This is a genomic window from Nocardia sp. NPDC051052 (assembly GCF_044456045.1).
Taxonomy (GTDB): Bacteria; Actinomycetota; Actinomycetes; order Mycobacteriales; family Mycobacteriaceae; genus Nocardia.
Genome location: NZ_JBITFL010000014.1, coordinates 1 through 57,671, shown reverse-complemented (window position 1 = coordinate 57,671; position 57,671 = coordinate 1). Strand labels below are relative to the sequence as shown.

Sequence of the window (57,671 nt, the reverse complement as noted above, 5' to 3'; positions counted from 1 at the left end):
CGGGCGAGGGTTCCGTACGACTGGATTCGGTGGATCAGCGACACGCTAAGCGCTCCTCCTCGTGCTGTCGGGTCTACGCCTGGAGTGCCGCCTCGGCGGGCTCGCGCTGCGGCAGGTCGATCCGTGCGGCGATCTCCTGCTCGAACGAGTCCGCCCAGGATTCCAAGCGGTCGACATTGCGTCGCATGTCGCGGAAGGTCTGCGCGGCGGTCTTGTCGGTGAGCAGATCCAAGTGCAGCTGCGCGCAGATCGGCACCTTGCTGTACTCGACGAACAGATACTTGTCCGGCTGCGGCGCCTGCGCCGCGAAGGCACGCAGGTTCGCCTGCATCCGCGACTGGATGCCGAAGAACCTCGACGCGATGGGATGGAACTCGGCGGCCGCGTCCGGGCTGGTGAGCAAGCCGCGGAACAGCATCTGCGACGGCAGCGCCCAGTAGAACGAGGTATCCCACATGACCTTGGTGAACATCGCCGGAGCGTGCCCGAATATCTGGTAGTTGTCGTGGTACATCTGCAGGTAGTTCGGCCACAGGTCCTCGAGCAGCAGCCGGTTGTAGGACTGCGCGACGTCCTCGGTAAGCCTGCCCTTGCGATCGAGTTCGATCATCCGCGTCGTCATGGTGTTCGTGTACGCGATGTAGTCCGAACCCGGGCTGTAGAAGGCGTCGAGGAAGACCGCCGCCTCGCCGACGCACGCCCACCGATTGTGCGAAAAGGCTTGGGTGGACCCGTAGCTCGCGTTGCGCAGCGCCAAGAAGTCGAGCAGTTCGGCGTTCTCGGTGAACTTCGCCAGCGTCGGCTCGTACTCCGCGATCCACTGCCGCGCTTTGGTTTCCGTCGAGTATGTCTTGAACGGATGGATGCGCTCGTCGGTCACGATGCCGATGCTCGTGTTCCCGGACGACAGCGGGATCATCCACACCCAGTACCCGGTACCCATCAGGTGATTGGTCGAAAACCACCGGCGCTCTTGGGTCTTCGGCATCCAGGTCGGGCTGGTCGGCGCGGCCATCTGCTCCACGTCGTACTCGCCCTTGAGGCGCCACCAGGCCGCGTTGATCTTGTGCGGGCTGGGGGTGCCGAGGCCGAGCTTGCGCTGGATCAGCTTGCCACGGCCCGAGGCGTCGGCAACGAAACGCGTTCGGACACTGCGCTCGCCGACGCCGGCGATCTCGTAGGTGACCACATGATCGTCATCACCCTCGGCCAGGTCGATATCGATGACCTTGGCCTGCTCGATCAGGTCGATGCCGAGATCCTTGGCGCCGTGGCGCAGATCGCGCTCGAAGATGCCGCGGTCGATCTGGTACGACGGCACGCGGGCGAACCGGCGCGCACCGATCTCGGGCCGCGCCTCGAACGGGCCGTGCTGATCGCCGAAGAAGAGGCGCAGCCCGAGCTTGTGCAGGTGCTGCTTGTTGAAATATCCGGTGAGGCCGAGCTGTTCGGTGAAGTAGTGCGCGCCGCCTTCGACCGTCGCCTCCCCCACCTTGTAGGCGCCGTCCGGGATATCGCCGCCGGTCCGCTCCAGCACCAGCACCGTGAGGTCCGGCATGCTCCGCTTGAGCTGCCGCGACAGGGTCAGCCCCGCCAGGCCGCCGCCGCAGACCACCACGTCGTATCGTTCGATCGGTTTCATCATTTTTCTCCGTTCGAGCTACCGCTCAGTGCCCATCCATCAGGCTGGTGAAGCTGGGGAATTGATCTTCGGCGGACAGCTCGTCGGCGATTGTCCGCATCACCTGTGCACTCGGGTTCTGGATGAACAGGTGGCCACCGGGAACGGTGGTGAGCTCGAACCGGCCGCTGGTGAGCTTCTCCCAGCCCTGCAGCTGGTCGACCTCGAACAGCGGGTCCTCGGCGCCGCGCAGCACCGTGATCGGCGCCCGCAAGACGACACCGTGTTCGAATCGGTAGTCGCCCAACATCTTCAGGTCCGCGCGCACCGCGGGCATCATCGGCTTGACGGAGGCCTCGTCCTCGACCGGGATCGTGAGCAGATCGTTGTCCCGCAGGACTTCGAGCACCCGGCTATCCGATTCGAGGTCCATGTCGAACCCGTCGCGAATGTGCTTCAGGTTGCGCACATAGCTCTCGACCAGCGCGGGTGAGGGCCAGCCGCCGATGATCAGCTTGAGCGGAATTTCCGCGTAGTTCTGCTCGAGGTACTTGGTGAGCTCGTAGGCGAGCAGGCTGCCCATGCTGTGCCCGTAGATCGCGAAGGTCCGGTCCAGGTGCGGCAGCATCGCATCCGCCAGTTCCGCGATGAACTCCGGCATGACGTCGATCGGCACCTCGTTGACGCGGTCCTCCCGGCCCGGGTACTGGATGCCCACCACCTCGACCGTGTCCGGCAGATAGTTCGGCCACGGCGTGAAGACCGACGCGCCGCCACCGACGAAGGGCATCGCGAACACGCGCAACGACGCGGTGCTCGACCGGCCCTTCACGGTATGGATCCAGCGTTGCGGGCCTGCGTTTTCCGCCGCGGCGGGCAGCACACCGTTCGCCTCGCCGAAGACCTGGGCGAGCACCTCGGTGGCGAGTTCGACCAGCGTCGGCCCGCGCATCAGACCCATGGTCGGGAAGTCGATGTCGAGATGCTTGGCCAGCGAGTTACGGATCTGACCGGCCATCAGCGAGTCCATGCCGAGATCGGTCAGCGCGACGTCGTGCGCCAGCCGGTCGATCGGCATGTCGAAGATCCGCGAGATCTGCTGCGACAGTGCCTCGACCAGCCGCGGCTGCCGCAAACCCTCGTCGAGATCGAGGAGTTCGGCACGCAGCCCCTCGGTGCCGCCGGTGCTGGCGGAACCGACGCTGTCGGCCAAGGCCAAATGGGCAAGCCGTGGCGAACTGCGTATGATCGGCATGACCTGGTTCATCTTCGCCCAGTTGACACCGAAAACGCTGGTGCTGGCGACACCCTGGGCCAGGCATCGGCCGATGAAGTCGAGTGCGTGGTCGGGCGAGATCGGCGTCCACCCCAGTCGAGCAAGGGTGTCCAGCTTGTTGCGTGCCACGAAGCCGACTTCGGCCATGGCACCCCAGTTGATGGTCAGCGCGGGCAGCCCGAGCTCGTGCCGATGCGTGGCGAGGGCCTCCAGGAACCCGTTGGCCGCAGCGTAATTGGCCTGACCCGGGGTGCCGACGTTCCAGCTCATCGAGGAGAACATGACGAACGCGTCGAGCTCGAGGTCCCGCGTGTGGTTGTGCAGGTGCCAGGCCCCGTCGACCTTGGGCCGCACGGTGCGCAGGAACTGTTCCTCGGTCATGCCCGCCAGCGGGCCATCGGTCAAAACCATTGCGGCGTGGTAGATCCCACGCAGCGGCGGCAGCGTCGCGATGCGTTCCAGCAGGCCGACGACCTCGGACTCGATGGATACGTCGGCCCGTTCGAGCACCACGTCGACGCCGAGGGTCCGCATCGCCTCGATGGGCTCCTCGTTCTCCTCGTCGATCTGGGCCCGCCGCCCGACCAGCACTACGGTGCGGGCACCCTTCTCGACCAGCCACTCGGCGGTGCGCAGCCCGAAACCGGTGTACCCACCCGTGATCAGGTAGGTGCCGTCGGCGTCGACGGCCTCGTCACCGCTCGAGGTCGGGTGCACCAGCAGCTCGGTGTCGGGCTGGTACTCGACGACGATCTTGCCGATCTGCTTGGCGGTGACCATGTACCGGAACGCCGAGGCCACCTCGGTGGCATCGAAATCGGTGTGCGGCAACGCGGGCAGCGTGCCCGCGTCGACCGCGTCCAGGACCTTGTTCATCGACTCGCGGCACAGCGCCGGGTCTTCCTTCAGCATGCGATCGATGTCGATCGCGGAGTAGCTGAGGTTGTTGCCGAACGGCTTCAGACCCAGTTTGTAATTGTCGTAGATGTCCTTCTTGCCGATCTCGAGGAAGCGGCCACGGGGGCGAAGCAGCTCGAGGCTCTTCGGAATCGTCTCGCCCTGCAGGGAATTGAGCACGATGTCGACGCCGTCGTAGCGTGCCCTGATCTCCTGAGCGAAGTCGAGCGAACGAGAGTCGAAGACGTCGGCAATGCCCAACGAGCGCAGGTAGTCCCGCTTCTCGTCACTACCCGCGGTGGCGATCACCGTCGCACCGAACGAGTGCGCGATGTGCACCGCGGCCAGCCCGACGCCGCCGGCCGCCGCGTGCACCAGCACCCGGTCGCTCGGCCGCAGCCTGCCCACCTCCACCAGCGCGTACCACGCGGTCAGATAGGCCATCGGCAGCGTGGCCGCCTCGACATCCGACAGGTTCGACGGCGTTGCGTAGACCCGCCTGGCATCGGCGACCACCAGGTTGCCGAAGCACCCGCGGGCGAACGCGACGACCCGATCGCCGGGCGCCAGACCGTCCACGCCGGGGCCGACCTGGGTGACGGTGCCCGCGCACTCCACGCCGAGATTGCTTTCGTAGAACCCGCCGAAAGTCGCACCCTCCGAGAGCAATCCGAGCGTCAGCATGATGTCGCGGAAGTTCAGGCCGGTGGCGAGGGGCCGAATGGCGACCTCACCGCGGCCGAGCACGGGCAGCTCCTGCCGTTCGTAGCGCAGCTGCTCGACGCCCGACTCAGCGGGCACCGCCAACGCGAACGGGGTCTGCTCCGATACCCGGGCCGGGATCGCGACCGAGTCCTCGAACTCGGTGAGCGAAACATGCTCGAGCCGGTCGATGAAACGGGTGTCCGCACGGAAGGCGACCTCTTCATCCGCCGTGTCCACGTGCAGCAGCTCGTCGAACAGCTGCGTCGCGCGCTGGTCGGTGCGCGCGGCCGGGTCGAAGTCGAAGATCTTCGCCCGCAGGCTGCTGTGCTCGCTCAACAGCACCCGCAGGATGCCCCAGCTCGGAACCTGGCTCAGCGCAACGCGTTCCGCCCGATCGAGGACATGCGCCCCCGAGGTCGCGATCCACAGTCGCGGCGCCTGCGCCCAGTCCAGCTCCTCGACCGCCTGGGCCAGCGCGATCACGCTGTAGGCCCCCTCGCTCTGCACCGCGGGCAGCGCCTCGGTGCTCAGCTCGGTCCCGGCGAAATCCAGATTCCACAGATGCAACACACCGGCTACCTCGCCGACGTGCTCGCGCACCTGCTCGAGCACCCGCCGCAGATCGGCGCTGCTGGTGGCGCGCACCCGGAAGGTGCGGTCGTCCACCTGCTCGAATTCCGCGCCACGCGTGACGATTACGCCGGATGCACCGGCCTCGGCGAGCAGGCTGACGTAGCGTTCGCCGACGCCGTCGGCATCCGCGAGCACCACCCAGGGCGCGGCCTCGACGCGCGGCTGATACGGCTCGAGGTCGATGGCCTTGGTCCGCGCCAGGATCACCGAGTTGCCGGTCTCCTCCGGTGTCGCCATGTCGGAGAAGATCTGCACGCCCTCGAAGCCGACGGTGGGCAGGAATTCGCGCCAGGTCGCCTCTCGCATCAGCGGATAGTCGGGCCGCAGCTCGTGATCGCTGAACGCCCACCAGCCCTCGGTCATGCCGAAGGTCAGGTCGACCCAGTGCGGTGGCACCGTCGCCTCGACGACCAGCAGCAGCCCTTGCGAGGTGAGCAGGCGCTGCACGTTGCCGAGGGTGTGGCTCAGACTCGCGGTGGCGTGCACCACATTCGAGGCCACCACGATGTCGTAGTAGTGCGGATCGAAGCCCTGGGCCTCGATGTCGTGCTCGATGTCGAGCACTCGATAGTCGATGAAGTCGAGGTCGCTGAACCGATGACGCGCCTTGCCGAGGAACAGCTGCGTGATATCGGAGTACACGTATTCCGCGCGGTCCGGCGGTAGCTCGGACAGGACGTAGGGGGTCGTACCACCCGTGCCCGCACCGATCTCGAGCACGCGCACCGGTCGATCGGTGGGCAGCTCGCGCACGCACTCGGCGACGACCTTGCTGACGAGGCGATTGGCTTTGCCGAACGAGAACGACGGGCCGTAAAGGTCTGCGACCGACTGGAATTCGTCTTCGGGGAAGATCAGCTCGATCGGATTGACGTCATCGCGAAGCACCGCGGCCTGTTCCGTGCCGCACCGTTCCAGCACCGCGAACTCGGGGACGCATTCGTCGGGACGCCGCGCACGCAGCTCGGCGAGCGCGGCGACCGTATCGACCCGAGCGGGCACCACCAGCAGCCGCCACGCGTCACCGTTCTTTTCGGTAATCCCGTGCAGCGAAAGCAGTTCCAGCAAACGAGCGAGATACCGCAGGTGCTTGTCGGCCACCCCCATCTCGGCGGAGACCTCGTCGAGAGTGAAGTTCCGGCCCACCGTGAACTGCATGCCGAGCTCGTAGAAGGCCTCGGTCACGTACGCGATGCACAGCTCGTTCATCTCCGCCTCGGTCACCGCGTGGTATTCGCGGTTGACCGGCCAGTGCCGCAGCTCGTCGACGAGCGGTTCGACGGCCGCGTCGAGGGCGGCCACCGAGGGAAAGGTATCGGCCGGGATGCGGGTCTTGGTACGTACCGGCGACTCGTGCCAGCGGAACTCGTAGAGCCACTGCAGCAGCGCGTCGCCGTCCTCGGTGCTCTGGGTGATGGATTTGCCCTTGAAGCCCTCGAGCTCGGCCACCAGCGTGCCGTCTTCGTTGACGATCCACAGATCGCCGTAGCAGTACGCGATGTCGTCGGTGACCTGGGCGCGCCCGTAGCAGTACACCCGGCCGGTGGCCTTGGCGTAGAAGCTGAGCCGCTTGACCTCGACCGGCAGGTAGAGCGTCTTGTCTTCGTTGTTCGGGTCGTTGCCCATCGAGATGGACAGCGACTGGAAGCAGGAATCCAGCACGGCCGGATGGATCGCGTGCCTCGGCGCCTCATCCGCGAGGGCGGCCGGGGTATCGATCCGCCCGAGCGACTTGAGGTCGGCGTAGTTGAGCTTGGTGATCGCCTTGAACGTCGGGCCGAGGAGCAGGCCGTTGTTGCGCAGCTTGGCGAAGACCTTGCCCGGTTCGATCTCTTCGGGGCATTCCGCGTCGAGCTCGGCGAACGGCACCGGCAGTTCGGTGGCGGGCGCGCCGCGGCGCAGCGTGCCGACCGAATGCTGGGTCCAGTCCTTGTCGCCGTCCTGGCGGCTGTACACCGAGTAGTGCAGCGACTCGGTCAGCACCACCTGGACGACGGGCGCGGGCCGGTCGTCGAAGACGAACAGCGCGCGGCGGAACTCGACATCCTCGAGCGAGTACCGGCCTGCGCCGAACGCGCTCTCCGCGCAGCCGAGCACCATGTCCAGGTATGCCGCGCCGGGGAAGACGATTGGACCCTGCACCCGGTGGTCGTCGAGCCACGGGAAGCGCTTCGGGTCGAGCACCAGTTCCCACACATGCTTGCCCGGCTCGTCCGCGACCCGACCTTCGTCGCCGACCAGCGGATGGGCCAGCGACGGAAAACGCCGTTCGTGCGCCAACGGCGTTTCCAGCCAATAGGTTTCGCGCTGCCACGGATAGAACGGCACCTGCACGCGCTGCTCGATCCCGGCGAACAGGGCGTCCCACGACGGCTCGAACCCGGCCACGTACAGCGTGGCGAGGGAAGACAACAGGGTCTCGCGATCGCTCTGCTTACGATGCAGCGACGCGACGGCAACGCCCTCGGCGTGCCGCTGGTCGAGCAGCTCCCCGATGGCCGTCCCGTGAATCGGATGCGGGCCCAGCTCGATGAACACCAGGTGCTGATCCTCGATGAGACGATCGACGGTGGGCGCGAACTTCACCGGCTCGCGCACGTTGTGCCACCAGTACTCGGCATCCAGCCCGCCGGGCGGCACGATGTCCGCGGTGACCGTGGAGTACATCGGCACCGTCGCCGGACCCGACCTGAGGCCGGACAGCGACGAAATCAGTTCGTCCCGCAGCGGATCCATGTGGTGGCTGTGGAAGGCGACGCTGACCTGAAGCATGCGGGCGAAGATCTTTTCGGCGCTGAGCTCGCGCTCGATCTCTTCGAGGGCATCCGGATCACCGGCCAGGGCAATGGATTCCGGGCCGTTGAGTGCCGCGATGGACACCCGTCCCGCGTACCCGGCCACCCGCTGCTCGACCTCGCCGAGCGGCAGGCCGACCGCGAGCATCTTGCCCTTCCCGGAGGCCTGCTGCTGCACCCGGCTGCGGTGGAAGATCACCCGGACCGCGTCCTCGAAGGACAACGCCCCCGAAACATACGCCGCGGCAACCTCGCCGATGCTGTGCCCGACCACGGCCGCGGGCACGATGCCCCAGCTCTGCCACAGCGCCGCGAGTCCCACCTGCACCGCGAAGACCGCAGGCTGGGCGATGAAGGTTTCACCGATGCGACTGTCGGCTTCGTCGCGACCGAGCTCTTCGAGCACACTCCAGTCGGCATGCTTGGCCAGTTCGCCGTCGACGCGCTCGACGGTCTGCCGGAATACCGGGTTCCGCGCCAGCAGCTCCCGGGCCATGCCCCACCACTGCGGGCCCTGGCCGGAGAACACGAAGGCGACACTCGGTGCGGCGGCCGCCTTTACACCGTTGCGAATCGCCTCCGGCGCAGTGGCTTTCGCGACATCACGCAGCGCGTCGCGAAGTTCGTCGGTCGACGAGCACACCATGGCGAGGCGGTGGTCGTAATGCGCACGCGTCTGGGCCTGGGTGGCGGCGATGACGGGCAGGGTCGCCGTCGGCTCGTCCAGGAATTCGGCGTAGCTGCCGGCGTAGGCGTGCAGCGCGTCCTTGGTCTTCGCGCTGAGTGTGAACAGCACCGCCTCCTGCGCGGTGACCTTCTCCGGGTGCACGTTTACGTTGTCCGCGTTGGCATTTGCGTTGTCCGCGGTCAGGCCGCCGTCGGGCGGGCCTTCCAAAATCACGTGGGCATTGGACCCGCCGAACCCGAAGGAGTTGACACCCGCGAGGCGCGGACCATCACCCGGCCATGGCTGGCGGGTCTGGGCGAGCCGCAGGCCCAACTCCTCGAACGGGATTTCCTTGTTCGGTACCTCGGCGTGCAGGTTCGCCGGGATCTCACCGTTGCGCAGCACCAGGCAGGCCTTGATGACGCCGGCAATGCCCGCGGCCGACTCGAGGTGGCCGAGGTTCGACTTCACCGCGCCGACGATGCACGGCCCGTTGCCATTTCGGCCGATGCCGAGCGCCTTGCCGAGCGCGCGCGCCTCGATCGGGTCGCCGACGGCCGTTCCGGTGCCGTGCGCTTCGACGAAGCCGATGTCGGACGGCCGGACGCCGGCGTCACGGCAGGCGTCGATGATCATCTGCGCCTGCGAGTCCTCGCTCGGCACGGTCATCCCGTTGGTGTGACCGTCCTGGTTGGTCGCGCTGCCCCGGATCACCGCGTAGATGCGGTCACCATCGGCGACGGCGGCGGATAGCTTCTTGAGCACGATCGTGCCCGAGCCCTCACTGCGGATGTAGCCGTCACCGTTGTCGCTGAACGACTTCGAGCGGCCTTCCGGCGACAGGAAGGTGCCCTGGCTGAAGCCGATGGTCGCCTCGGGGATGAGCAGCGTGCTGACGCCACCGACGAGGGCCATCGACGCCTCACCGGAACGGATACTGCGACACGCGAGATGGATCGCGATCAACGAGGACGAGCAGGCGGTGTCCACGATCATGCTGGGGCCGCGTAGGTCGAGGAGGTACGAGACCCGGTTGGCCACAATGCAATTCGTGACACCGGTCATCGTGTGGCCACCGATGAGGTACCGGTTCTCCGGATTGAGCTGGATGATGCCGTAGTCGTGACCGGAGACGCCGGCGTAGACAGCGGTCTTCGTGCCTGCCAGGTCTTCCGGCACAATTCCCGCGTCCTGCAACGCTTCCCACGTCGTCTCGAGGAAGAGGCGCTGCTGCGGGTCGATCCGCGCGGCCTCGTGCGGGGTGATGCCGAAGAAGGCGGCGTCGAATGACGAGACATCGTCGAGATATCCACCCGATCGGGTGCGCAGGTGGCCGGGCCGGGCCGCGTCGCGATCGTAGAAGGCGGCGCCCGACCAACGGTCCTCCGGGACCTCACGCACGGCATCCCGCTCGTCGAGCAGGAGTTGCCAGAAATCGCCTACATCGGAAACTCGTCCCGGAAACCGGCAACCGATCCCTACGACGGCAATGCCCTCGTTGGCGGTCGACTCGGCCTCGATCGAGGAGCTGTGCACAGAATCCATCGCATTACCTTCGTTTTGTAAACACACATCTATCGACCACGCCGGACAACGTCTCAGTTGTTGCCGTCGAGCCGACCAGGATCCGTATCGACCATTCGCGCGCGGCGTGGCGATGCGCGCGGTCGCGGCATCGATCCCCTAGGCGAGGCGATATCTTGCAGGCTGTCTTTTTAAGTCGGCGGTCATGTTCCCCCCTCGAGGAACATGACTGCCGATACGAGATGATCGCCAACCGAATGACTTTCGGACGACGGCTGGGCCGAATCGAATGCCAAGCCGTTGCCGACACCGCTGTCGGCGCTCTGCGAACGGAACCTCGGCGGACGCACCGAGCCGTTCGAACGCCGAGCAGGCGATGAATCATCGGCAATGAGCAGGGTGGAGCGGTCGGCGCAGGCAGCCGTCATGTCATCGGGAGTCGTGCTGAACTTCCACATGATCGGTGCCCACCTCACGCCTAGTGCTCAGATCCGCACTCATGAAACCGAATTTAACGACCACAATCACTCATGTCAACACATCGGTGTGCATTGGTGTGCATTGACGCCTCATCGATGCGCATCCTCGAGGACGGTATCGCGCGCGTAACGAAGTTGTAAGGGCATGATCTTGCTATTGCGCCCTGCCATGACCGGACATGAGCAGTGATGCGTGTGCATGAGCAGTCAAGTGGTACGATGCATCCCATGGGCGACGAATTGGGCGCCAGCGAGACCGTGAAGCGTAATAAAGTCGAGTCGGCTGGACAGCGGTTCGGACGGCAGCTGAAGGCGTTCCGGCAGCGAAATCTTCCCGATGACCTGGTAACTCACCAGCACATCCACGACCTGGGCGGTCCTACTCGGAATGTCCAGTCCCGCATCGAAAGCGGGCAGGTCGACACGATCAGCGCCACCACCGAGGCAAAGTACAACCGGGCGCTGGAGGCCCTCGGCCTCCCGGCCGGGAGCGCGACTTCGGCGCTGTACCACGGCGGCATGCTGGTCCCGCCCGCTGACGAACGACCTACCGCGGCAGTGCTGGTGGACGACGACGATGTCGAGAGCGGCGTGAGCGCGCTGCAGAACCTGACTCGCAAACACCGATCCGTGGTGGATCTGGTGACCGAGCTCGACCGGCTCGGCATCGAGTTGAAACGGGCGCGCAGCCACACCGAGGGCTATCAGCTCATCTTCCCCAAAACGGCGATCGACCGACTACTTCAGGCGCTGCAAAATACCGCCGACCCAGGAGATCCTGGGCACGAAGCCGGTCGGGACGACACCAAGCAGACGTAGTCGGCGCAGCACCCTGCGGACTGGATATGCCTGGGACACAGCGGATCGAGACCGATCGCGCGGGCTGCCGCGCTAGCCGGCATCGAGGTTCCGCCGGGCCCGGCGCACTCCCATACCGACTGAGACACAACGGAACCCGAGGGCGCTGCCACCGCGGTGCGCGGTGCCGCGGCGCCGGATCGGTTGCGCCCACGGTGCGGGAAAGCCGCCTCCGGCAGCGCCCCGGATCGGTCGAAACCCGGTCGGCGCCGGGATGTTTCGGCGTACTACCTGCACTTGATCTTCCACCGCCCCTGGGCCACCGCCCGTTCCGGCACCGCCGTTCAGCCATATCAGACCAGGTCAACGGCACAATCAATTCCCCTTGACCGCACTATTACAAGTACGCGAAGCGCGGGTGCCAGGTAGGCTATAACCCAGCCCGGCAAGTCGATGATGGTGACTCGACGTGTGTCGACATGCCGGTCACTTGAAGACATCCGGAACAATGGAGAAGGTCGCGCTTCCCGTGAGTAACGGACGTCTTCGACGAAAACATTGCGCCGGCGGCAACGATGCCGCTGTTGTGCGCGATAACGAGGTGAAGGTCTCCAGGTGCTCGGGGGAGGAAATCGTGAACGCATCCGATCCGCATCCCGCCGTCCTCGACGCTGCAGCTGGCACCAGCGGTTATGCCGGCGAACCGGACACTATCGGCGCGGATCGCCTCACTCGGACGAGGAGGCAAGTGACATGTTGAGACTGTTCCGGCGCAAGGTTCCCGCCCTCGTGCGGCACCCGGCCCGAGGCAAGCTCTCCACGCGTGCCCGCCTGCAAGCCGTGGTCGATCGTCTCGAACTTCCCGCTGACTGGACCATCGAGGAGTTCATCGCCTCGGTGGAGCGCATGCGCGGGCGGCGGATCGTGCGATTGTTGCTACCCCCGACCGCTCCGGTCGGGCTGTGCGGACTGTGGCTGGCGTGCAAGGGCTACGACGTGATCTTCCTGCGGCAGTCCACCGACCCCGCCGTCGAACTGCACGTGGCATTGCACGAGGTCAGCCACATGCTGCTCAATCACGGGCAAGACACCTCGCTTTCGGCGGTGGAATGGTCGACACTCACCAGCGGGGTGCCGCTGAACCATGAGATCGACCTGTCCACGGTGCGTGCCGCCCGCGGTGCGTCCAGCTACGCGTCGATCGAAGAGTACGAAGCCGAACTGCTGGCGACGCTGATCGGCTTCCGCGCCAGGACGGTCGGACCGCGCCGAGACCCGATGTTGAAAGAGCTGTAGCGCGCATGTGGCCGCACGACCACCTGCCCGCCGGGGTCACGATCTCCGCGACGGTGCTCATCGTTGCCATCACGTTGATCCGGCTGGCGTTGACCCTGCACACCTCCATTTTCGGGCGGCTGATCAATACGCTGCTCGGCTTCGACGCGGCCGCCGCCTTCCTGCGGGAACCGGTCTTCGCGCGACACGTGGCCAGGGTCATCCCCGGCGGCCTGCCCACCGTGTTCGACACCTGGCACTGGCTCACCGTGACCGCATGGGCCTTCGGGCTCGGGATGGCACTGCTGCACGAAAACGGCCCGGTGCGGTACCGCATCCAGTTCCGGCTCGTGCTCGGGCTGTCGGGCGCCATCGGCCTCGCCTTCCTCACGTTGAGCGCACCGGCGCGGGCGCACGGGCTGGCGTCCATTGCCGAGTACGGCGGCTGGCGTTACGGCATCTACATCGCGTTGTATTCGGCTCTGCCCGTACTGGTTTCGGGCTATTACTACGTGTTGAAGGTCAGGGGCGCGATGTGGCGGACGACCACCCTGTGGGAGCGGATCACGGTGGCCACCCTGGTCGGTTTCGGCATCGCCAGCTCGCTGCCGGTCTGCTTGATGGCGGTCTCCGCGATCCTGGACTTCGCGGGCGCGGGCAACGCGTTCACGCGCAGCACGTACGACCTGGTGTCCAATGGCTTCGCCTCGGGTGAGCCAGGGCTGCTCATCTTCGTCGCGCTGGTCATGGTGTTCGTGCCGTCCTCGGCACAGGCAGTCGTGCAGCTGCTGCGACTGGATAGCGAATCGCGTTCCGCGCGCAGGATTTATCCGATCTGGCGGGATCTCACGGACGCCGCGCCGCAGGTGGTGTTTCAGCTGAAACGGGCGGACAGCTGGAACGTGTCACCGCAGGAGCGGCTGCACCGCAGGCGGATGGAAATCCACGATGCGGCCGAGATCGTGGCCAGATACGTGCTGCCCCTGCCCACCGCCGTCGACGAACTGATCGAGACAAGCGTCGCCGAGGACGATCAAGAACACCTGCGCATGGTCGCCGAGTTGGCCCTGGCGGCGCGACGGCTCACCGCGGGCGGTGGCGAACCGACCGGCGTACCTGCCGCCCGCGCGGCCGACCTGCCCGACGAGCAGACGCTGCTTCGGTTGTGGCAGCCCGCGAAGTCGCTGCTGCACACGGCCACGGTCACCGCCCAACGTCGAACACCCATCGGCGCACAATAATTCGCGCCGAACGGCTCGCACCGGCCGTTCGGCGCCCGCGCCGGACGGGCTGACATGGTCAGCGCACGCTGCACAAGATACGCCTGCCTACGCATAGCTCCACTGCATGAACATTTTTCTGTACGTCGGCGTTCTCCTGTGGTGTAATCGTGTCGGTTCTATCGAACGAACAGATCATTCGCTGATTATTTGCCGCTCAGTGTTCGTGATACCCGAATGGGCATCGACCGCACAGCACAACGGAGGCCGAGGATACGGCCGCGATCCGCTGAGCCAGCAGAATCCCGCACTCGGCGTCGATGCCGTTGCCGGGGTCGGCAGCACGTGCAGTAAAGGGGAACAATGGCTTCCATCGATCCGGTGAGCCCGGCGCATCCGAACGTTCTCATCGTCGGCACCGGATTGGCCGGTATCGGGATGGCGATCGAGCTGTTGGCCGCGGGTGAACGCGATTTCGTGGTTCTCGAAAAGGCCGACGGCGTCGGTGGTGTCTGGCGGGAGAACACCTATCCGGGATGCGGCTGCGACGTCATGTCGATGATGTATTCGTATTCGTTCGCGCCGAACGCCGACTGGAGCCGGCTGTACGCCGGCCAGCCTGAGATACTCGATTACATCCGGCGCGTCGTGAAGGACTACGAGCTCGAACCGTATATCCGATTCCGAGCCGAGGCGGTGTCCTACGAATTCGATGCCGCCGACGACCGCTGGGTAGTGCGCACCGCGGACGGCGACGAATACCGCCCGCGCACAGTGGTTGCCGCGCACGGCGCACTGCACAAGCCGAACATTCCCGACTTCGAGGGACTCGACAGCTACACCGGCTCGGTGTTCCACTCCGCCCAGTGGGATCACTCGGTGGACCTCACCGGCAAGCGCGTCGCGGTGATCGGCACCGGCGCGAGCGGCATGCAGCTCGCGCCCCAGATCGCCGGTACCGCAGCACATGTCGCGGTGTTCCAGCGCAACCCGCACTGGGTGCTGCCGAAAATGGATCGCCCGGTGAGCGCCACCGAGCAACGCCTGTTCAAGGCCTTCCCCCGGCTGATGAGGATCTACCGCGGCGGCTCGTTCCTGATGCACGAGGCACCGGTCTTCGGCTACTTCCACCCGCCGTTGAACTTCCTGCTCAAACGTCTCTCGCTGCACCATCTGCGCAAGCAGGTGCCCGACCCGGAATTGCGCGCGAAGCTCACCCCCACTTACACCTTCGGCTGCAAACGAATCCTGTTCTCCAGTGATTTCTATCCTGCTCTGCAGCGTCACGATGTCAGCCTGGTGACCGACGACATCGCCGAGTTCACCGAGTCCGGAATCCGCACGGCGGACGGCGCACTGCACGAAGCGGACGTGGTCATTCTCGGCACCGGCTTCGCCACCGACAACCGGTGCGCCACCGAGCACATCGTCGGCAGAGACGGACTCACCATCCAGGAGGCGTGGCGCGACGGCACCGAGGCCTACCTCGGCATGACGGTGGCGGGTTTCCCGAACTTCTTCATGATCATGGGCCCGAACTCCGGCGGCGGCGCGGTCTCGATCCTCTTCATGATCGAGGCCCAAGTCCGCTACATCGGGCAATGCCTGCGCATGATGGAGGAGCGAGGTTCGACCCGGTTCGAGGTGAACGACGGCGTGCAGCGCGAGTTCAACCGATGGGTGCAGCGCAAACTCGGCAGATCCGTCTGGGTGACCGGCGGCTGCCACAGCTGGTTCCTCGATCACACCGGCCGCAACCGCCAGTCCTGGCCGGGCACCGGCACGAGTTACTGGCGCGCGACTCGTCACCCCAAAGCGGCGGCCTTCGAGCTTTCCGGAGCGGTAAGCGTCCGGCAAACCCCGCCGACGACGAATGGTCTCGTCGCTGGCGGGTAACGACCGCATATGCTCAGATTCTTCCTAGTCGGTTTCCTCGCGGCGGCCACCGTCGCGGTCGGGGTCGCCGCGTCGCTCGGGTCGTGGGCGTGGTGGGTGCTGCTCGCCATCCTGGCGGTCCTGCTCGCGGTGGGCATCTATGACCTGGTGCAAACGCGGCATTCGGTGCTGCGGAACTATCCGCTGCTCGGGCACATGCGCTACCTGCTCGAGAGCCTGCGTCCGGAGTTGCAGCAGTACTTCATCGAACGCAACTTCGACGGGCGACCCTTCGACCGGGACATCCGCTCGATGATCTACGAGCGCGCGAAGGGCATCCACGGCGAACTCTCGTTCGGCACCGAACGCGACATCGAAGAGATCGGTTACGAATACCTGGTCCACTCCATCGCCCCGGTCCCGGAGCCCGAGGAGCCGCCGCGCGTGCTGATCGGCGGCCCGGACTGCACCAAGCCGTACTCGATGTCGCTGCTCAATGTCTCGTCGATGAGTTTCGGCGCGCTATCCGCCAATGCCCTGCGGGCGTTGAACAAGGGGGCCGCGCTCGGCGGATTCGCGCACGACACCGGCGAGGGCGGGCTGACGCCCTATCACCTCGACGGCGGCGGCGATCTGGTGTGGGAGATCGGCTCCGGCTACTTCGGCACCCGCACCGACGACGGCCACTTCGATCCCGGCAAGTTCGCCGACCAGGCCGCCCATCCACAGATCAAGGCGGTGTCGATCAAGCTCAGCCAGGGCGCGAAGCCCGGGCTCGGTGGCGTGCTGCCCGCGGCGAAGGTCAGCGCGGAGATCGCCCGCTATCGCGGGGTGCCCGCCAACGAGAAGTGCGTGAGCCCCTCGGCCCATTCCGCTTTCCACACCCCGCGTGAACTGATCCAGTTCGTCGCCCGGCTGCGGGAACTGGCCGACGGCAAGCCGGTGGGGTTCAAGCTGTGCGTCGGCTCGCGCATCGAGGTGCTGGCCATCTGCAAGGCCATGCTCGACGAGGGCAGCACGCCCGACTTCATCATCGTCGACGGCGCCGAGGGCGGAACGGCCGCTGCCCCTTTGGAATACGAGGACCACGTGGGTCTGCCGCTGACCGATGGACTGATGATCGTGCACAACGCGCTCGTCGGGACCGGGCTGCGCGAGCGGATCAAAATCGGTGCCAGCGGCAAGGTCGCCGTGGGCAATGACATCGTCAAGCGCCTCATCCAGGGCGCCGACTACACCAATTCCGCCCGCGCCATGATGATGGCGATCGGCTGCATCCAGGCGCAGCTCTGCCACACCAACGAGTGCCCGGTCGGCGTCGCGACCCAGGACCCGCGGCGGGCCCGCGCGCTGAACGTCGCCGACAAGAGCGAACGGGTGCGGCGCTATCACGAGGCGACCGTCCGCCAAGCCGCGCAGATCATGGCGTCGCTCGGCGTCTCCGATCCCGCCCAGCTCAACACCCACATGCTCCGCAAGAAGGTCTCGCCGACCGACCAGCACTCCTACGCTCATCTCTATGAATGGCTGTCTCCACACCAGTTGATCAACCAGCCTCCCGACACCTGGGCCACGGATTGGGCAGCGGCGCAACCGGACTCGTTCCAACCCGACCTCCGCCTCAGCAAAGGCTGAACCTGCCGGGGATCGTCACCGCACGCCGAGGATGCGATCGAGGGCTTGTGCGCCCGAGTCGGTGAGATCGATGGCGCGGCGGGATTCGTGCCGTCGGATCCAGCCTGCCTCGTCCATTCGCGTGAGCAGGGCCGCGCCGAGTGCGCCGCCGAGGTGGTGGCGTTGCTCGCTCCAATCGACGCAGAAGCGCAGGAGTGGGCGGCGCCGGGTGCGTAGATCGTCGAGGTCGACGCCGAGAGCGGCGAAGGTTCGGGTGGCATTCGGGCCGAGCGCGTAGGAGTGCGTGCGCAGCGGGGCCGACAGCGGATCATCTTGTGCGCGTTCGGTTCCCGTGCCGCCGTCGGTGCGGGTCAGCGCGCGGTTGTCGATCAGTGACTCGGTGACCGCGACACCGAGTCGGCCCGCGAGATGGTCGTAGCAGCTGCGGGCGCTGCGCATCGCGGCCGCGCGGGTCGACTCGCGCAGCGAGCGCACGGGCCGGTGCGGGGCGAGGGCCGCGAGGGCTTCCAGCGCCGTGGCCACCTCTGGATCGGCCAACCGGAAGTATCGGTGCCTGCCCGATCGGCGCACGCTGAGCAACCCGCCGTCGACCAGCCGGGACAGATGTTCGCTGGCGGTGGAGGCCGCCACACCGGCCTCGGCGGCCAGCACCGAGGCGGGCAACTGGCGACCATCGGCCAGGGCCAGCAGCACTCGCGCCCTGGTCGGGTCCGCGAGCAGCGCGGCGACGGCGGCGACATCGGCGAAACCGGAGGTGCTCATGACTCCAGTGTGCGACGAGCATGCTTCGGCCCGGACCGAAGGATTATCGGGCGAGACTGCGATCATGAGTCTGCGAAACCTGGACGCGCCCGACACGGCGAACGCACGCCGCGTGCTCGGGGTGATGTGCGCCGGGATGTTCCTGGTGCTGTTGGACGTCACCATCGTCAATGTCGCGCTGCCGAGCATCGGACACAGCCTGCATACCGATACCGCGATGCAGCAGTGGGTGGTGGACGGGTATGTGGTGGCGATCGCCGGTCTGCTGCTGACCGGCGGCGCGATCGGCGATCGAGTCGGTCATCGGCGGGTGCTGCTGGCCGGATTCGCGATCTTCGGCGCGGCGTCGTTGGCCTGTGCGCTGGCCCCGACCGTCGGCGTGTTGATCGGCGCGCGGATCGTGCAGGGTGTGGGCGGTGCGCTGCTGCTGCCGAGCACGATGGCGGTGATCGTCGATGTCTTCCCGGATCGCGGCGAGCAGGCCAAGGCGCTCGGTACCTGGGCCGCCATCTCTTCCGTGGCGCTACCGGCCGGGCCGCTGCTCGGTGGGCTGTTGATCGGCTGGCTCGGCTGGCGGCCGGTGTTCTGGATCAACGTGCCGCTGACCATTGCCGCGATCGTCGCGACGCTCGCGGTGGTGCCCGCACGGCCCCGAGTCCCCCGCGACGGGCGGCTGGACGTCCCTGGTCTGGTCGGCTTCGTGGCCGGACTCGGCGGATTCGTTTTCACGGTGATCTCGGCGGGCCATCACGTGGGCTGGCCGATCCTGTCCGTATCGATCGCCGTCACGATTGCCGGGCTGGCGACGGTGCTGATATCCGCGCGGCGCAGTGCGCATCCGATCCTGCCGTTGGATCTGCTCGTTCGCCGAGAGTTCCTCAGCCCCAATGTGGTCGCGCTGACGATGAACCTCGTCGTCAACGGGATGCTGTTCGTCGGGATGCTCTATCTCCAAGACGTGCGACACTATTCGCCGCTGGCCGCCGGTATCGCGGTGCTGCCGTTGGCCGTTCCGCTCATCGCACTCGCGCCGGTTTCGGGCCGGATCACCGGTCGCCGAGGACCACGCACGGCCATCGCGGCCGGTTGCCTGCTTGCCCTGGTGGGGATGCCGATGTTCACGCAACTGGGCTCGGGCCACGGAATCGCCTGGCTGCTGGCCGGATTCACCCTGCTCGGCTGTGGCGCGGGGCTGGTCACCGCCTCGTCCGTCGCCGCCGTCGTCCGCGCTACCCCGCCGGACCGATCCGGGCTGGCCACCGGCGTTTCCAACACCGCACGGCAGATCGGCACCGCGACCGGGGTCGCCCTCTTCGGTGCGATCGCCGGTTCCCCGGCGTCGGATCGTTTCGTGGACGGAATCCAGCTGCTGGCGTTGATCGCCGCCGCGCTATGGACCGGCGCGCTGGTCGTTACGCTGACCGGTGTGCGGCACCGCTGATCCCGCGGCCTCTTCCCGGGCTCGACGCCGGGTGACGAGCCAACCGAAGCCGGCCGCCAGCGGGAAGATCGCGACACCGTAAACCGCTGCGGGAATGGCCATTTCGATACTGTCCAACACACTGATGGCGATCGTGATGGCGATGACGCCGTTGTGGATGCCGACCTCCATCGAGCACGCGATCGCCTGGCGGCCCTCGACACCGAGCGCCCGGGGCACCAGATAGCCCACCGTCAAACTGATCAGGCAGAACAGGACCATCGCGAGACCGATCGCCCGGATGTTGGGCATGATGTCGGCGCGTTGGTCGACCATCGTCGCGGTGATCACCAGTGTCAGCGTGAGCGCGGAACCGATGCGCACCGGCCGATCCATCCGATCCGCGAAGGCCGACGACAACCGGCGCACCAGCATGCCGAGCGCGACCGGAATCAAGACGATCGAGAACACCTGAACCACCTTGCCGAACTGCAACCCCACCGTGGCCGCGCCGCCGGGGTCGAAGTAGTCGATGGCCAGGTTGGTGATCACCGGAACCGTGCCCACCGCGATGACCGAATTGACCGCGGTGAGTGACACATTGAGGGCGACGTCGCCGTGGAACAGATGACTGAACAGATTCGCCGCTGTCCCACCCGGCGACGCGGCGAGCAGCATCACCCCGATCGCGAGTAGCGGCGACGGATCGAACAACAGCACCAGGCCGAACGCGGCCGACGGCAGCACCACCAGCTGACACATCAGCGCGATGGCGACCGCCTTGGGGCTCTTCGCGATTCGGGTGAAGTCGGCAACGGTGAGCGACAGACCGAGCCCGAACATGATCACTACCAGAACTATCGGCAGCCCGACAGAAACCAGCGCAGAGTCCATGGCGCCCTCACCATTCGATCGAATCCATTCGATCATCGCGCCTTGCGACGACGATCGCGGAGACAATCACCGGAAACCCCCCACACGTGGGGCAAGTCAGCGGATCCCGTTCAGGTTCTGGCAGTTCCCGCACCGATGCATCTGTTGCCAGTCCGCAGAGGGTGGCGCGATCCGCACGCTAGCGTCGATCTGCGGTCAGCGAATCAGCGCGGCGGGCGCAGAAACTTCAACGCGGCCTTCATGATCGGCCCCGGCACCCGGTCGCGCATATCCAGCGCCGCCGCCGCTGCCTTGCCGCGCACCTCGGCGCCCCGGCCGAACATCTTGTTCAACGGACCGCCGGACGGCTCGAGATCGACATGCAGCGGCGGCCTGCCCTCGGCCGCGCCCAGCGCGTGCGAGATGACGATCCGCTGGATCTCACTGGTTCCTTCGAAGATGGTGTACAGCTTGGCGTCTCGATACCACTTCTCCACCGGATGGTCACTGATGTAGCCCCAGCCGCCCATCGTCTGGATCGCGCGTTCGGTGGCTTTCACCGCCACCTCGCTGGCCGCCAGCTTCGCCATCGACCCCTCACCGCGCTCGAACGGCACACCGTTGGCGGCCATCCAGGACGCCCGCCAGGTCAGCAGCCGCGCCCCGTCGATCTCCGTGGCCAGATCGGCGATCGGAAACGCGATGCCCTGATTGTCGATGATCGGCGCACCGAACGCCTCGCGATGGTTCGCGTACGAGGTCATGTATTCCATAGCGGCCCTGGCGATCCCGAGCGCCTGTGCGGCCACCATCGGCCGAGTCTGCTCGAACGTTCCCAACGTCACCGACCCCGACCGGCCACCGCTACGCACCGCCTCCCGCCGCTTGGCGAGCGTGTGCTCGAGCTTCGCCACTCCCCCGAGCAAATTTTCCGCAGGCACGCGAACACGGTCGAACTTCAACTCCGCGGTATGCGATGCGCGACAACCCATCTTGTCGAGCTTGCGCACCAACTCCAACCCCGGCGTGCCGCCCGGCACGACGAACAACGCCTGCCCGCGATGCCCCAACTCCTCATCCACCACCGCGTTCACCACGTGCACGTTCGCGATGCCGCCATTGCCGATCCACATCTTGTGACCGTCGATTATCCAGTCGTCCCCGTCCCGGACCGCCCGGGTACGCAGGTTGCGCACATCGCTGCCACCCTCGGGTTCCGAAATAGCAAGCGCCGCAAGCTTCAAGTCTCCCGGCGTGCCGAAACACTCAGGCGCCCACTGCAACATCTGCTCCGGCGTCGCGGCCTGCCCGATCGCCGACAATGCCAGCGCGGGCATCACAATCGCCAATCCGATTCCGGCACACCCCCAGAACAACTCCTCCATGAACATCGGCAACGACAACCCCGTCGGATCACCGATCAGGTCGCGATAGAACAGAGGACTATAGAACCCCCGCTCAGCGGCCTCCTCCAGCACCGGCCAGGGAAATTCCTGCGCCCGGTCGTACTGGGCCGCCACCGGCCTGATGCAGTCCTGCGCGAACCCGTGCGCCCGTTTGGCCAGGTCGTGCTGCGCTGCCGTCGGTGTCAGGTCAAAAGTCACGTCTAGGCGATACCCAGCCGCGGCCGATCGACACGGGTTCCAGCGTCGTCCGAATATCCGGCACGAAACTCCCGCTCAGGGGTACACACTGGAAGTCTGGTTCCGACGTCGGCTATCGAGGAGACCCGGATGACTCGGACAGTCCGGTGGGTGCTGGGTATCGGCGCGGTTGTCGTCGTGCTGGCAGTCGGCGTTGTCGTGCTCTTGCCTCGTAGCGACGACTCGTCGCCGCCCACCGCTACGAACACCAGCGCAGTGGACCCCCTCCAGAAACAAGTCAACGCACCCACCGGCACACCCAAGATCACCACCCGCACCCCTTTCGACGCGCAGGGCGCGCCGACCGAAGGGTGGGAGGTCGACGACAAAACCGGGTCCGGAGCGATCGATTGCTCCTACGACGAAGCCTCCCCCAGTGCGACCACCGACAACATCCTCGCCTGCTCGCCGAGCGCCGCCGCAGCTGACAGCTGCGTGGCCGTGGCGAACAAGCCTGCGGCACTGTGCTTGATCGATCCGTTCAGCACCCGCCTGACCCGATACGCCACCAGCACCGTACGCACCACTGGCGTCCGTGCTCCGCAAGCCCCCACACCGATCGGCCTCATCCTCGACGACGGCACCACATGTCGCCTCCGCAACGGCGGCTCCTGGTCGATCCAAGCGGCCAACCCCGACTACATCGGCTACTACTTCTGCCGAGGCACCGGATTCCAAGCGATCTGGGGACCACCAGACGGACCCGCCATCGCCCAACAACCCGACGGCTGGACCGTTCAATTCGGCAGCGACCGTGGGCCATTGACCAAGCATCGAGTCACCGAAGCTGTGTACGTCGCCATCCAACGCTGACAACCGCGCGAACCGTCAGCTAGGCCGAAAACTGCTGCACAGCAACGACATTGCGCTGGAAAACAATGTCGGGCGCTTCGTCGCGGATGTCGAATACTCTATGCGGGCACCCAGGAAATGAATGCCCGCACAGTCGGCAGCGCCCTCAGCTACTCGGTGAACGCCACGGCTCCGGACGGGCAGATGTCGGCCGCCTCGCGCACGGCGTCCGCGCTGGCCGCGTCCGGCTCGGCGTCGAGCACCTTGACCAGGCCGCTGTCGTCGTCCTGATCGAAGACGGCGGGTGCGGTCAACGCGCAGAGGCCGGCGCCGATGCAGACGGATCGATCGGCGGTTACTCGCATGTGGGCTCCTTTCGTGCTCGGCGCGGTCACCAGGTCACCGGGAGTTCGTTGACACCCTGAATGGTGCTGCCGGGCCGCAGTTTCAGTTGTTCCATCGGAACGGCCAGCCGCAGGTTCGGGATGCGCTCGAACAACGACCCGAGGATGATCTCGAGTTCCAGGCGGGCCAGGTTCTGGCCGAGACACTGGTGCACGCCGTAGCCGAACGCGATGTGGTGGCGGGCCGAGCGGTGCACGTCGAAGGTGTCCGGTGCGTCGAACACCGAGCCGTCGCGGTTGGCGATGGCGTTGCTGACGATCACGCCCTCGCCCGCCTTGATCACCTGTCCGTCGATCTCGATGTCGGCCTTCGCGAATCGGCCGCCGGCGATGTCGGCGATGGCGAGGTAGCGCAGCAGCTCCTCCACCGCACCCGGGATCAAGGTGGGGTCGGCGCGCAGGGCGGCGTGCTGGTCCGGATGCTGCAGCAGGGTGATCACCGACAGCGAGGTCATCGACGCCGTGGTCTCGTGGCCCGCGACGAGCAGCAGGATCGCGGTCGCCACCAGTTCCTCGCGGTCGATCTCGCCGTGTGCCAATTGATCGGCGACCAGGGCGTTCAGCAGGCCGGGGCCCGGCTCAGCCTGCGACCTGGTGATCAGTCCGTCCAGGTAGGCGGCGAGCTCATCGCGCGCGCCGATCGCGGCCTCGGCGGTCGTCGATTGCACCAGCCGCTTGCTCGCGTCCTGGAATATCTCGTGGTCCTCGTACGGCACGCCGAGCAGGCGGCAGATCACCATCGACGGTACCGGCAGCGCGAACTGGCTGACCAGGTCGGCGGGCGGACCCGCGGCGAGCATGTCGCCGATGAAGCCGTGCACGATCTGCTCGATGTCGGCGCGCATGCCCTTGACGCGCTTCAGGGTGAATTCACTGATCAGCATCCGGCGCTTGGCGCCGTGTTCCGGCGGATCGAGGCTGATGAAGGCAGGCGGGGTTTTCTGGAAGGAACGGAAGCGTGGCGAGGTGGCCGGGAAGTCGGCGTGCGTCCGGTCCGACGACAGCCGGGGGTCGGCGAGCAGGGCGCGGGCGGTCTCATGCTTGGTGACCACCCAGGCCGGGTGGCCGTCGAAGAGGGTGACCCGCCGCAGCGAGGCGCCTTCGTCTCTGAGCCGGGAGTACTGCTCGGGCAGGTGATAGGGACAGGTGCGGTCGCTCGGAAAGGTGGGAGCGTTGTCGGTACGGGGTGGCGTAACAGTGTCAGTCATCGGTTCCCCTCGAGATCGTAAGATACTCTTGGTACTCTATTTTCAGGTTAAGGTGTCTTCGCAAGTGACGCAACGTTTTTCAGGAGCCCGATTTCCAGTGAAGGTCCAGCAATCCGTCGACGCGGCGGACGAATACCGCAAAGGCACGCGGCGGCGCGGTGAGGAACTGGAGCGCGCCATCCTCTCGGCGACGCTGGAAGAACTTGCCGCCGTTGGCTATCAGGGGCTCACCATGGAGCGGGTGGCCACCCGGGCGCGCACCAGCAAGACCGTGCTCTATCGCCGCTGGGCCGGGCGCGCGGAACTGGTGATGGACGCGTGCAAGGCGGGCGGAATGTCGAATGTCGATGTCCCCGATACCGGTTCGCTGCGCACGGACGTGATCGCCCTGCTGCGCCAGATGTCCGACACGATGGACAGTCCGTTCGGCGGCATCATGCGCGGCCTGCTCGCCGAGATGACGCGCGATCCCGAACTCGGCAGACTCATCCGGGAACGGGTGCACAAGGCCGGACCGACGTCGATCCGCTCCGTGCTCGAGCGCGCCGTCGAACGTGGCGAGGTGGACCGGGCCATGGTGGACTCGCGGCGGGCCACCGTGGCCACCGATCTGTTGCGCAATCACTTCCTGCTGTTCGGCACGCCGGTCGGCGACGACGTCATTTGCGAGATCGTCGACGAGGTGTACCTGCCGCTGGTGCTGCGCCAGACCTAGTCGCGATAACGACATTCCAGCGACGGCGCGAGCACACGGCGCGTTCAACTGCCGACCGTACTGTCGTAGGGGTAGCGGCGGACGGAGATCCCATGCTCGATCCACGACTCAGAACCGCATGGCTGGCGAACGTAGCGGCAGGCGCGGCGGCAGTGACCGTGCGGCGGCCGTTCTATCCGGCACCGAGCCTTGTCCGTGTCGATTCGACTCGGGCACAGCATGATTCGATGACTGCCTCGGACCTCGAGTTGGTCACCGTGACCGATCGGTCCGCGATACTGACCTGGACGACCCGGGCCCGCGATCGCGCCGGACGCTTGCGCCCGGTGCCCGCGGACACCGAGGTCCGGATCGCGCACGCCGACGGCTCCGCCGCGGCGCGCACCCGCTATCTCGACTCCCGAGTCACCGCCTATCACTATGCGGAGATCGATGGGCTCGAGCCCGGCCGCGCCTACCGATTCGAGGCCTACTCGAACGGCCACCGCGCCGCACCCGCCCGCACCCTGGTGACCCGGCGATCCGGAACCCCTGAATCCACCGGCGTATTCACCACCGCGACCCCGCCACCGGGCCGCCTGCTGCGCACCATCGCGCTCGCCAACGACGTGCACTACGGCGAGCACACCAGCGGACTCATCATCAGCGGCATACCCACCGGCCTGCGCCACGACACCGAGCACTATCCGGCATTCATGCTCGACGCCCTCGTCGACGATGTGCGCAGCCCCGACCGCGCCGCCGACCACCTCATCCTCGCCGGTGACCTCACCGACTCCGGCACCCTCGCCCAATCACGCGCGGTACGAACACGATTGGATGCCTGGGGCGAACTGGGCCGCGACTACTTCGTCTGCCGCGGCAACCACGACAAACCAGAACGACACCGCGGGCAAACCCGGGACCACTGGGGCGCCGTCTTCCACAGCCGCCAGCGCCTCGTCGAATACCAGCTCGGCGGACTACGCCTGATCGGCCTCGACACCACCCGGCTCACCGGCTCCGGCGGCACCATCGTCGCGCCACAACGAGATCGGCTGCGCGAAATCCTCGCCGCCGACCCCGACCGCCCCACCCTGATATTCGGCCACCACCCCGTGACATCCCATGCGGCAGTGAGCAATCCGGGCGGCCCAGGCTTCGTCCTCGACCCGTCCAACGCCGCCGCACTACACACCCTGTACCGAAACGCCCCCGGCGTCTTCCTGCATCACAGTGGCCACACCCACCGAAACCGCGTGAGCCGCCCCAACATCGGCATCAACGTCGAATTCCTCGAGGTAGCCGCCGTCAAAGAATACCCAGGCGGCTACCTACTCCTACGCCTCTACGAAGGCGGCTACACCGCCAACTTCTACAAGACCCGCTCCGAAGCCGCCCGCACCTGGAGCACCCGCACCCGCCGCCAATACCTCGGCCTGCACCCCGACCACTCCCTCGGCACCTGCACCGACCGCAACCACACCACCCTGCGTGATTTCTCCGGTCTCACGCGGCCATGAAGCAGAGTTCAGTCGGCGAGATGTGAAAGCGGTTCCCCGGCAACGGCTCTGCGTGCGTTCACAGCGAACGTAGCCGCCATCGCGGCGTAGGACTCCTCGGTGACACCGCCGATATGCGGCGTGACGCAAACATTCTCGCGCAGTAGCGGGTCACCGGGGTCGATGGGTTCCTCCCACGCGACATCCAACCCGGCTCCGGCGAGCTGCCCGGACCGCAATGCCCCGAGCAGCGCCCGATACTCCACAATCGGCCCGCGCCCGACATTGATCACCCACCCGCCCCGCGGCATCGCCGCGAGCGCCGCCACCCCAACCATGCCGAGGGTCTCCTCGGTCAACGGACAACACACAATCAGAACTTCGGTGCCCGCCAAAGCCTTTCGGAACTCACCGACCGAGTAGAACCGGCCGGCGGGAAGCAGCCCGTGCAATGCCGGATAGTCCCGATACCCGCGACGCCCGACCGCGGCGGTAACCGCATCGAACGCCGAAAGCCGCGCGAGCAGCGCGGTGCCGATCGCGCCGGTGCCGAGCACGGTAACCGCCTTACCGGCGAGCATGTTCCCGCTGGGATGCCCGACCCGCCGCTCAGCGACACTCACCTGCGTATCCGCATACCGGCGCAACAGCATCAGCAGATGCAGCATCGCCGTCTCCGCGACCGCGACGGCATTGCCGGTATCGGCGGCAGGCACAAACGCCACCGGGATAGCGCGACCCCGAGCGGCTGCCGCGTCAACCCCTTGCAAACCGACACCGAACTGCTGGATCAACCGTGGCCTCGTAGCGTCCATCAGCTCAGCACCGACGCTGGCCCCCAACGGAACGAGCACGTCGACGGCAGGCACCTCGCACGCCCCAACTCCCAGCTCAACCAGCTCAGCTTCCGGCAGCGCCGCCCGCAAATGCCGCCGAACCTCAGGAAACTCGGCCCCACACAGTCCGATGATCATCCGGCAATCCTGCCCGAATCGGACTGCGAAGGCCACGCATGCGGGGCTAGATCCAGCCCCTCTCACGGGCTTTGAGGGCCGCCTCGTAGCGGTTGGCTACGCCGAGTTTGGCCATGGCGGAGGAGAGGTAGTTGCGGGTGGTACCTGGGGTGAGGTGGGCGCGGCGGGCTATGTCTTCGACGGAGGCGCCGTCGATGGCGTATTCGAGGACGTCGGCTTCGCGGGCGGTGAGGACGGTGTCGCCTGCGCTGATGGCTTCGGCGGCCAGGTCGGGGTCTACGTAGCGGCCGCCGCGGTGGACGGTGCGGATCACCTCGGCGAGCGTTGCGGCCGAGGTGGTTTTCGGGAGAAAGCCGCGGACGCCGGCGGCGAGGGCTCGTTTGAGGTAGCCGGGTCGGCCGTGGCTGGTGACGATCAGGGTGCCCGCGCCGGGGGTGAGGCGCTGCAGTTCGATGGCGGTCTCGATGCCGTCGATGCCGGGCATCTGCAGATCGATGACGGCCACCGCGACCGGCGCGCCGCTCTCGCCGCGGCGATGCCATGCGGCGACGAGTTCCTCGCCGGAGCCGACGTGGTCGATCACCTCGAGGTCGGCTTCGAGATCGAGCATGGTCGCCAAGGCGGCACGGATGAGCGTCTCATCGTCGGCAAGGAACACCGGAATCATTTCTTCTCCCAATGGATTTCGAGGGCGAACTGCTCAGGCGACGCGGCGACGTCGAGCGTCGCGCCGATGGCCGCGAGCCGCTCGCCGAGGCCGCGCAGGCCGGATCGCTCGCCCGGTGTGCCGTGCGGACAGTCATTGCGCAGCGACATCCCCGCGTTGCCGAGCGTGAGAATCGCCGAGGTGGCCGCCGAGTGTTCGACGATATTCGTGGTGCCCTCCCGCACCGCCCAGGCGGCGACCTCGTGGAACCGCGCCGGGACCTTCGCCGCGTCGCCCTCGACAACGAGCCGGCAACCCACCGCCGACAGCAACGAGCGGGCGCCGCCCACCTCCCCCATCAAATCGATGCCTCGATAGCCGCGCACCAGTTTTCGCATCTGCCCCATCGACTCGACGGCGAGCGTCTTGATCTCGTCCATCTCGACGGCCGCGCGCTCGGCTTGGCCGGACCGCGAAAGTACCACCGCCAGCTCGCTTTTCACCGCAATGGCGGAGAACCCGCGACCGACGATGTCGTGCAGGTCCCGCGCGAAGCGTAAACGTTCCTCCGCCACTTGCAATTCGGCTTCCACCCCCTTCGCCCGATCCAATTCATCGACCACTCGCACTCCCCACACGGTGACCAATGTCGTTGCGACGACGAAACTTCCGATAACGAAGGTCACCGCCGCGACAGCCAGTCCCGCGAACGGCGACGAACCGAAGACCACTCCGGTGACGACGCTGATCCCGAGAACGGTCCACCATTTGTGCCGCAGGAACGCGACAACGGAGAGCATGCCGAGCGCCGCCGCGAAGACGCTGACGATGCTCGCTTGCGTGCTGATCAGATCGCTGTCGGCCAGCCTGGCGACCAAGGCGAACGCCAGCCACACCCCGGCCAGCGCCGCGCCGGCCGCCGGCAGTGCCCGCCGGCGCCATCTCGCGCGCGACCGCCCGGCGAAGTCGGGTTGCACTTCCAGCGCAACGATCGCCGCGACACCGGCGACCACCAGCCCGACCGTCAACCACGGTCCACGCGCGCTGACCGACAGCCCACCGGCGACCGCCGAGAGCACGGCGACCTGGATGGTGACGCGCGTGTACAGCCGGAACTTCACCGGCCCTGACAACGCGTCCCACCAGGAGGTCAAGCGGCTCAACCGCGATCGTCCCAGCGGAAGCTCTTGCGGGTCAGCGCGAGCGCCAAGACGGTCCATATCGCCAGTGTGGCAAACGGCCGGCCGAGCTCGGTGCAGGTGCCTGCGAAATCGAGCGCCACATCGGAGGCGGCGGCGGTGGATGTCTTGCCGGACGCGCCGAGGGACGCGAGGTCGGAAATGGCCGCGAAGGGTGTCCAGTCGGCCAGCTCGGCCAGTCGATCCGGCAGCACAGTGCGGATGGAACCGAAGCCGATCATCGCGACCAGCATGACGGGCAGGGAGGTCATCTGCGCGGCCTCGGCGTTCTTGGTGACCGCACTGGTCGCGAGCGCGAGCAGGGAGAACAGGACGATCCCGGCCAGCAGCGCGAGCGCGGTCGCCAGCGGGTTGACCGGAGCGGGTGCGCCCGCGCCGTAGATGACCGCGGCGACGACGACCGTCCCGAAGGTCGTCATCAGCACACCGGGAACCGCCGGGGCCGTCAGAATCTGCCAGTCGGCGGCCTCACCAGTTCGCAGCCGCTTCAACACGCCTTCGCTGCGGCGCGTCGTGACCATCGACAGCACCGAGTAGTACTGCACGAAAAGCAAAGCGAGCAGCGTGAACATCTCGAACGCGATCGCGGCGGTTTTCGTCGTCGGCGCGTCATCTTTGGTCGCGATGAAGTAGATGGCCAGCGGAATGCCGATCGGGAAGAGGGTCGCCATCCAGACCAGCGTCTTGTTGCGCCGGAACTGCCGGTATTCGGCCTTTCCGAGCGCGACAAGCGGGTGGCGGCGGAAAGCGGGGGCGGCGAGGGTGGTCATCGTGCTGCTCCGATCAATTCAGGGGTGGTCGCGGGCGCGTCGACCGGTGCGTTGGCGATGTCGAGGAAGACGGCCTCCAGCGAGGCCGCGCGCGCTTCGAGCCCGCCCAGCCGCAGGCCGTGTTCGCGCGCCCAGCCGAGCAGTTCGAACAAGTGACCCTGCAGGTCGAAGGTGCTGACCGTGACGCGAGCCTGCGCGTCGATCCGCGCGGAACCCAACCGTGGCAACGGCAGTCCCGGATGATCGAAGGAGATCCGGGCCGGATGGCCGTCGACGATCTCGCGCAGCGTGCCCGCGCGCGCGACCTCGCCCTTGTGCATGATCGCGATCCGGTCGGCCAGCGCCTCCGCCTCATCGAGATAGTGCGTGGTGAGCACCATGGTCACGCCGGACGATTTGAGGTCGGCGAGCAGCTGCCACGTCGCGCGGCGGCTCTCCGGGTCGAGTCCAGTGGTCGGCTCGTCGAGGAACAGCAACCGCGGCTGCCCGAGCAGGGCACAGGCCATATCGACGCGGCGCTGCTCCCCGCCGGACAGTGCACCGACTCGAACATCGGCACGATCGGCCAGGTCGACCTGGGCGAGGACGGTGTCGACGGTAGTCGGGTTGGTGCAGGTCCCGCGCCACATCTCCAGCGTTTCGCGGACGGTCAACTCGGCGGGCAGACCGCCGGACTGCAACATGATGCCGACCTGCGCGCGGACTTGGTCGCGGTTCTGCAGTGGGTCGAGCCCGAAGACCTCGACGACACCGGACGACGGTGTGACAAGCCCTTCGAGCATGTCGAGCGTCGAGGTCTTGCCCGCACCGTTGGTGCCGAGCAGGGCGAAGACCTCACCCTCGTCGACTTGCAGGTCTACGCCTTTCACCGCCTCGAACGCGGTCTTGCCGTGGCCGTAGGTGCGGCGCAGACCGCGCGCGTTGATGATGTCGTGCGCCGGTAGGTGCCGATTCGCGCTGTTCATGGTTACTACGATCATGGACTCGGTCGGGCGTCAGTAGTACGCGCAGTCACCGAATCCCGATGAGTAATTCATCGACCGGCCATGACAAAAGTCATCAGGACGTCGCGGGCGAGTGTCGGCGGGGAACGGTCGCGGGGTCGGAAAGTGCCGAGCGGCGGGCGAATTCGATGACACCGAGCAGGGCCGCGTCCGCGCCGAGGAGTGCGGGGGTCACGTCAGGTTCCGCGGTGGGCACGAGCGCGCGCCGGCCGGTGAACTGATGTCGGATCACCGGGTCCAGCCATGGAAACCACTGCGCCAGCGCCCCTCCCAGGATCACCTCGTCGATGTCGAGCAGTGCGGTGATCGACAGTATCGCCGTGCCCAACGCCCGCCCGGCACTGTCCATTGCCTCGAGCGCGTGCTCGTCGCGCCGTTCGAGTGCCTCGATGAGTACCTCGAAGGCCGACCCGATTCCGTTGCGCCGCAGTGCATCATCGAGGCCGGCGGCGGTCAGCACCGCCTCGGGGCCCGCGTAACACACCAGGCAACCACGTGCCCCGCAGACGCAGGCCGGTCCGTCGATGGCGACAGGCATGTGGCCCGGCTCGCCGGCGATGCCACGGCTCCCGGTGTGGATTCGCCCGTCCAGCACCACCCCACCACCGATGCCGGTCCCCGCCGCGATGTAGACCACGCCGCGCGGACGGCGCGGATGCGCGTGGTATTCGGCGAGCGTGGCGGCGTTCGCGTCGTTGATCACGTCGATCGGACAGGTCAGCTCCGGCAGCCTGGCGGCGATCAGCGCGCCCAGCCGGACGGGTCGCAGCCAGCCGAAATCCGGTGCGGCGAGCACGGTTTGCGCTTCGTCGTCACCAACAGGTCCGGCCATCGCTACCGCGACACGTACCAATTCCGCGTCGGGCGGTGCCGCGACTATGGCTCGCTGTACCGCGGCGGCGATCGCGTCCGCCAGCGCCGCGGGGATCCCGGCAGCGCCGTAATGCGCTGTGGCGTCGCGCCATACGATCGTGCCCGCGAGATCGGCGACAGCCACCCGCAATTGGTCGGAACTGATCTGCACCCCGATGGTCGACGCGCGCCGCGGGATCATCCGCAGCAGTTGTCGCGGCCGACCTCGTCCACCGCGATTCAGTACGCCATCCTCGGACACCAATCCGCGCGCCGCGAGTTCGGCGACCATCGTGGTGACCGAAGCGTGCGACAGCCCGGTGGCCACGGCGATCTCGGTGCGCGCACAGGGTCCGTGTTCGGCCACGTGACGCAACACCAGCCCGAGGTTGCGTCGCCGGACGGCCACCGAATCGTGTCCCTGTTGTCTCGCCACCTCACCGAGACTATGCAGGTCAAGAATTTTTTCAACCCTTGACTTATTCCCGGCCGAATCGCGAACATACGGTGATCGCACGAAACGAATCGAGGTCGCGATGCCTGCCGCGCACATCAACCGCCGGACGGTCCTGCTCGGAGCAGGGGCCATCACGTTGGCGGTCGCCTGCTCGACCGAGCGATCCGCCACCGACACCGTCCGGACGACCTACGGTCCGGTCCGTGGCAAGCGCCGCGACACCGGCATCGCCTTCCTCGGGGTGCCGTTCGCCCGCCCGCCGGTCGGTGCGCTGCGATTCGCCGCGCCGGCACCGCCCGCGCCCTGGACCGAAACCCTGGACTGCACCGCGTACGGGCCCACCGCACAGCGCAAGACGATGGGCGAGGTGACGACCATCCCGGAGCCGAGCATCCCGGGCGACGCCATCCTCAGCGTGAACGTCTTCACCCCAGACCCGGCCGCGCGCGGCCTGCCGGTGCTGGTGTGGATCCATGGCGGCGGCTTCGTCGCGGGCAGTCCGGCCAGCCCGTGGTATGACGGCGCCGCGTTCAATCGCGATGGGGTGGTGCTGGTTTCGGTCGGCTACCGGCTCGGGATCGACGGCTTTCTGCATATGGAGGGCGCTCCGGACAACCGGGCGGTTCTGGACTGGGTCGCGGCCCTGCAGTGGGTCCGCGACAATATCGCGTCATTCGGTGGCGATCCCGGAAAAGTCACCGTCGCCGGTCAATCCGCGGGCGGCGGCGCGGTGTGGGCACTGATGGCCACTCCGTCCGCGCGTGGGCTGTTCCGCGCCGGAATCTGTGCCTCCGGCGCGGTGGCTCAGCCGAACGATCGTGCCGCGGGGCTCGCCGTGGCCGACCTGTTCACCCGGCGCACCGGTGTACCCGCGACCGCCGCCGCGCTGCGCGCCCTGCCGGAGCACACCGTGCTCGAGATGCAGGACGCGCTGCAAGCGCCCGGGCCGGGCAGCGAGACCGTGCCGATGCTCGGCTTGGCGCCGTTCGCCGACGGCACGCTGATTCCCGAGGCGACGCCCGCGCTGTTGAAAAACGGGGCGGGCGGCGGTATTCCGCTGCTGCTCGGTTTCACCCGGCACGAGTTCAACATGGCGGCAACCATGCTGGCACAGAACCCCGGCGCGGCCGCCGCCGGCCCGATCGCACAAGCCGGGCAGGGCGTCGACATGAATGCCTACCGCGCCGCCTATCCCGGTGCGGACGCGACTGAACTCGCCGGACAGGCCATCAGCGACACCATCATTCGCGGACCCTCTTACCAGGTCGCCGAGGCTCGCGCGCGGCTGGATCAGCCCACCTGGCTCTATGAATTCGTCTGGACTTCAACGGCGCCCAGCTTCAACGGGATGGCGGCGCACTGTCTCGACCTGCCGTTCGCCTTCGACCTGCTGCATGCTCCCGGGGTCACCGAGGCCGAGGGCACCGCGGCGCCGCAAGCACTGGCCGACGCCATGCACACGGCCTGGGTCGGCTTTGTCAAAGACGCTGTCCCCGGCACGAATTGGCCCCGCTACACCCCGGACACACGACAGACCATGATCTGGTCGAACGAGAGCCGTATCGAATCCGACCCCTTCGCCGCGCAACGCCCGATCTGGACCTGAACAGACGCGGTTGCTTTCCCGATCTGTGGGTACCTCCTGGGCACTATCAGGAGGTTTCACCATGTTGGCGATAGCTGCCGCAGTTTCATTCGCACTCGCTTTGCTGTTCGATCTGACCAAGTCCACCCTCGGCGACACGGTCACCGCGGGCACTCTCACCACCCTCGGACTGCTACTCGTCGCCCTGCACCTGGCCGGTGTCGGCACCGGCAGCCGTTCGTTCAACTGGCGCCGCACCCGCCGCTGAGCATCAGCGGTAATTCCGCACCGGCACAACGCAATCGCGAGCACGGGCGGACGAGTTCCAGCACATAGGTCAGGGCGGGTCGCACTGTCGCCAGCGCGAACCGCCCTGCACGTGGTCGATGATTACCCTTCGGCCGCGGTCCGCAGATCCGCCAGCCAGGCGTCCAGACCGGCACCGAGAAAGTAGGTGGAGGTCGGCACGTCCGCTTCGACCTGCGCGCCGTGCCAGTTCTCCTCGGTGCGCACGAGCACGCCGCCGGGCATCGGGATGAAGTTCCAGACGTGGATGCCGCCGTCGATGCTCATCCCGTTGCCGACCGCGGGACCACTCCAGCGGATGCACTGCTCGGGCTGAATCCGCTGGACGGTGGAGGTGATGGTGAGGGTGGTCGCGGGCGTCTTCTCCGTGGCCGGGACCGGGGTTGTCCACTGGAACTGCGAACCCGGCTGCATCGGGCCCGAATCGAGGCGCTTGTTGCTGGTGACCGGCTTCTGCCAAGCGGGCCAGCGCGCCACGTCGGTCTGCAGGTTCCAGATCTTCGCCAACGGCGCCTTGATGAAGGCCTCGGTGCGGTAGTGGATGGGGGCGGCGGCGTCGATGCCCTGGCCCCCACAGGTCAGCGGCAGCACGTCCGCCGCGGAGCCGGTGTCGGCGACCGCCGGTGCGGCGGTGGCGCCGAAAATCGCTGCGGTCACGGCGATTCCGAGGAGGGCGGTGCGCTTGCGGGCGGAGCCGGTCGGTGCGGGCGACGTGCTGGACGGGCGGGTGTCGGTCATGTTCCTACTCCTTGTTTACGGGCCGTCTCGAGGTTTTCAAGTTAGCCGCTCTTGCGTTAGTTAGAACCTATAACAACACTCGGTAAGATGCAAGAGCCAAAGTGATAACCTCTAACCAGAACCGACGGACAGCAGGATAAGGAGTGGTCCATGGCAGAAACAGGGGTGAGCAGCCCACGCGAGCGCTATCGCGTGCAGATGCAGGCGGAGATCAAGGAACGCGCGTGGGAGCAGATCGCCACGGCGGGCGCATCGGGCCTGTCGCTCAACGCGATTGCCAAACAGGTGGGCATGAGCGGGCCCGCGCTGTACCGGTACTTCGCCAGTCGCGACGAGTTGATCACCGAACTCATCCGCGACGCCTACCGAAGCTTGGCCGACACCCTCGCCGCCGCCCGCGACGCCGGCGCCGACCTGCGCGGTATGGCCTGCGCCCTACGTGAATGGGCCGTGGCCGACCCGCATCGCTACTTTCTCATCTATGGCACGCCGGTCCCCGGCTATCGCGCACCCGACGCCACCACCGCGATCTCGAACGAGACCATGACGATGCTGATCGAGGCCTGCGCCGCGCTGGACATCGACGAGTCGGCGACGCCGTTCGACACCGAACTCGAACACCATCGCCGGTGGGCCCCCGACAAATCCGTCGCCGCCACGACCCTGCACCGCGCCATCACATTCTGGACTCGCGTCCACGGCGTCCTCTCCCTCGAACTCGCCGGCCACTTCGCCGCGATGGAGTTCGACCCCGCCCTCCTGTTCGCCGACGAAGTGGACACGCTCATGGCGCGCTGACCGCGCCTGCCACTCGCCTGTGCCGTGGCGGTGCGAAGACGCTGTCACCGCGCAGGGCAACACGACCTGGATCATGGTGCGGCAGCAACGGCCTGCGCTAGAAGCGAAATCGCGCGTCTGCTGAACATGGCGTAGCCGTTCGCACAAGCGAGTTCAATAGCAGCATGACCGCTCGCGACCTGCGCCGTGACGCGCTGCACAACCAGCAAGAACTGCTCCGCGCCGCGACACACGCGTTCCATCGCGAAGGTCTGCGCGTCCCGATGGCGACCATCGCCGCCGATGCCGGTGTCGGCATCGGTACCCTCTACCGGCACTTCGCCACCCGCGAGGAGCTACTGAGTCACCTCACCCACCGCTCCTTCGAGCAGGTGCTCGCCAATGTCAAAGCGGCAGAACGTGAGGGGGCGACTCCGGCCGAGCGCATCGCGCTCTTCATCGACGCCGCCATCAGCCAGCGCAACGAACTCGTGCTGCCCCTGCACGGCGGTCCACCGGTCACCGACCCCGAGACCGCAGGCCTTCGCGACCAGATCCACCAACTCGTGCAACGAATCATCGACCAAGGCATCGCCGATAAGACATTGCGTCCGGACACCACCCACGACGACATCATCGCCTTCGGTGCCCTCGTCACCCAGCCGCGCCCAACCGACCCCGACTGGGACACCACCTGCCGCCGCCTGGTCACCATCTATCTCCGCGGCATCCGCCTGGACACCTAAACGGAAGGCTCGTCAGGCGACGATGCGCAGAGGGTGTTCGAGCAGGTCCTTCAGGTGGGCGAGGAACTGGGCGGCTACTGCGCCGTCGATGGCGCGATGGTCGGCGGACAGGGTGACGCGCAGGATCTTTCGGGTGGTCACCGCGCCGTTGTCGAGGCGCAGTTCGTCGGTGGCGGCGCCGACCGCGAGGATGGCGGACTCGGGTGGGTTGATGACGGCGGTGAAGTGTTCGATGCCGAACATGCCGAGGTTGGAGATGGTGAAGGTGCCGCCGGACATCTCTTCGCCGCGGAGTTTGCGGTCGCGGGCGCGGGTTGCCTTGTCGCGGCTGTCCGCCGCGATCTCGGAAACGCTCTTGCGGTCGGCGTCGCGGATCACCGGGACGAGCAGGCCCGCCGGAGTCGCGACCGCGATGCCGAGGTGAATTCCCTTGTGGCGCAGCAGCTTGTCGCCCGCGAAACTGACGTTGACCGAGGGTTCCTTGCGCAGGGTGGTCGCGACCGCCTTGACGAGCAGATCGTTCACACTCACCTTGCCCGCGCCTGCCGCCGCCAGGGTCTCGTTGATCTGCGCGCGGAAGGCGAGCAGGTCGGTGACGTCGATCGCACTGGTCAGGTAGATGTGCGGGGCCTGCTGCTTGCTCTCGGTGAGGCGGGTCGCAGATACTCGCTGGATGTTGGTGAGCGGGATCTCCTCGTAGTCGTCCGATGCCGGAATGCTCTGTGCGGCAGCGGCATTTGCGGACGGAACAGAGCCGGATGTCACGGGCGCCGAGGCCGCGGGTATGGAGGTCGCGGGTGAAGCGTCAAGGGGTGCGGCAGGCGCAGGGACACCGTTGCGATGGGCTTGCTCCACGTCCTGTCGCGTGATCCGACCGCCAGGTCCGGTGCCGACGACGTGAGCGAAATCGACGCCCAACTCGCGCGCGATCTTGCGCGCCAGCGGCGATGACTTCTTCCGCTCGCCCACCTGCACCTCCACTGAGGCGGAGTTCGCGGACGCGGGTCGAGCCACCTCGGCATCGGCCGAATCGGAGCTGGACGGGTTCGCTTGCGCCACAGCACCCGCGGACGCCGAGCCTGCCGCAGCGGCACCAGCTCCACTGCCGTCCCCGACAATCGCGATCGGTTCCCCGATCGGAATGCGCGTCCCCGGCTGAGCGAGGATCTGTTCGAGCACACCGTCCTCGTACGCCTCGAGCTCCATCAGCGCTTTGTCGGTCTCGATCTCGGCAACGACCTCACCGCGGGTGATCTGGTCACCGACCTGCTTCAACCAGGCGGAGACCACCCCGTCCTCCATGGTGTCGGAGAGCCGGGGCATCGTGATTTCAGGCATTATGTCCTCTGTTCCCGGTTCTCAGCGCCGACGGCCAACGGCCGCAAGCGTTTCCACCGCGGCGGTGTAGAGCGAGTCGGCGGACGGCAGTGCGAGCCGCTCCAACGGTTTGGCGTACGGCAGCGGAACCTCCGCCATGGCGACGCGGCGGACCGGCGCGTCGAGGTAGTCGAACGCCCCGTCGGAGATGGACGCCGCGACCTCCGCGCCGATACCGTAGGTCAGCCAGTCGTCCTCGCCGATCACGGCGCACCCGGTTTTGCGCACCGAGGCCACCAGCGTGTCGCGATCCAACGGCCGCAGGCTGCGCAGGTCGATCACCTCGGCCGAAATCCCCTCGTCAGCAAGGCGTTCGGCTACCTGAGTGGCAACCGTGGCCATCCGGGAGTAACTGATCAACGTGATGTCGGTGCCTTCCCGGGTGACTGCGGCCTTACCGATCTCGGCGGCCGGAAGATCCTCGGGCACTTCACCCTTGGTGTTGTAGAGCGAGAGATTCTCCAGGAATATCACCGGATCGTCGTCCTCGATCGCGGCCTTCAACAGCGCCCGCGCGTCGGCGGGCGTGCTCGGCGCCACCACCTTCAAACCGGGCACGAACGCGTAGTACAGCTCGATGTTCTGCGAATGCGTCGCACCGAGCTGCTGGCCGCCGCCACCGGGCATCCGGATGACCATCGGCACGCTGGTCTGCCCACCGAACATGCCGTAGATCTTGGCCGCGTGATTGACGATCTGATCCAGCGCGAGCAGCGAGAAGTTGATCGTCATGATCTCCACGACCGGCCGGAGGCCGAGCATGGCGGCACCGATGGCCGCGCCGACGAAACCCTCCTCGGCGATCGGGGTGTCGCGCACCCGCTTCTCGCCGAACTCGGTGAGCAGGCCCGCGGTGATCTTGTAGGAGCCTTCGAAGACGCCGATCTCTTCCCCGATCAGGAAGACGTCGTCGTCGCGCCGCATCTCCTCGCGCAGGGTTTCGCGCAGCGCTTCGCGATAGGTCATGACAGGCACAGGGGGGTGGCAGCCGGCGGAGCCGGTGGGGTGGGTGAGCACAGTAATCCTCAGGCTGTGAAGAGCGGGTCGGCGGGCAGGCGGCGGGAATCGCCGGGCACCGGCGTGGCGTAGTTGTAGTCGAACAGGCTCGACGGGTCCGGGTGCGGGCTCGAGTCGGCGAATTCGACGGCGGCGGCCACACTCTCGGCCACCTCGCGCTCGACGTCGGCCACCGACTCTTCGGTCAGCACACCGGCGTCCAGCAACCTGTTCTGCCACAGCACGATCGGATCGTGCTCCCGCGCCGTGGACACCGCGTCGTTGCTGCGGTACTTGGCCGGGTCCACCACCGAATGCCCTTTGAGCCGATAGCTCACCGCCTCCAGCAGCGCCGGTTTCCCTTCGCGCCGAGCGGCTTCGATGAGCTCGCTCGCCATATCGCGCACCGCGACCACGTCGGTGCCGTCCACCCGCTCACCGCGCATCTGGTAGGCGGCGGCGCGCTTCCACAGATCCGGTTCGGCCGAGGACTTTTCGACCGTCGTGCCCATGCCGGTCTGGTTGTTGATCACCAGGAACACCACCGGCAGCCGCCACAGCGCCGCGATATTGAGCGACTCGTGGAACGCGCCGATGTTCGTGGTGCCCTCCCCCATCTGGCACACCACCACCTCGTCCCCGCCGCGGTAATCGATGGCCAGCGCCGCACCCACCGCGAGCGGAACCTGGCCGCCCACAATGGCGTAGCCGCCGAGCAGGCGAGTCGCGGTGTCGTACATGTGCATCGACCCGCCCCAGCCCTTCGAGGTGCCGGTGGAACGGCCGTAGAGCTCGGCCATCACCCGGCCCGGCGCGATGCCCTTGGCCAGCGCGTAACCGTGTTCGCGGTAATTGGTGAACAGGTAGTCGGTGGGGCGCATCGCCGCGCCGAGGCCGACCACGGTGGCTTCCTCACCGAGGTTCAGGTGGCAGTAGCCGCCGATCTTGGCCTGCTGGTAGCTCTGCGCGGTGCGCTCCTCGAAGCGCCGCACGAACAGCATGTCGCGGTAGAAACCCCGCAGGGTATCGGGATCGGCTGCCGCGTAAGCGGATTCGGCGGGCGATCCGGCCGGTTTCGCGGCCTTGCGGGCGCTCTTGCGCGGTGCGGTGGTCGTGGTCATGTGCGGACTCCTCAACGCTTGCGCGGGGCGATGTGAACCGGCAGCCCGAGCCCGGCCAGCGCCGTCTCCATGCCGATCTCGCCGAGGGTGGGGTGGGCGTGAATGGTGTCGGCCAGTTCGTCGAGCGTCGCCTCCAGCGAGATCGCCAGCGCGCCTTCGGTAATCAGATCGCTGGCCGACGGGCCGATGATGTGCACGCCGAGCACCTCCCGATGCTGTTGCCCGGCAACGATCTTCATGATGCCCTCGGTCTCGCCGAAGGTCTTGGCCCGGCCCAGCGCGGCGAACGGGAACTTGGCGGTGACCACCTCGTGGCCCGCCGCCCGGGCGGCCTCTTCGGTCAGGCCGACGCTCGCGATCTCCGGGTGGGTGAAGGTCGCGGCGGGGATGACGGCGTAGTCGATGTGCGCGTCGTGCCCGGCGATCACCTCGGCCGCGGTGATGCCCTGATGTGAGGCGACATGGGCCAGCAGCGCCCGCCCGGTCACGTCGCCGATGGCGTACACGTGCTCGACGCCGGTCCGCAGTTGGTCGTCGACCTCGATGAAACCGCGTGCGTCCGTGCCGATTCCAGCGACGTCCAGGCCGAGGTCGGCGGTGTTCGGCCGTCGGCCGACGCCGACAAGCACCACGTCGGCGTCGAGCTCGCGCTCCTTCGGACCGCCCACCGACACGCGCAACGCGTCACCCTGCGCGATGGCGGTGACGGTGGCACCGGTCAGCACCTCGATGCCGCGCTTCCGGAACGACCGCGCCAACGCCGCGCCGATCTCCTTGTCCTCCAACGGAACCAGGCGATCCTGCATCTCCACGACGGTGACCTGGCTGCCGAACGTGGCGAACAGGCTGGCCCATTCGGCGCCGACCGCGCTGCCGCCGATGACGACCAGCCGCTTCGGCACCTCGGTCAGCCCGAACGCGCCGTCGGAGGTGACCACGCCGGGCAGCTCGGCGCCCGGAATCGGCAGCCGCGCGGGCACCGAGCCGGTCGCGACGATCACGTCCCTGGCGCTCACCTGACGCACCGCGGCACCCGGCGCGGCGGCGTAGCGTGGGCCGCCCTCGAAGATCGGCGACGCGCCGGTCTCGTGTACCTCGACCGTGGTCGGTCCGGTGAACCGGGCATGCCCCTCGATCACCGTGACCCCGTTGGCTTTCAACAGACCGGCCACACCGTCGGTGAGCTCCTTGACGATGCCGTCCTTACGCTGCCGCACCGCGGCGAAGTCGTAGCGCACATTGTCGGCGTAAACGCCGAATTCAGCTGCGGCGGTAAGGGTGTGGAAGACCTCCGCGGACCGCAGCATCGCCTTGGTCGGGATGCAACCCCAGTTCAGGCAGACCCCACCCGGACGTTCCTTCTCCACCAAGCCGACCAGGAGACCGCGCTGCGCGGCCCGAATGGCGGCCACATAGCCGCCCGGTCCGCCGCCGATCACCAGTAGATCGAATTCCGGCACTCGTGGTGCTCCTCATCTCGACGATTGCGACCCGTCCCCGGTTGTGGCGTGGGTCGTTCTGATGAGTCTTGCTGGCCGGGATTGCACAAACAATCTGCCGGAAGCCCAGAAATCGAGGCATGAAAATGGGCGCAGCGCCCAATGGGAGGCGGCCCGGATCGCTCAGTCCGACGCGGGCACGCCGAGCTCCAGCGCGGCCAGCGCCAAGGAAAGCTCCAGGTGGGAGCGTTGCCCCTCCAACGGGCGGCCGAGCAATGTCGAGATCCGCTGCAGTCGATTGATCACCGTGTTGCGGTGACAGTGCAGCCGCGGCGCGGCATTGGCGGCCGAACAGTTTTCGGCCAGCCAGGTGGCCAGCGTGCGCAGCAGGACGTCCCGCTCCTTGCCGGGCAACGCCAGCACCGGACCGAGCGTGCGAGCCACCATCAACTCGGTCAGATCAGGCGAACGCAACAGCAGCGCCTCCGGGTAGCGCTCCTCCAGCAGCACCAAACCCTGTGTCGCCGTCGGTAATGTCTCCAGCGCGAGCATGGCCAGCGCGTGCGCGGTGTCGATCTGGGCCAGTCCCGGCACCGAAGGCGATGCCGCCGCCTGACCCAGGACACGAGACCGAATCTGGTGCAGCACAGCGGAACTGTCCCGCGTTTCCAGCGAGACCAGCCCGACGGTGGAGTCCACTCGGTCGTGCCAGACCGAGCGAATCCCCAAGGCCGCCAACGCTGTTTCGGTGCCTAGGCGGATAACCGGGCGGGGGCCGCGCACCGCGACCACCAGGTAGGCGCTGTGCGCGGGCAGATTCAGCTCGCGCGCCGCCCGCGCCGCGAAGGTCGCGTCGTGCGCGCGCCCGGCCAGCAGATCCTCGATCAGCCCGTGCCTGCGGCGCTCATCGCGGCGCACCTGCTCCAGTTCGGTGTTGCGATAGGAGGTGACCAGGGCCGAGGACATGCCGTCGATGACCGACCAGGTGGCCACGCCGATCTCCCGGAACTCGCCGGGCGCGAGATCGTCGGCCCGATCGAGCAGCGCCTCCCACACGATCTGACCGCCGAGCCGGAAGGTCCGCAGCATCACTTCCAGCGGCACTCCCTGCGCCGCTCGGTTACGACCGATGGCCGCGGCGACGTCATCGCGATCCGGCACGCTGACGTCCCCGGCCAGCAGATCCAGCACCCGGGTCAGGTAGCTGCGGCACCCGTTGCGCAGGTCTTCCCGGCTGACCGGCGAGTAGTCCGTCCACTCCGGGATGTCGGTGAAGATCGCCGACATCAGCCGCCGGGTCAGCACCGGGATCTCGGCCCGGCACGCCGCCGCCAGCCGCCGAATTCCGGCAGTGGGACCGGTGTGCTCAGGTGCCGCCATAGCGGAAACGGTACATAACGGCCTATAGCGGCTCGGAGAGGACGAGTCCGGTCCAGGCGGCCGCGCGATGGGCCGAGACGTTCATGACCTGTCCGGTGGCGAGGGCCATGACGTAGACGGTGCCTTCGGGGACCCCGCCGTTGTAGGTGGCGAACCACGCGATCGGCCCGAATTGTGGCGACTCACAAAGAGGTATGTCGTCGAGCGCGCCGGACGGGAAACTCAGCTCGGTGAGATTGCTGGAGGTCAGGTGCGCGAGGGTACCGCCTGCGGCCTCAGCGCTGGCGGCGGCTTCGTCTTGGGATACGCAGTCGGTGACCACGTAGAAGTGGCCGTTCGCGCAAGGGATGGTGGTGGTCATGCGGGTCGCTCCGATCGATGGGCTATCGGCAGGGCGGTTCGAAGCCGTCGATGCCGAGTTTCTGGCCGATTGCCGCGATCGCGTCCACGAGGGACAGGCCACCGCATTGCGGCAAGCCGGCGCCGCGGGCACCGCGCAGCTGGATCCACTGCGCGCGAACACGGGCCTCGGTGTCGCGTGGCAACGGCACCTGGGTCGGACCCGGCGGGACCGAGAACCCCGGAATGCCGAGCTTGTGGCCGACCGAAGCGACGCCGTCGACGAGGGTGTGACCGGCCAATTGCGGCCAGCCGTTGCCGCCGAGGCCCATGAAGTCGATCCACATGTCGGCGACCGGATCGGGCGCGACGCTCCCGACACCGCAGGCATCGGCGAACTCCTCGGGCGAGTACCCGTCGGCCGAGTTCATGTCGCAGTTGCCGAAGGGTGGCGCGCCTTCGGGCAGGCCGCCGCCGTAACCGCGTCCGTCGGTGTACTGATGGGCGATCTGGCCGGGCAGGTTGGGATTGCTGCCGTAGCCTGCCCCGATCACCCGCAGCCCGTCCGGACGGACCGGCCACATGCTGTTGAAGTCGGACCGGTTCGCGTAGCCGATCACCCGCTCGGTCGAGCCGAGCCAGTCGACCAGCCGCCAGTAGGCGCGGTTGATCCCGTCGGACTGGTCTCCGCCGGGATTGCCGCCGGATTCCACGTCGACCATGGAGATCATCTTCGGGTGCGGGCCGCCGGCTTGGCCGACCATGGCGCGATGGGTGTCGACGGTGTCGAGCCAGTTCGGCCGCCAATAGAGGTAGACGATGAAGCACGAGATCCGCCCGGCGTCGGCGGCATCGGCGGCCCACGCGTAGTTCTCGTAGAAGTTGTGGTCCTGGTAAGTGCCGTCGTTCGATCGGAGCGAGAAAATCTGGTACGGGTAGGAGTCGTCCACCGGCACCTGGTATTCGGATACATCCGCGAACAGTGAATCGACCATTGCTGCCTCCGCTGAAGCTCTACCGACTCCTGGGATGGTGCCGGATTCCGCATGGCGCACACCGTTTTTCAGGCTTCCGCCATTGTGACGAGCGAATAATGCGCCGCGGGTGCTTTCGTCGCAATGTGCGGCCTGATCCGCTATCACGTTCTGTTGATGATTCAAGCACGAACCGGCATGTCATAGTCGATCATCGGCGGCTCCCTCGGGAATGGTGACGGGATCGGTGCAGCTACTGGGTGGATCGACGTAGGAGCACGCCAGCGGAGGCCGGGTGGGGCGGTAAGTGGCGGGGACCCCGCCTGCCGCCACGATGGCGCGGTAGGCGTCGACAGCGGCGGTGGGCGTGCGAGCGAGGGTGGGGTCGGTGCGGACATCGACGGTATAGAGCCCGAAACGCGGTGTGTAAGAACCCCACTCATAGTTGTCGGTGAGGCTCCAGTAGCCGTAGCCGATGACGTTCATGCCGTCCATGCGGGCGCGTTGCAGCCAGTAGACGAGATCGCGCAGATAGTCGGCGCGGTCGTAGCCGTCGGGGCGCAGCAGGCCGTCCTCGGTGGCCATGCCGTTCTCCACCACATAGAGCGCCTTGTCGGGGAACAGGCGGGCGTAGTGACGCAGGGCGTAGTAGACGCCCTCGGATTGCAACGGAAGTTCCCACATTTGTTGCGGACCGGGGTCGGGCTCGCCGGGATCGTTTGCGCCGAAGTAATAGTCGACGCCGAGGTAGTCGAGTTTGGCCGAGATGCGGTCGACCATCGGCTGATTGACTTCCGTCTCGTGACCGGAGACGTAGCCGATATTGCTGGTGACCATCGCATCGGGCTGCACCTGATGGATGTAGTCATAGCTCGCGTTGTGTACGGCCGCGATCCGTTCCTCGATGGTCGTGGCATCGACGCCGGTGAACCGTTCTTCGTACACGATGTAGGCGACCGGCTCATTGACGGTGACCCACAACGGATTTCGCGCTGTATACCGATCGACCACCGTGCGCATATTGGCCAGCCAGTCCTCGACCATGCCGGGGTCGTTCCAGCCACCCTGCTCGGCCTTCCATCCCGGGTAAACCCAATGGTCCAGGGTGATCATCGGCCGCATCCCCGCCGCCACGATCGCGTCGATCACCGCATCGTAGAAGCAAAAGGCGGCTTCGTCCCATTCCCCCGCCCTCGGCTGCACCCGCGCCCACTCCACGCTGATCCGGAACATCTTCAGCCCCAACGCCCCCGCCAGCGGAATATCGGAGGTGTATCGGTGGTAGAAATCGACCGAAACCCCGTACGCCTCGAAGTTCGACTGGTCGATGTAGCGCAGCCAGTTGCTATCCGGCGCGTGCCCTTCGGACTGAAATCCCGACGTAGCCACACCCCAAAGAAAGTCGGGGCCCAATGGTTCCACCGTAGCGGGCGGGGCGGGGGCAGGCGTGCTGGAAATTCCGGGTGATACACCCTCTCTCGTCACACTATTGGTGTACCACCCGGCACGCGGCCAAAACTGGTTTCGGCCCGAGTCTCCTCATCAGGCGAGGTGCCGCCGGATGGTTACGGTCGGCGGACGCGCAGCACGCAGGTGCGCATTGGGAGGGTGAATTCGCCGCTGGCGGTTTCCGGGCGATCAGCGAGGTAGGCGCGGATTCGGCGCTGTGCGGCCTGTTGTTCCTGTTCTGGCATGACCAGCATTCCCGCTCGCGTCGCGAGGGTCGCGACGAGCGAGTCGGCGGTGCGGCGTTGCCCGTGCGGGAATTCGTCCTGTTCCGGTGCGCGGAATCGGGCGGGCGCACCGGATTTCGGACGATGCATGTCGGCCGTCTCGGCGCGCCAACTGACGGGAGTGTCGCGGGGGCCGATAGCCGCGCTGCCGCTGACGCTCGCGAGCCCGGCAACCCAGTCGACCTGGTCGTCCATGACGTTCCACAGACCGGCGAGCACGCCCGCGGGTGCGAGGACTCTGGCTATCTCGGGTCCCGCGATGTCCATGTCGAACCAGTGCATCGCGTTTCCTGCCAGCACGGCATCGACGGACGCGTCGGCCAGCGGGACCGCCTCGGCGCTACCCGGTAGAGCACGGACCTCCGGCAGTGCCCGCCGCAGTTCGGTGAGCATCGCCGGATCGGGCTCGACCGCAACGACTTCGGCACCCAGTGCGAGCAGCGTGGCGGTCAGCTTGCCCGTTCCGGCGCCGAGGTCGAGCACGCGCGGGCCGGGCGCGTGTTCGAGCGCCCACCGCACCGCGGCCTGTGCGTAGTCCGGGCGGTGTTCGGCGTATGCGGCCGCCGCGGTACCGAACGACGAACTGAGCAGGTGCCGGTCATCCTGGTGCACGCCTCCACCCTACTGACCTGTCGAGGTACGGTCACCGATCGAGGTGGTTACCAGCCCCGATCGCACGGTCACGCGGAACTTGTTCTGCGCGCCCGATTTTCGTGTGCCAGACGGCGCAGCAGCGGTAGCACGGGGCCGAAGAGCGCGCTGAACACCGCCACTCGTTCGGCGACGGTCACGCTGTCACCGGGACTATCCAGGTGGGCGTCGTCGAGTTCGGCGACCGACTCAGCGAGCCGGGCATATGGCAGCAATTCCTCGACCTGGAAATCCATGTCGAGGCGACGCAGCACTCGCATCCGCTCGTCCAGCGCCTGGCGGTGCGGCGACATTTCCGAGATGTCCCATCCCATGCGCTCGATCACCTCGGCCGCCCACACGCTGTCGTCATCGTCGGTGCGGGAGTAGGAATCGGTCTGGGGAAGATCGGTCGGCAACGCGTAATCCACCACGCCGCGCACCTGCGCCGGGTTGCGCGGTTCCGCCAGTGCCGCAAGGACATCGCGCACGGCGGAAACCGACAGTCCGCCGAAACGAATCAGCGCCCGGATCAGCTTGAGCCTGCGCAGGTGGTCCTCGTCGTACTCCGCGGTCGTCGCCCCCAAGGCGCGTCCCGGGGGCAGCAGGCCCTCCCGTCGATAGAACTTGATGCTCGCGATCGGGACATCCGACCGTGCACTGAGTTCCGACAGCTTCACCCGCGCCCTCACCTCCACCGACTGCGTGCCGAATCACAGGGGCCCATGTGGACACCAGTTGGATACTGCCACTATCCTACATTGGATAGTCTCAGTATCCCACATCATCAGGAGTGCAGCGATGTCAGCAATGCCACCAGGGGGCGCGAAGCGCGTCACCGCAGGTCAGATCCTGCGTTCCCGCAAGATGTGGATACCGGCGGGCGTCATACTCGCCCTGTTCTCCTTCCTCATGTCGCTCGCCTACATGGGCGCGATCGTCAACCCGCGCGAGGCCATGCACGACATGCCCATCGGGCTGGTCGACATGGATAAAGGCGCGCCGACCGCGAACCTGGGTCAGCAGATCACCGCGGGCGTGCTCGCCGGTTCCACCGATGGCAAGGTGTCCTGGCAGCAGCTCACCGAGGAGCAAGCCCGCGACCGGATGGCCACCGGAAAGCTGTACGCGGCGTTGGTAATTCCCGAGAACTTCACGACTTCGGTGCTGGCCCTCGGCAATCCGGCGGCCCAGGGCGGGCAGCGTCCCGCCATGACCGTGCTGACCAACCCGGCCGCGGGAAGCCTGGCCTCGTCGATGTCGGCCGGCATTGCCCAACAGGCCGCGCACGCAGCCTCCGCCCAATTGGGCGATCAGCTGACGAAACAAGCTGCCCAGCAACAGATACCGTCGAACACCGCCCAGCAACTGCTCCTCGCCGACCCTGTCTCGGTTCGGACCGATACCGGATTCGCGCTCGGTGCGAACAGCGGTATGGGCATGACCGCCTTCTTCTACGTACTGCTGCTCATCATGTGCGGATTCATCGGCGCCAATGTCATACACGGCCTGGTCGAGTCCGGATTAGGCTTCGCACCAAGCGATTTCGGCCCCTTTCACAGCCACCGTCCCAAAGCGCCCATCGACCGTCGCCACACCTTGTTCACCGGTTGGGGTTTGATCGCCGGGCTCGCGATACCGATGGCTTCCCTGGTGATGCTCGCGTGCGTGACAGTCCTCGGCATGGACGCCGGTCACCTGCCGATGCTGTGGATCTTCTCCTACTGCGCCATCGTCGCCGTCGGCCTGAGCTGCCTCTCGATCCTGGCCACCTTCGGCACCCCGGGCATGTTCGTGTCGACCTTCGTCTTCATCGCTTTGGCCGTCCCCTCCTCCGGCGGCACCATCCCCCTGGAAACGGTGCCCACCTTTTATCACCGCATCAGCGCTTTCGAGCCGATGCGTCAGCTGGTCGACGGCATTCGCTCCATCCTCTACTTCGACGCCCGCGGCGACGCCGGACTCTATCGAGCGTGGATCATGCTCGGCGTCGGCTTCACCATGGCCATCGCCCTCGGCTACATAGCGACCACCGTCTACGACCGCAAGGGTCTGCACCGTCATCCGACAGCGAGCCCGGCGTAGTCCCTACCAAGCGCCGATGAAGAATTCGAGCACGGACAACGCGGTCGCGCCGAGGAGGGCGACGACCGCCGCCGCGCCGAGGGTGCGGCGCAGGGCGCGACGGGTGTCGCGCCCTGCGCCCCGAGCGGCGACGAAACCGCTTGCGGCGCCGAGGATCCCGACCACCAGGACGCCCCCGAACAACAGATAGAACAGGCTGGCCAGTGCGGCGGCGCCCGCACCACCGAGCCCGCGGGCGTACTCCCCCATCGGGACCGGGAACCGGTAGACGATCGCGACGATGGCCGCCGCCGGTGGTGCGAGCACGACCGCGGCGACAGCTCCCAGGCACGCGGCCTGCAACGGACCCGCGTTGTCGGTGGACGAAGTATCAGCCATACCGCGAGCTTAGGAGCCTGCCCGTGCCTCGACATCGAAGAACAGGCATGCCGATGGACCACAATATTTGACCGATAGACGGCAATTCACCGCATGGCTCTCTGCTTCCCGGACACGTGTACTGGACAGTGAACGATCGCGCGCCAGCCCGGCGACCAGGCACAACCCAGATCGGGAGCATCGGAGAATTGACTATCGACGGCCGATCAGGTCAGCAGCACATCCAGGACAGATGGGTGACCGAGGTCCTGGCGAGTTACGAGCACGACCACGCGCCCGCCCACGAATACCTTCGGGACGACGGTGAATGGGTCGCGGTCAGTCGACACGACCTACTGCGGCAAGTTCGATCAGCCGCACGGGGTTGGCGTACGGCCGGAATGCGGCCCGGTGACCGGGTCGGCCTCGAGGCGACCGATTCGCACGTTTTCATCCCGGCTTTCCTCGGCGCGCTGTGGACCGGCGTGGTCCCGGTTCCGTTGCCTCCCGCGCCTGCCGAAGGGCGGCGCGGCCCGTGGAACGACCACGTGGCGGCAATGGCGGGTATCGCGCGGCCCCGAGTGATCGCGTTGCACCGCGACACCGAACCGCCCTCGGGCAGTGGGCGATTGGTCATCCTTGACGACATACTCGCCGAACCGGCGGACGAGTCGGCGCCCTACCGCCCCAAGCTCGACGAGACGGCATATCTGCAGTTCGGCAGCGGAAGTACCGGAACACCGCGGGCCGTCCCGGCGCGCGTGGCCGCGGTACTCGCCAACGGCCTCGCCATCATGCGCGATGGCCTGCGCAGCGACCCCGCCACCGACCGGGGGCTGTCCTGGCTGCCACTGCAACACGACATGGGACTGGTCGGATTCGTGCTGTCCCCCTTGCTGGTCGGCGTCCCCGTCTCGTTTATTCCGACCCGCGCCTATGCCCGGGACCCGGGGCTGTGGTTGCGGTCCATGTCCGAACGGCACGCAACGATCAGCTTCGCGCCGAACTTCGCGTTCGCCCTCAGCGCCCGCCGGATGTCCGCCGACGAGGTCGCCGCGCTCGAGCTCGGCCACGTGCGTGTCCTCGGTTGCGGGGCCGAGCCTATCAATCACGGTGTGCTGCAACGGTTTGTGAGCACCTTCGCGGCTGCTGGCCTGAAACCCGAAGCGGTGTCGCCCTGCTATGGGCTCGCCGAGGCGACCCTCGCGGTCGCGATCTCACCCCCGGACCGCCGTTACCGCGTTGACCACGTCGACGCGGCCGCGTTATCCGCCGGAAAGGCTGTCCCCGTCGAAACCCAGCCGGCCGACACCCAGCCGGAAACCGCTGGCGCGGTGGATATCCTCATCGGTTGCGGACCAGCCCTGCCCGGCCACGACATCGTTATCCGCGATGCCATCGGCGTTGACCTCGGTGCGCGCGCCGTCGGTGAGGTCTGGGTCCATGGGCCTTCCGTCGCACTCACCTACGCGGGTGAACCGCCCGAGACACCCGCGACCTTTCGGTCGGACGGTTGGCTGCGCACCGGCGACCTCGGCTATCTGGCCGAGGACGAACTGTTCGTCACCGGGCGCGTCAAGGATCTGCTGATTCTCAACGGCCGCAACATCGATCCGCAGCGGGTGGAGTGGCTCGCCGAGGCCGTTCCCGGTGTGCGCGCGGGCGGCGTGGTCGCCTGCACCCGTGCCGGCCCGCAGTCCGAGGAATTGGTGGTTGTCGCGGAGTGCCGCACTCCGGACGCACCCGGCTTGGCGCCCGCGCTCCGGGACGCGGTTGCCGCACTGGGCATTTCGATACACGACGTGGTCACCGTGCACTCCGGCACCGTCCCGAGAACGACCTCGGGCAAGCCTCGGCGGCAGGAGACTCGCCGTCGCTACCTGGAAGGCGCGCTGCATGTCCAGCAAGGCTGAGATCGCCGTCAGTTACGACCTCGACCCGGAGTTCTTCCGGCTGTGGCTCGACAGCCGAATGAACTACACCTGCGGCGTTTTCGACGACACCGACGACCTCGACACCGCTCAGCTCGTCAAGCTCGCCATCCTGCACGACTTCGCCCACATCACCCCCGAGAGCCGGGTCCTCGACATCGGTTGCGGCTGGGGCAACAACCTCGCGTACCTCACCCAGGAGCGCAATGTCGCTCAGGCGCACGGCATTACCCTCTCCGAGGCCCAATACGCCGACATCCTGCGTCGCGACCTGCCGGGAGTCACGGTCTCCTGCCTCGACTTTCGTGACTTCGCGCCGGCCGAGACCTTCGACGCGGTGCAGTCCATCTGCATGATCGAACACGTCTGCACCCCCGAGCAGGCCCGCGCGGGCCATGCCGTCGCGCGCTATCGCGACTATTTCCACCGGGCGTGGCGGTGGACCAGTCCCGGCGCCCACTTCGCGCTGCAGACCGGGCTGCGCGACCGCCTGCCCCGCCGTCCCGAGGAGGCGCGCGAGCTCAGCTGGCTCAGCAAGACCATCTTTCCCGGTGGCATGACACCCCGCGCCGAGGACCTGATCATGGCCGTCGGCCCGTACTGGGAGGTGATGCAGCTGCGCACCAGGCGCCAGGACTACCAGCTGACCACCACGCACTGGCGAACTCGGCTGCGCGCCAACGAATCCGAAATCCGGGACCGCTGGGGCAGCGAACTCTTCGAGACCTACGACCGCTATCTGACCTGCTGCATCAATTCTTTCGCCCGCCGGCACATGACGCTGTCCCAGTGGTGCCTGCGCAGGGTCGACGATCCGGAGTGAATGCCGTGCCCCCACCGACCTATCGCAGAAAAGAGGAACCCCTGATGTCACAGGATGACCTGCTTGCCTTGCTCGGGCGCGGACTGCGCCACCTGACGTCCGCCGCACATCCCACGCTCACTCTCGAATCCGACCTGTACTCGGCGGGTGTCGACTCGCTGCGGCTGCTGGAGCTCGTCACCTGGACCGAGCAGGAGCTGGACATCCGGCTGCCCGACGAAAAGCTGTACGCCGTCACCGATGTCCGCGGGCTGTGCGACCTGATTTCCGCCGAACTCGCGAATCGCGCGCCATGAACCGGGATCTGCGCGAATCCTTCCACCGCGCCTACCTGACGTTCTTCGAGCAGGCCGAGCGGACCCGCCGGTGGAATCTGTTCACCGACATCGACTGGGATTCGCTCGACACCACCCAGGCCGATCCGCAACTCGCCACCAATGCCGAAACATTCTGCGGCGTAGAGATGTTCCTGCCCGACTACCTGACCGCGCACCTGGAACTCTTCGGCCGCAACTACGCCCAGGCATGGTTCGCGGCCACCTGGGGTTACGAGGAATCCAAACACTCCCTCGTGCTGCGCGAGTACCTGCACCGCAGCGGCCAGCGCACCGAAGCACAACTCCACGACTATGCCGATACCGTGCTGGCCAAACGCTGGGAGCGCCCATACGAGAGTCCGCGGGAGATGCTGATCTACGGCATGATCCAGGAACTCACCACCTTCGTGGTCTACCGGTCCCAGCGCACCATGGCGATGGACACCGGGCATCCCGTGCTCGGCGACATCTACCGGCTGATCGGCCGAGATGAGATGGCGCACACCAAGTTCTACCAGCACATGGTCGCCCTGCATCTCGACGAAGACCGGGAAGGCACGCTCGCCGATCTGGCTCATGTGCTGCGCACGTTCCGCATGCCCGCCGAACAGCTGCTGCCCGACGCCGAGTCGCGTAGCGTCCTCATGCGTTCGACCGGCATCAATGCCCAGGTCTATCTTCGGGACATCGTCGCGCCCACGCTCGCGGCGCTGCATCTGACCCGCCACGATCTGCCGGCGCCGCCCGTCCCCGCACCGGCTGAACTGGTCCGACCGCCGCTCGATCGGGAGTGACGGTGCCCGACTCATCGACCACCGGCTTTCTCAGCGAGCCCCTGTTCGATCCGCATGCCCGATACGAACTGCCTACCGACGAGCTGATGCTGTTGACCGTCGAACGTGCAAAGGCTCTGCACGCCAAGGGAATTGTCGGCAGTGAGGCCTGGTGTGGTGGGCGCCGGGACGCTCAATTTCCCGATCTGGTGCGCACCCTCGGCTGGGTCAGCGCCTTCGACATCGGTCTGGTTTCGACGATCGGCAACCAGCAGTTGGCGGGCAATGCGCTTCTCTCGCAGGGCAATCCGGCGCAGGTGGCGGCGTATCGCGACGAGGTCGACCGGATGGACCGGGTGTACGCGTTCGCGGCGACCGAGATCGGCCGAGGGACCAACCTGCTGTCCATCGGGACGGAGGTGCACTATCGGCACGAGGACCGCTCGCTGCGCATCACGACACCCACCGACGACGCCGCGAAATATTGGATCGGCAACAGTCTGTTCTCCGCGACGCACGCGATGATCCTCGCCCGCTTGATGATCGACGGTGCCGACGAGGGGCATCATTGGTTCCGAGTTCCGCTGCGGTCGGTCGAAGGAGCGCTGCCGTTGCCCGGCGTGCGCATTCGTCGCGCCGACCCGAAGGGCGGGATCGCGGGAAACCAGACCGGAATGATCCATTTCGACCAGTACCGAATGCCGCTGGATGCCCTGCTGAGCGGCTGGGCGCATATCGATGAATCCGGCGGTTACGTGAGCGAAATCCCCAGGCGCCAAAGGTATCTGCGTTGCCTGGGTACATTCTCCCAGGAACGCGTTTTTCCGGTGACCGGAGCGGCAGGCGTGTTGCGGCGCTGCGCGGCGATCACCCTCCGCTACAGCACGCATCGGGAGACATCCGGTAAGACGCTGCTGACCTTCCAGCACTACCGCGAACGCCTCATGCCCATCGTTGCCGAGGCACTAGCCCTCCATCACCTGACCGAACACCTCATCGAGGAATGGACAACCCGCTACCCGGCAGAGCCGGTCACCCTCTACGGACGGGCCCTCTCCGGACTGACCTCCGCCGCCAAGGCCCACGCCTCCTGGGCAGCCAACACCTCCCTCGTCACGCTGCGCGAGCTCTGCGGCGGCCACGGCTTCCACAGCCACAACGAGATCGTCACCGCGCGGGTCGACGGCGAGATCAACACCACCTTCGGCGGGGACAACAACGTGCTCTGCTACGAAAGCGTCCGCGCCGCAGCAAGATACGCGACACCCACCCTCTCCCCCGCACCCGTCCTCGCCGAAGCCGGCCTGAACTCATCCAGCCAGGCCATCGACCTCCTGGAAGCATTGGCAGAACGCCTTTTACAACGCTGGAGAGAAACGCAAAGCGGCGCACTGTGCCGCCCACACGTTCACGCAACCTGCGCCGCCCACCTACTGCGCCGATGGACAGCCAACTCCCAAGGCACCATAGACGACACCCTGCAACGCCTCTACGCCGTCACCACCCTCCTCAGCCTCACCGACCACCTGGTTGCGGAAGACCTACTCGACGGCGCGGCAATCCGCGCCCTGTTTGCCCAACGCCGCCACGCTCAGCGATCAATCCGCCTCGCGGCACCCCGAAGTCCTTGACCTCCTAGATGTTCCACCAGCTCTACTCGACGTGCCGCTCGCCCACCCCGACTACGTCCACCGCACCGTCGCATCCGCCCGCGACACCTATCGAACGCGACCTGTCTGATGGTCGAACCGAACACGGCGTACTGCGCAATTCTGTGTATTGAAGGGGTCTACGTCGTTGCCCTAGCGTCGCGGACGTGACTGAGATCGAACCATTCCCGGTGAGCATTCCCGAGCACGACCTGGACGACCTGCGGGCGCGTCTCGACCACGTCCGGCTGCCCGAAGCGGAGACGGTGCGGGACGGTACGCAGGGTGTCGGCGTGGACCGTCTGCGGAGTCTGCTGGACGCCTGGCGCGAACACGATTGGCGGTCCGTCGAACAGCGCTGGAACGCACTGCCGCACTTCCGCACCCGGCTGGATGGCCTGAACATCGCGTTCTGGCATGTGCGCTCCCCTGAGCCCGACGCCTTCCCGCTGGTGTTGACGCACGGCTGGCCCGGCTCGGTGCTGGAGTTCGAGAGCATGATCGGACCGCTGACCGACCCGGTCGCGCACGGCGGTTCCGCCGCGGACGCCTTCGACGTGGTCGTGCCTGCCCTGCCCGGTTTCGGGTTCAGCGAGCGACCGAGCGAACTCGGCTGGAATCCCGGCCGTACCGCACGCGCCTGGGCAGAGCTGATGACCAGGCTCGGGTACCAACGCTTCGGGGCGCACGGCGGCGACTGGGGCGCGTACGTCAGCACCGAGCTGGCTCGCCTGGCACCCGAGCGGGTGGCCGCCCTGCATCTGACCATGCCCATCGCGTCGCCCTTACCCGAGGACGTGGCGACCGCCGACGATGCGGAAAAGGCCATGATCGCCAAGCGCGACATGTTCATGAGGACCGGCCCCACCCATGTGGTGGTGCAGAGTGTGCTGCCGCAAACGCTGGGCTACTCCCTGCTCGACTCGCCCGCTGGGCTCGCCGCGTGGCTGAGCCAGGGGTTGGTCGGCTTCTCGGATACCCGGCCCGAGGCAGGTGGTGGCGTCAGCGTGCCGCAACAGATCGACGACATCGCCCTGTACTGGTTCACCGGCACCGGTGCCTCCGCCGCCCGCTGGTACTGGGAATCGGTGCGGTGGGTGCCACACACCGCCGCGGCACAGAACGCGCAGACGGTGACCGTGCCCACCGCCTGCACGCTGTTTCCGGCCGAACCGTTCCCCGTCGCCAAGCGTTGGGCGGAACGCCGCTACCGCAACCTGACCAGCTGGAACGAGAGGGAGTATGGCGGCCATTTCCCGGGTTGGGAACAACCGGGTGTGCTGGTCAGCGAGCTGCGCGACGCCTTCCGCCGGTCCCGCGATCGCTAGCCATCAGCGGCGCACTGGTCGCTGGCCGGCCAGCGTGACGGACGGACACCGGTCTCACGCAGGAAGACCGAAGACAGGTGTGCCGTGCTGTAGAACCCACACCGTTGCGCCGCCTGGGTGACCGTGACCCCGCGTTCCAGCAGTCGTTTCACCTCGGCGAGGCGCAGCAGGGTGAGGTAGCGGTGCGGCGTGTAGCCGGTGTCCCGCTTGAACATTCGCAGGAAGTGGTACGGACTGAACCGCGCCACACCGGCCAGCTCCGCGACGGTCACCGGCCCTGCCAGCCGGTCCCGCATGTACACCACTGCCTGCAGCACCGGGCTGCTTGCTTCGCACGGGAGGAGTTCATCGAGCGGCACTACACGGTCCTTTACCACGACGGCTGCGACGCTCCTGATCATCGATCGACCGATCGTCGCTCGACAGACCATCCACTGCCCATCCACTGCCCGGTTTACCGAGCAGCGCGGGTGATCTCGTTGGACTAACGTTGATCTGGTGACGGTGCTCGGCGAACGGCTTCGAGAGCTGCGCAGACGTTCGTTCGTCGGCCGCGACAGCGAGGTGTCGGTGTTCCGGTCCGCGCTGGCCGAACCGGGCCTGATCTTCGTGCACGGCGTGGGCGGTGTCGGCAAAAGCGCACTGCTCGACGTGTTCGCGGATGTCGCGGCAGGCGCCGGACGCTGCGTCGTCCGGATCGACGCACGGCATCTGCGGCTCGCGCCCGACACGATGCCCGCCATCACCGGCGACCGGCCGATTCTGCTGATCGACACTTATGAATTGCTGGCGGACAGCGACGACTGGGTGCGCGAGGAATACCTGCCTTCGCTACCCGGCGACGTGCTCGTGGTGGTCGCCGGGCGGCAGCCACCCGGGCCGCGATGGCGGACCGACCCGGCATGGCGGTCACTGATGCGTGTTGTCGCGCTCGATAACCTGCCGCCTGACGACGGGCGACGGTATTTGGCGGCCCAACAGGTCCAGCCTGAATGGCACGATCGGCTGCTGACCATCAGCCACGGCCATCCATTGACCCTGTCGATGGTGGTCGACGCGGTCCGCCGGGGCGCGGAGCCGCGCACGCTCGCCGATCTTCCCGATGTGGTGCGCGCGCTGCTGACGCAAACGATCGATGCGGCGCCGAGCCCGCGACACCGCGCGGTACTGGAGATCTGCGCACACGCGCCCGTCACCACCGAAGAACTGTTGTTCGAGGTGATCGGGGCGGAGGCCGGCGAGTTGTTCGCCTGGCTGCGCACGCTGCCTTTCGTGGACGAGGGGCCGCGCGGGCTGTATCCGCACGACGTCGCGCGCGACGCCCTCGACGCCGATTTACGCTGGCGCGCACCCGGCCGATACACCGAGTTGCAGGGCAGGATCTCGGCCGCGATGCGCGCCAGAATCCGCGCGTCGGTGGACGAGCGGGAACAGATCCAGCTGATCGTCGACTCGATCGTGCTGGCCGGAACTCGCTCGAAGATCGAAACGTGCACCACACCGCCGCCGACGCTGCAGGCCTACGCCGACCGGCTGCGGGACGGCGATCGGGAGCCGATCATCGCGATGACCGCGGCATAGAAAGACGTTCTGCGTCTCGGTCTGGACGAGCGAACGTCCTCCTGATGCGCTAGTCGGGCTTGTTGTCCCATCGCGGCAGGAGGACG

The 57,671-nt window shown here is 66.9% G+C and carries 48 protein-coding genes (1 of these 48 running past the window's edge); 21 read left to right on the top strand and 27 right to left on the bottom strand.

Annotation, left to right across the window (positions count from 1 at the left end; all coding sequences use genetic code 11):
• The 3 genes in view from ACIBCN_RS36245 to ACIBCN_RS36235 are tightly spaced (at most 29 nt apart) and all read right to left on the bottom strand, a layout consistent with a single transcriptional unit that may run on beyond the window.
• Positions 1-44, bottom strand: the start of a protein-coding gene (locus ACIBCN_RS36245; protein ID WP_396996433.1) for a long-chain-acyl-CoA synthetase. Its footprint begins 1,738 nt before the window's first position; only the first 44 of its 1,782 coding nucleotides appear in the window; the start codon lies at positions 42-44; its stop codon lies beyond the left edge, outside the window.
• 29 nt (positions 45-73) lie between these two features.
• On the bottom strand, positions 74-1,645 hold the full coding sequence (locus ACIBCN_RS36240; protein ID WP_396996431.1) for an NAD(P)/FAD-dependent oxidoreductase: 1,572 nt from the start codon (positions 1,643-1,645) through the stop codon (positions 74-76).
• A gap of 22 nt (positions 1,646-1,667) precedes the next feature.
• Positions 1,668-10,139 (bottom strand): SDR family NAD(P)-dependent oxidoreductase, encoded by an 8,472-nt coding sequence (locus ACIBCN_RS36235; protein ID WP_396996429.1) that lies wholly within the window; start codon positions 10,137-10,139, stop codon positions 1,668-1,670.
• A gap of 686 nt (positions 10,140-10,825) precedes the next feature.
• Here ACIBCN_RS36235 and ACIBCN_RS36230 point away from each other — a divergent pair.
• The 5 genes from ACIBCN_RS36230 (at position 10,826) to ACIBCN_RS36210 (ending at position 17,400) form a co-directional block, all read left to right on the top strand.
• Positions 10,826-11,416 (top strand): hypothetical protein, encoded by a 591-nt coding sequence (locus ACIBCN_RS36230; protein ID WP_396996428.1) that lies wholly within the window; start codon positions 10,826-10,828, stop codon positions 11,414-11,416.
• 732 nt (positions 11,417-12,148) lie between these two features.
• Positions 12,149-12,691: a hypothetical protein gene (locus tag ACIBCN_RS36225; protein ID WP_396996427.1), complete on the top strand. Its 543-nt coding sequence runs from the start codon at positions 12,149-12,151 to the stop codon at positions 12,689-12,691.
• 5 nt (positions 12,692-12,696) lie between these two features.
• The gene (locus ACIBCN_RS36220) at positions 12,697-13,911 is read left to right on the top strand and encodes a DUF6545 domain-containing protein (RefSeq protein ID WP_396996426.1); all 1,215 of its coding nucleotides are present in this window, start codon (positions 12,697-12,699) and stop codon (positions 13,909-13,911) included.
• A gap of 342 nt (positions 13,912-14,253) precedes the next feature.
• Complete coding sequence (locus tag ACIBCN_RS36215) at positions 14,254-15,786, top strand: flavin-containing monooxygenase (protein WP_396996424.1); 1,533 nt, start codon at positions 14,254-14,256, stop codon at positions 15,784-15,786.
• Between the two features lie 9 nt (positions 15,787-15,795).
• Positions 15,796-17,400 (top strand): FMN-binding glutamate synthase family protein, encoded by a 1,605-nt coding sequence (locus ACIBCN_RS36210; protein WP_396996422.1) that lies wholly within the window; start codon positions 15,796-15,798, stop codon positions 17,398-17,400.
• Between the two features lie 15 nt (positions 17,401-17,415).
• Here ACIBCN_RS36210 and ACIBCN_RS36205 read toward each other — a convergent pair whose 3' ends face one another.
• Positions 17,416-18,162 (bottom strand): ArsR/SmtB family transcription factor, encoded by a 747-nt coding sequence (locus ACIBCN_RS36205; RefSeq protein WP_396996421.1) that lies wholly within the window; start codon positions 18,160-18,162, stop codon positions 17,416-17,418.
• A gap of 64 nt (positions 18,163-18,226) precedes the next feature.
• Here ACIBCN_RS36205 and ACIBCN_RS36200 point away from each other — a divergent pair, with 64 nt between their 5' ends.
• Positions 18,227-19,603, top strand: coding sequence for an MFS transporter (locus tag ACIBCN_RS36200; protein WP_396996419.1), 1,377 nt, complete (start codon positions 18,227-18,229; stop codon positions 19,601-19,603).
• On the opposite strand, the gene ACIBCN_RS36195 is transcribed toward ACIBCN_RS36200, so the two are convergent.
• Together ACIBCN_RS36195 and ACIBCN_RS36190 are read right to left on the bottom strand one after the other, a co-directional pair.
• On the bottom strand, positions 19,553-20,476 hold the full coding sequence (locus tag ACIBCN_RS36195; protein WP_396996417.1) for a bile acid:sodium symporter family protein: 924 nt from the start codon (positions 20,474-20,476) through the stop codon (positions 19,553-19,555). The genes ACIBCN_RS36200 and ACIBCN_RS36195 overlap by 51 nt on opposite strands.
• Before the next feature lie 203 nt (positions 20,477-20,679).
• Positions 20,680-22,059: an acyl-CoA dehydrogenase family protein gene (locus ACIBCN_RS36190; protein WP_396996416.1), complete on the bottom strand. Its 1,380-nt coding sequence runs from the start codon at positions 22,057-22,059 to the stop codon at positions 20,680-20,682.
• A 129-nt stretch (positions 22,060-22,188) separates the two neighbouring features.
• Between ACIBCN_RS36190 and ACIBCN_RS36185 the strand changes: the two genes are divergently transcribed.
• Complete coding sequence (locus tag ACIBCN_RS36185) at positions 22,189-22,911, top strand: hypothetical protein (protein ID WP_396996415.1); 723 nt, start codon at positions 22,189-22,191, stop codon at positions 22,909-22,911.
• Between the two features lie 149 nt (positions 22,912-23,060).
• Here the strand turns inward: ACIBCN_RS36185 and ACIBCN_RS36180 are convergent, their stop codons facing one another.
• Both ACIBCN_RS36180 and ACIBCN_RS36175 read right to left on the bottom strand, forming a co-directional pair.
• Positions 23,061-23,255, bottom strand: coding sequence for a ferredoxin (locus ACIBCN_RS36180; protein ID WP_396996413.1), 195 nt, complete (start codon positions 23,253-23,255; stop codon positions 23,061-23,063).
• Between the two features lie 26 nt (positions 23,256-23,281).
• Positions 23,282-24,502: a cytochrome P450 gene (locus tag ACIBCN_RS36175; protein WP_396996411.1), complete on the bottom strand. Its 1,221-nt coding sequence runs from the start codon at positions 24,500-24,502 to the stop codon at positions 23,282-23,284.
• A gap of 97 nt (positions 24,503-24,599) precedes the next feature.
• Between ACIBCN_RS36175 and ACIBCN_RS36170 the strand changes: the two genes are divergently transcribed.
• On the top strand, positions 24,600-25,217 hold the full coding sequence (locus ACIBCN_RS36170) for a TetR/AcrR family transcriptional regulator (protein WP_396996409.1): 618 nt from the start codon (positions 24,600-24,602) through the stop codon (positions 25,215-25,217).
• A 227-nt stretch (positions 25,218-25,444) separates the two neighbouring features.
• Positions 25,445-26,719, top strand: coding sequence for a metallophosphoesterase family protein (locus ACIBCN_RS36165; protein WP_396996408.1), 1,275 nt, complete (start codon positions 25,445-25,447; stop codon positions 26,717-26,719).
• An 8-nt stretch (positions 26,720-26,727) separates the two neighbouring features.
• Here the strand turns inward: ACIBCN_RS36165 and ACIBCN_RS36160 are convergent, their stop codons facing one another.
• The 6 genes from ACIBCN_RS36160 to ACIBCN_RS36135 form a co-directional block, all read right to left on the bottom strand.
• Positions 26,728-27,672, bottom strand: coding sequence for an NAD(P)-dependent oxidoreductase (locus ACIBCN_RS36160; RefSeq protein WP_396996407.1), 945 nt, complete (start codon positions 27,670-27,672; stop codon positions 26,728-26,730).
• A 46-nt stretch (positions 27,673-27,718) separates the two neighbouring features.
• A complete protein-coding gene (locus ACIBCN_RS36155) occupies positions 27,719-28,339 on the bottom strand; it encodes a response regulator (RefSeq protein ID WP_396996405.1) in 621 nt (206 codons plus the stop codon).
• On the bottom strand, positions 28,336-29,481 hold the full coding sequence (locus tag ACIBCN_RS36150) for a sensor histidine kinase (RefSeq protein WP_396996404.1): 1,146 nt from the start codon (positions 29,479-29,481) through the stop codon (positions 28,336-28,338). The genes ACIBCN_RS36155 and ACIBCN_RS36150 overlap by 4 nt, the downstream gene beginning before the upstream one ends.
• Positions 29,478-30,287 (bottom strand): ABC transporter permease, encoded by an 810-nt coding sequence (locus tag ACIBCN_RS36145; RefSeq protein WP_396996403.1) that lies wholly within the window; start codon positions 30,285-30,287, stop codon positions 29,478-29,480. Before ACIBCN_RS36145 ends, ACIBCN_RS36150 begins: the two co-directional genes overlap by 4 nt.
• Positions 30,284-31,252 (bottom strand): ABC transporter ATP-binding protein, encoded by a 969-nt coding sequence (locus tag ACIBCN_RS36140; RefSeq protein ID WP_396996402.1) that lies wholly within the window; start codon positions 31,250-31,252, stop codon positions 30,284-30,286. The genes ACIBCN_RS36145 and ACIBCN_RS36140 overlap by 4 nt, the downstream gene beginning before the upstream one ends.
• A gap of 94 nt (positions 31,253-31,346) precedes the next feature.
• Positions 31,347-32,579: an ROK family protein gene (locus tag ACIBCN_RS36135; RefSeq protein WP_396996400.1), complete on the bottom strand. Its 1,233-nt coding sequence runs from the start codon at positions 32,577-32,579 to the stop codon at positions 31,347-31,349.
• 100 nt (positions 32,580-32,679) lie between these two features.
• Here ACIBCN_RS36135 and ACIBCN_RS36130 point away from each other — a divergent pair, with 100 nt between their 5' ends.
• Positions 32,680-34,206, top strand: a complete 1,527-nt coding sequence (locus ACIBCN_RS36130; protein WP_396996399.1) for a carboxylesterase/lipase family protein — start codon at positions 32,680-32,682, stop codon at positions 34,204-34,206.
• A gap of 61 nt (positions 34,207-34,267) precedes the next feature.
• Entirely contained in the window at positions 34,268-34,453 is a 186-nt protein-coding gene (locus ACIBCN_RS36125; protein ID WP_396996397.1) for a hypothetical protein, read from the top strand.
• A gap of 122 nt (positions 34,454-34,575) precedes the next feature.
• Here ACIBCN_RS36125 and ACIBCN_RS36120 read toward each other — a convergent pair whose 3' ends face one another.
• The gene (locus ACIBCN_RS36120; RefSeq protein WP_396996396.1) at positions 34,576-35,229 is read right to left on the bottom strand and encodes an SRPBCC family protein; all 654 of its coding nucleotides are present in this window, start codon (positions 35,227-35,229) and stop codon (positions 34,576-34,578) included.
• Between the two features lie 150 nt (positions 35,230-35,379).
• Between ACIBCN_RS36120 and ACIBCN_RS36115 the strand changes: the two genes are divergently transcribed.
• Together ACIBCN_RS36115 and ACIBCN_RS36110 are read left to right on the top strand one after the other, a co-directional pair.
• Complete coding sequence (locus ACIBCN_RS36115; RefSeq protein ID WP_396996395.1) at positions 35,380-36,027, top strand: TetR/AcrR family transcriptional regulator; 648 nt, start codon at positions 35,380-35,382, stop codon at positions 36,025-36,027.
• Positions 36,028-36,191: 164 nt separating this feature from the next.
• Complete coding sequence (locus tag ACIBCN_RS36110; protein WP_396996393.1) at positions 36,192-36,752, top strand: TetR/AcrR family transcriptional regulator; 561 nt, start codon at positions 36,192-36,194, stop codon at positions 36,750-36,752.
• 12 nt (positions 36,753-36,764) lie between these two features.
• On the opposite strand, the gene ACIBCN_RS36105 is transcribed toward ACIBCN_RS36110, so the two are convergent.
• From ACIBCN_RS36105 to ACIBCN_RS36060, 10 genes are all read right to left on the bottom strand, one after another.
• A complete protein-coding gene (locus ACIBCN_RS36105; RefSeq protein ID WP_396996392.1) occupies positions 36,765-38,090 on the bottom strand; it encodes a dihydrolipoamide acetyltransferase family protein in 1,326 nt (441 codons plus the stop codon).
• 21 nt (positions 38,091-38,111) lie between these two features.
• Entirely contained in the window at positions 38,112-39,095 is a 984-nt protein-coding gene (locus ACIBCN_RS36100; RefSeq protein WP_396996390.1) for an alpha-ketoacid dehydrogenase subunit beta, read from the bottom strand.
• A 59-nt stretch (positions 39,096-39,154) separates the two neighbouring features.
• The gene (gene pdhA, locus ACIBCN_RS36095; protein WP_396996388.1) at positions 39,155-40,246 is read right to left on the bottom strand and encodes a pyruvate dehydrogenase (acetyl-transferring) E1 component subunit alpha; all 1,092 of its coding nucleotides are present in this window, start codon (positions 40,244-40,246) and stop codon (positions 39,155-39,157) included.
• An 11-nt stretch (positions 40,247-40,257) separates the two neighbouring features.
• Entirely contained in the window at positions 40,258-41,706 is a 1,449-nt protein-coding gene (lpdA, locus tag ACIBCN_RS36090; protein ID WP_396996386.1) for a dihydrolipoyl dehydrogenase, read from the bottom strand.
• Between the two features lie 162 nt (positions 41,707-41,868).
• Positions 41,869-43,065, bottom strand: a complete 1,197-nt coding sequence (locus tag ACIBCN_RS36085; RefSeq protein WP_396996385.1) for a PucR family transcriptional regulator — start codon at positions 43,063-43,065, stop codon at positions 41,869-41,871.
• 22 nt (positions 43,066-43,087) lie between these two features.
• Positions 43,088-43,426, bottom strand: coding sequence for a hypothetical protein (locus ACIBCN_RS36080; protein WP_396996383.1), 339 nt, complete (start codon positions 43,424-43,426; stop codon positions 43,088-43,090).
• Between the two features lie 22 nt (positions 43,427-43,448).
• Positions 43,449-44,399, bottom strand: a complete 951-nt coding sequence (locus ACIBCN_RS36075; protein WP_396996381.1) for a hypothetical protein — start codon at positions 44,397-44,399, stop codon at positions 43,449-43,451.
• A 180-nt stretch (positions 44,400-44,579) separates the two neighbouring features.
• Positions 44,580-45,800: a family 1 glycosylhydrolase gene (locus tag ACIBCN_RS36070; protein ID WP_396996608.1), complete on the bottom strand. Its 1,221-nt coding sequence runs from the start codon at positions 45,798-45,800 to the stop codon at positions 44,580-44,582.
• A 143-nt stretch (positions 45,801-45,943) separates the two neighbouring features.
• On the bottom strand, positions 45,944-46,723 hold the full coding sequence (locus ACIBCN_RS36065; RefSeq protein WP_396996380.1) for a class I SAM-dependent methyltransferase: 780 nt from the start codon (positions 46,721-46,723) through the stop codon (positions 45,944-45,946).
• A 68-nt stretch (positions 46,724-46,791) separates the two neighbouring features.
• Positions 46,792-47,421, bottom strand: a complete 630-nt coding sequence (locus ACIBCN_RS36060; RefSeq protein ID WP_396996378.1) for a MerR family transcriptional regulator — start codon at positions 47,419-47,421, stop codon at positions 46,792-46,794.
• Between the two features lie 121 nt (positions 47,422-47,542).
• Between ACIBCN_RS36060 and ACIBCN_RS36055 the strand changes: the two genes are divergently transcribed.
• Positions 47,543-48,826 carry a YhgE/Pip domain-containing protein gene (locus tag ACIBCN_RS36055; RefSeq protein ID WP_396996377.1) on the top strand — a complete coding sequence of 428 codons (1,284 nt, stop codon included), beginning with the start codon at positions 47,543-47,545 and terminating at the stop codon, positions 48,824-48,826.
• Between the two features lie 3 nt (positions 48,827-48,829).
• Here ACIBCN_RS36055 and ACIBCN_RS36050 read toward each other — a convergent pair whose 3' ends face one another.
• Positions 48,830-49,204 carry a hypothetical protein gene (locus tag ACIBCN_RS36050; protein WP_396996375.1) on the bottom strand — a complete coding sequence of 125 codons (375 nt, stop codon included), beginning with the start codon at positions 49,202-49,204 and terminating at the stop codon, positions 48,830-48,832.
• 236 nt (positions 49,205-49,440) lie between these two features.
• On the opposite strand from ACIBCN_RS36050, the gene ACIBCN_RS36045 reads away from it, so the two are divergent.
• The 6 genes from ACIBCN_RS36045 to ACIBCN_RS36020 all read left to right on the top strand — a co-directional run bounded on the left by ACIBCN_RS36045 (position 49,441) and on the right by ACIBCN_RS36020 (position 56,004).
• Positions 49,441-51,096 carry an AMP-binding protein gene (locus ACIBCN_RS36045; RefSeq protein WP_396996374.1) on the top strand — a complete coding sequence of 552 codons (1,656 nt, stop codon included), beginning with the start codon at positions 49,441-49,443 and terminating at the stop codon, positions 51,094-51,096.
• The gene (locus ACIBCN_RS36040) at positions 51,080-51,937 is read left to right on the top strand and encodes a class I SAM-dependent methyltransferase (protein ID WP_396996373.1); all 858 of its coding nucleotides are present in this window, start codon (positions 51,080-51,082) and stop codon (positions 51,935-51,937) included. Before ACIBCN_RS36045 ends, ACIBCN_RS36040 begins: the two co-directional genes overlap by 17 nt.
• A 44-nt stretch (positions 51,938-51,981) precedes the next feature.
• Positions 51,982-52,233 (top strand): acyl carrier protein, encoded by a 252-nt coding sequence (locus ACIBCN_RS36035; protein ID WP_396996372.1) that lies wholly within the window; start codon positions 51,982-51,984, stop codon positions 52,231-52,233.
• Positions 52,230-53,048 carry an acyl-ACP desaturase gene (locus ACIBCN_RS36030; RefSeq protein WP_396996370.1) on the top strand — a complete coding sequence of 273 codons (819 nt, stop codon included), beginning with the start codon at positions 52,230-52,232 and terminating at the stop codon, positions 53,046-53,048. Before ACIBCN_RS36035 ends, ACIBCN_RS36030 begins: the two co-directional genes overlap by 4 nt.
• Before the next feature lie 2 nt (positions 53,049-53,050).
• Complete coding sequence (locus tag ACIBCN_RS36025) at positions 53,051-54,658, top strand: acyl-CoA dehydrogenase family protein (protein WP_396996368.1); 1,608 nt, start codon at positions 53,051-53,053, stop codon at positions 54,656-54,658.
• Between the two features lie 185 nt (positions 54,659-54,843).
• Positions 54,844-56,004, top strand: a complete 1,161-nt coding sequence (locus tag ACIBCN_RS36020; RefSeq protein WP_396996366.1) for an epoxide hydrolase family protein — start codon at positions 54,844-54,846, stop codon at positions 56,002-56,004.
• Here ACIBCN_RS36020 and ACIBCN_RS36015 read toward each other — a convergent pair.
• Complete coding sequence (locus ACIBCN_RS36015; RefSeq protein ID WP_396996365.1) at positions 56,001-56,363, bottom strand: helix-turn-helix domain-containing protein; 363 nt, start codon at positions 56,361-56,363, stop codon at positions 56,001-56,003. The genes ACIBCN_RS36020 and ACIBCN_RS36015 overlap by 4 nt on opposite strands.
• Before the next feature lie 139 nt (positions 56,364-56,502).
• On the opposite strand from ACIBCN_RS36015, the gene ACIBCN_RS36010 reads away from it, so the two are divergent.
• Positions 56,503-57,585, top strand: a complete 1,083-nt coding sequence (locus ACIBCN_RS36010) for an ATP-binding protein (protein ID WP_396996364.1) — start codon at positions 56,503-56,505, stop codon at positions 57,583-57,585.
• The last annotated feature ends 86 nt before the right edge of the window (positions 57,586-57,671 follow it).

Excerpts from the sequence above, each read along its gene's own strand:
- ACIBCN_RS36105 (WP_396996392.1), bottom strand. The coding sequence starts at position 38,090 with ATGCCTGAAATCACGATGCCCCGGCTCTCCGACACCATGGAGGACGGG.
- ACIBCN_RS36180 (WP_396996413.1), bottom strand. The coding sequence starts at position 23,255 with ATGCGAGTAACCGCCGATCGATCCGTCTGCATCGGCGCCGGCCTCTGC.
- ACIBCN_RS36200 (WP_396996419.1), top strand. The coding sequence starts at position 18,227 with ATGAGTCTGCGAAACCTGGACGCGCCCGACACGGCGAACGCACGCCGC.
- ACIBCN_RS36220 (WP_396996426.1), top strand. The coding sequence starts at position 12,697 with ATGTGGCCGCACGACCACCTGCCCGCCGGGGTCACGATCTCCGCGACG.
- ACIBCN_RS36115 (WP_396996395.1), top strand. The coding sequence starts at position 35,380 with ATGGCAGAAACAGGGGTGAGCAGCCCACGCGAGCGCTATCGCGTGCAG.
- ACIBCN_RS36185 (WP_396996415.1), top strand. The coding sequence starts at position 22,189 with ATGACTCGGACAGTCCGGTGGGTGCTGGGTATCGGCGCGGTTGTCGTC.
- ACIBCN_RS36075 (WP_396996381.1), bottom strand. The coding sequence starts at position 44,399 with ATGGTCGATTCACTGTTCGCGGATGTATCCGAATACCAGGTGCCGGTG.
- ACIBCN_RS36205 (WP_396996421.1), bottom strand. The coding sequence starts at position 18,162 with ATGAGCACCTCCGGTTTCGCCGATGTCGCCGCCGTCGCCGCGCTGCTC.
- ACIBCN_RS36085 (WP_396996385.1), bottom strand. The coding sequence starts at position 43,065 with ATGGCGGCACCTGAGCACACCGGTCCCACTGCCGGAATTCGGCGGCTG.
- ACIBCN_RS36225 (WP_396996427.1), top strand. The coding sequence starts at position 12,149 with ATGTTGAGACTGTTCCGGCGCAAGGTTCCCGCCCTCGTGCGGCACCCG.
- ACIBCN_RS36055 (WP_396996377.1), top strand. The coding sequence starts at position 47,543 with ATGTCAGCAATGCCACCAGGGGGCGCGAAGCGCGTCACCGCAGGTCAG.
- ACIBCN_RS36230 (WP_396996428.1), top strand. The coding sequence starts at position 10,826 with ATGGGCGACGAATTGGGCGCCAGCGAGACCGTGAAGCGTAATAAAGTC.
- ACIBCN_RS36240 (WP_396996431.1), bottom strand. The coding sequence starts at position 1,645 with ATGATGAAACCGATCGAACGATACGACGTGGTGGTCTGCGGCGGCGGC.
- ACIBCN_RS36040 (WP_396996373.1), top strand. The coding sequence starts at position 51,080 with ATGTCCAGCAAGGCTGAGATCGCCGTCAGTTACGACCTCGACCCGGAG.
- ACIBCN_RS36175 (WP_396996411.1), bottom strand. The coding sequence starts at position 24,502 with ATGACTGACACTGTTACGCCACCCCGTACCGACAACGCTCCCACCTTT.
- ACIBCN_RS36120 (WP_396996396.1), bottom strand. The coding sequence starts at position 35,229 with ATGACCGACACCCGCCCGTCCAGCACGTCGCCCGCACCGACCGGCTCC.
- ACIBCN_RS36235 (WP_396996429.1), bottom strand. The coding sequence starts at position 10,139 with ATGGATTCTGTGCACAGCTCCTCGATCGAGGCCGAGTCGACCGCCAAC.
- ACIBCN_RS36215 (WP_396996424.1), top strand. The coding sequence starts at position 14,254 with ATGGCTTCCATCGATCCGGTGAGCCCGGCGCATCCGAACGTTCTCATC.
- ACIBCN_RS36160 (WP_396996407.1), bottom strand. The coding sequence starts at position 27,672 with ATGATCATCGGACTGTGTGGGGCCGAGTTTCCTGAGGTTCGGCGGCAT.
- pdhA (WP_396996388.1), bottom strand. The coding sequence starts at position 40,246 with ATGACCACGACCACCGCACCGCGCAAGAGCGCCCGCAAGGCCGCGAAA.
- ACIBCN_RS36100 (WP_396996390.1), bottom strand. The coding sequence starts at position 39,095 with ATGACCTATCGCGAAGCGCTGCGCGAAACCCTGCGCGAGGAGATGCGG.
- ACIBCN_RS36140 (WP_396996402.1), bottom strand. The coding sequence starts at position 31,252 with ATGAACAGCGCGAATCGGCACCTACCGGCGCACGACATCATCAACGCG.
- ACIBCN_RS36145 (WP_396996403.1), bottom strand. The coding sequence starts at position 30,287 with ATGACCACCCTCGCCGCCCCCGCTTTCCGCCGCCACCCGCTTGTCGCG.
- ACIBCN_RS36125 (WP_396996397.1), top strand. The coding sequence starts at position 34,268 with ATGTTGGCGATAGCTGCCGCAGTTTCATTCGCACTCGCTTTGCTGTTC.
- ACIBCN_RS36080 (WP_396996383.1), bottom strand. The coding sequence starts at position 43,426 with ATGACCACCACCATCCCTTGCGCGAACGGCCACTTCTACGTGGTCACC.
- ACIBCN_RS36130 (WP_396996399.1), top strand. The coding sequence starts at position 32,680 with ATGCCTGCCGCGCACATCAACCGCCGGACGGTCCTGCTCGGAGCAGGG.
- ACIBCN_RS36210 (WP_396996422.1), top strand. The coding sequence starts at position 15,796 with ATGCTCAGATTCTTCCTAGTCGGTTTCCTCGCGGCGGCCACCGTCGCG.
- ACIBCN_RS36195 (WP_396996417.1), bottom strand. The coding sequence starts at position 20,476 with ATGGACTCTGCGCTGGTTTCTGTCGGGCTGCCGATAGTTCTGGTAGTG.
- ACIBCN_RS36110 (WP_396996393.1), top strand. The coding sequence starts at position 36,192 with ATGACCGCTCGCGACCTGCGCCGTGACGCGCTGCACAACCAGCAAGAA.
- ACIBCN_RS36155 (WP_396996405.1), bottom strand. The coding sequence starts at position 28,339 with ATGATTCCGGTGTTCCTTGCCGACGATGAGACGCTCATCCGTGCCGCC.
- ACIBCN_RS36030 (WP_396996370.1), top strand. The coding sequence starts at position 52,230 with ATGAACCGGGATCTGCGCGAATCCTTCCACCGCGCCTACCTGACGTTC.
- ACIBCN_RS36050 (WP_396996375.1), bottom strand. The coding sequence starts at position 49,204 with ATGGCTGATACTTCGTCCACCGACAACGCGGGTCCGTTGCAGGCCGCG.
- ACIBCN_RS36035 (WP_396996372.1), top strand. The coding sequence starts at position 51,982 with ATGTCACAGGATGACCTGCTTGCCTTGCTCGGGCGCGGACTGCGCCAC.
- ACIBCN_RS36165 (WP_396996408.1), top strand. The coding sequence starts at position 25,445 with ATGACTGCCTCGGACCTCGAGTTGGTCACCGTGACCGATCGGTCCGCG.